Origin of the sequence: Embleya sp. NPDC059237 (assembly GCF_042754105.1) — a bacterium.
Taxonomy (GTDB): domain Bacteria; phylum Actinomycetota; class Actinomycetes; order Streptomycetales; family Streptomycetaceae; genus Embleya.
Map to the genome: position 1 here is coordinate 867717 of NZ_JBHZAE010000001.1, position 57064 is coordinate 924780.

Genomic DNA, 57064 nt, shown 5'->3' on the forward strand with positions numbered 1-57064 from the left:
GGCAAGGTCTACGGCGTCACCCGCGAGCGCATCCGGCAGATCGAGTCGAAGACGATGTCCAAGCTGCGCCACCCGTCCCGCTCCCAGGTACTGCGCGACTACCTCGACTGACGCGTCCGACACGATCGACCGTCCGCACGGCCCCGGATACACCATCCGGGGCCTTCGTGTGTGCGGATGCGGGTCAATCACCCGTTCGCAGGGGCGAAGGATTCCGGATCGTCACGCCTGGGCACCGGACACTACCTGACGGTAGCCGGCGAGAGGTTCCCCATGATGGTGCGAGCGCCCGAGCGGAACGAACGCAGCAGTTTCCGGCGGTACACACGAGGATCGACGGCCGCATTGGCCGCGATCGTGGTCGCGGCGGTCCTGACGGGGGCCGCGCCCTCCGCGCCCGCCGGGCCCCCGCGCGGTGTGGTCGGCGGGTCGCCCGCCGACACCGCGACCTATCCGTGGGCGGTGGCCCTCTCCAGTCGTGCCGAGTACGGCTCCGCGCGATCGGGGCAGTTCTGCGGTGGCACGCTGATCGCACCCACGAAGGTGCTGACCGCCGCGCACTGCATGTTCGACCAGAACGGAAAACGTGACGATCGCCCGGATCTCAAGGTGATCCAGGGCCGAACGGATCTGCGCACCACCGCGGGCCGCGAGGTCGCGGTCGGCTCGGTGTACGTGAACCCGGATTTCGACGCCGCCTGGATCTCGGGCGACTGGGCGGTGCTGACTCTGGAGGAGCCGCTGAGCACGGGCAGTGCGTCGCTGGTCGGTGCGGACGAGGACGTGTACGCCGTCGACACCCCGTCGACGGTGGTCGGCTGGGGTGACACCACGGGACGGGGCGACTACTCCCCGACGCTGCGGCAGGTCACCGTACCGCTGGTGTCCGATACCACGTGCAGTACCGCGTATCCGGGTGGGCGCTACGGCACCTACGACGCCGCGTCGATGGTGTGCGCGGGGGAGAAGCGGGGCGGCAAGGACGCGTGCAGCGCGGACAGCGGCGGACCGCTGCTGATCGGCGGCCGGGTCGCCGGGATCGTGTCCTGGGGCGATGGATGTGCACTGGCGGGCAAGCCGGGCGTGTATACCCGGGTCGCCGCGTTCGTCCGGGACATCCGGGATGCCGCCGGATTGTGAGGGATATCACGCACGTTTCGGACCCCGACCACCTGCCCTGAAGCGGGCGGGCGCGCGGGACAGACGCCGATGGCGGCCACCTCGGTGGCCGCCATCGGCGCGATGTCTGCTCGTCGGGATCTCAGAGGGTCGGCTGTTTGGTCAGTTGTCGTCGTCCGGTGCGGTAACGGGGACCGCCGTGAGGCGGTCGGTCTCGTCCTGTATCTCCACGGCCACCTTCCGAAGTTCCGGCTCGAACTTGCGGGCGTGGTGCGCACAGAACAGCAGTTCGCCGCCGCTGGAAAGGACAACCCGAAGGTATGCCTGGGCGCCGCACCGATCACAACGGTCGGCGGCCGTCAACGGACTGGCGGGTGTCAGAACCGAATTCACGTCGCCTCTTCTCTACTCGACGAAGCCTTCATCGATGTCCAACATCAAATCAGCCTCGAACGTTCCCGGGGTGATCGTGTCATGTTCAACAGCTTCTCGGCACACCCCTTTTGCAACTCGTTCCTTGTGCATAGGACGTGCCCTGTGCGCGTACGGTTCATGCCGGCCACCCGATCGGGTGGTCGAAGATGTGTTCGGATGCCGGCTAGTATGCGGCGGCGAGCCGTCGCCGGGGTGTCTTCCGGCCCCGGTAGCCTTGCTCTCCGGCGCGACGAGGGTGATCACCGGGCCCACTTTTGTGGGTTCGACACACCGCGAACGCGCCGTACGGATCGACGCGTACGCGGCGATCCGACTACTCGACTACATGCGAGGAGTTGCACCGCGTGACCGCCCAGACGACCGCGCAGTCCACCGCGCTCCTGGCGGGCGAGCCCGACCACTCGAACTACACCGCACGGCACCTCCTCGTCCTCGAGGGTCTGGACGCGGTCCGCAAGCGCCCCGGCATGTACATCGGCTCCACCGACAGTCGGGGCCTGATGCACTGTCTGTGGGAGATCATCGACAACTCGGTCGACGAGGCCCTCGGGGGCTTCGGCGACCGAATCGAGGTGCTCCTGCACGCGGACGGCTCGGTGGAGGTTCGGGACAACGGTCGCGGTATTCCCGTCGACGTGGAGCCCAAGACCGGCCTGTCCGGTGTCGAGGTCGTCATGACCAAGCTGCACGCCGGCGGCAAGTTCGGCGGCGGTTCCTACGCCGCGTCCGGCGGCCTGCACGGCGTCGGCGCATCGGTGGTCAACGCCCTGTCCGCCCGACTCGACATCGAGGTGGACCGCGGCGGGCACACCCACGCCATCTCGTTCCGCCGCGGCGTGCCCGGCGAGTTCGCCGACCTCGGTGCCGACGCTCCGTTCAGCAGTGGTAACGGACTGCGCCGGATCAAGAAGATCGCCAAGAGCAAGAGTGGGACCCGGACCCGCTACTGGGCGGACCGGCAGATCTTCCTCAAGGACGCCGCCCTCGATCTCGAACTGCTCCACGCGCGGGCCCGCCAGACCGCGTTCCTGGTGCCCGGACTGACCCTCGTTGTTCGCGACGAGCGTAATGGGGCGAATCAGGGCGAAGTAGACGAACAGGTCTTTCACTACTCCGGCGGGATCAGCGAGTTCTGCGAATACCTCGCTCCCGACCGCGCGCTTTGCGACGTGTTGCGCTTCACCGGCTCCGGCACGTTCAAGGAAACCGTGCCCGTGCTCGACGAGCAGGGACACATGGTGCCCACCGAGGTCCAGCGCGAGCTGGGCGTCGACGTGGCGCTGCGCTGGGGCACCGGCTACGACTCGACCCTGCGCTCGTTCGTGAACATCATCGCCACCCCCAAGGGCGGCACCCACGTCGCCGGGTTCGACCAGGCGCTGCGGCGCACGGTCAACGACGCGCTGCGTTCGGCCAAGCTGCTGCGCGTGGCCGAGGACGACATCACCAAGGACGACGCCACCGAGGGGCTGACCGCCGTGGTCACCGTCCGGTTGGCCGAGCCGCAGTTCGAGGGGCAGACCAAGGAGGTGCTGGGCACCTCGGCCGCCGCGCGGATCGTGCAGAACGTGGTGTCCAAGGAACTCAAGGCGTTTCTGACCTCCACCGCGCGCGACCACAAGGCGCAGGCGCGCGCCGTCCTGGAGAAGGTCGTCTCGGCGGCCCGCACCCGGATCGCCGCGCGCCAGCACAAGGAGGCCCAGCGTCGCAAAACGGCGCTGGAGACCTCGGCGCTGCCCGCCAAGCTGGCCGACTGCCGCAGCGACGACGTCGACCGCAGCGAGTTGTTCATCGTCGAGGGCGACTCCGCCCTCGGCACCGCCAAGCTCGCCCGCAACTCGGAGTTCCAGGCCCTCCTGCCGATTCGGGGCAAGATCCTGAACGTGCAGAAGGCGTCCGTCTCGGACATGCTCAAGAACGCCGAGTGCGCCGCGATCATCCAGGTGATAGGGGCCGGCTCGGGGCGCACCTTCGACATCGACCAGGCCCGCTACGGCAAGATCATCTTCATGGCCGACGCCGACGTCGACGGCTCGCACATCCGCTGTCTGCTGTTGACCCTCTTCCAGCGCTACATGCGCCCGATGGTCGAGGCCGGCCGGGTGTTCGCCGCGGTCCCGCCGCTGCACCGGATCGAGTTGTCCCGGCCGAAGAAGGGTCAGGACAAGTACGTCTACACCTACTCCGACGGTGAACTGCGGCGCACGCTGCTCGAGTTCGAGCGCAAGGGCGTGGCCTGGAAGGATCCGGTCCAGCGCTACAAGGGCCTGGGCGAGATGGACGCCGATCAGCTCGCGGAGACCACGGTCGACCCCCGACACCGCACCCTGCGCCGGATCAACCTCGGCGATCTGGAGGCGGCGGAGCGGGTGTTCGACCTGCTGATGGGCAACGAGGTCGCGCCGCGCAAGGAGTTCATCACCAACTCCGCGTCGCTGCTCGACCGGTCACGCATCGACGCCTGATCGAGGGCCCTCGGACCGGGGATCCCGGTGCGAGGACTCCCGACGCACACACGCCGGGCCCGGTGGGATTCGTCCCATCGGGCCCGGCTTTTTCATGATCGGGACATCCGGGCCAAACGGCCCGTATATCTGCGATAGAAGGACGAATGTCACTCATTGGCGTGTGACCGACCGCTCTCCCGTATCGGCGGAGCTCGACCCCTCGTTGGCCAGACGATTCCACGACGCATGGCGGCGCCAGGAGTGCGGCCGTGCCGGTGGTTCATCCGTACAGGTGAATCGCGCAGAACCTGGCCGTGCAGCCCGCGCCCGCTGCCCATGCTGAACACCAGTCCCATCGAACGCCTGTGTCGGCGCTCGGGCCGGGAGGCATCGCGCGGTTCGGCGATCGACGAGGAGAGCTACGGTGACGACCAGTTCGTACCGACCCACGCCCACCCTGGGTGTGCCGTTCGGCGACCCGGAGCCGGATCCGGGGGCGGAGATCTACCTGCGCGTGCAGGCGAGCCCCGAGTTCCAGGAGATTCGGCGCCGCTACCGCGACTTCGTCTTCCCGATGTCGCTGGCCTTCCTCGCGTGGTACCTGCTCTACGTGTTCGCGTCCACGTTCGCGCGGCACTTCATGGCGCACCGCCTCCTGGGCACGTTCAACGTCGCGCTGGCGTTCGGGCTGCTCCAGTTCGCGAGCACCTTCCTGATCACGTGGGCGTACGCGCGCAACGCCCGGACCAAGCGCGACCGCGCGGCGCTGAACCTGCGCTGGGAGACCCAGGAGATGTTCCGATGACCGGCCCGCACCTGGCCGCCGCCGCCGGCCATCGCGGCCTGACCGGCCTGCTGTTCGTGGTCTTCGTGCTGATCACCCTCGGCATCACCGTGTGGGCCAGCCGCAACAACCGCACGGCGAACGACTTCTACGCCGGCGGGCGGGAGTTCTCCGCCGCGCAGAACGGGCTCGCGATCGCGGGCGACTACATGTCGGCGGCGTCCTTCCTGGGCATCGCCGGGTTGATCGCGCTGTTCGGCTACGACGGCTTTCTGTACTCGATCGGCTTCCTGGTCGCGTGGCTGGTCGTGCTCATGCTCGTGGCCGAACTCGTGCGCAACTGCGGCCGGTTCACCATGGCCGACGTGGTGGCGTTCCGGATGAGCCGCAAACCGGTGCGCACCGCCGCCGGCGCCGCGACGATCGTGGTCTCGATCTTCTACCTGATCGCCCAGATGGTCGGCGCGGGCACGCTGGTGGCGCTGCTGCTCGGCGACAGCGGCGGCTCGGCGCAGACCTGGACGATCGTCGGGGTCGGCGCGCTGATGGTGGTCTACGTGACCTTCGGCGGGATGAAGGGCACCACCTGGATCCAGATCGTCAAGGCGGTGTTGCTGCTCGGCGGCGCGATCTTGATGACCCTGCTGGTCCTGTGGCGTTTCCACTTCGATCTCGACGCGTTGCTGCACACCGCCGCGCACACCAGCGGCCACGGGCAGCAGTTCCTCGAGCCGGGCCTGAAGTACGGGAAGAACCTGACCAGCCGGCTGGACTTCATCAGCCTGGCCATCGCCCTCGTGCTCGGCACGGCGGGGCTGCCGCACATCCTGGTGCGGTTCTACACCGTGCCCACCGCGCGGGCCGCGCGGCACTCGGTGATGTGGGCGATCGGGTTGATCGGCACGTTCTACCTGCTCACCATCGTGCTCGGGTTCGGCGCGGCGGCGGTGCTCGGGTCGGACCGGATCCGCAAGTCGAACGCGGCGGGCAACACCGCGCTGCCGCTGCTCGCGGAGGAACTGGGCGGCGGGCCGGACACGTTCGGCGGTGTGGTGCTGCTCGCGGTGATCGCGGCGGTGGCGTTCGCGACCATCCTGGCGGTGGTGGCCGGGCTGACCCTGGCCTCCTCGGCGTCGTTCGCGCACGACCTGTACACGAACGTGATCCGCAAGGAGGCGACCGACGAGAAGAGCGAACTGCGGGCGGCGCGGTTGTCCGCGATCGTGATCGGCGGGATCGCGATCGGGCTGAGCCTGTCCGCGCAGAAACTCAACGTCGCCTTCCTGGTCGCGCTCGCTTTTGCGGTGGCCGCCTCGGCGAATCTGCCCACGTTGCTCTACACGCTGTTCTGGCGGCGGTTCAACACCAACGGCACGGTATGGGCGATCTACGGCGGGCTCGGCTCGGCGCTGGTGCTCGTGCTGTTCTCGCCGGTGGTCTCCGGGGGCAAGACGCCGCTGGTGACCGGCGTCGACTTCCACTGGTTCCCGCTGGAGAACCCGGGGATCGTGTCCATCCCGATCGGCTTCCTGTGCGGCTGGATCGGCACGTTGCGCTCGGACGAGGAGGCGGACGCGGCGAAGTACGCCGAGATGGAGGTGCGTTCGCTGACCGGGGCGGGCGCCTACTGAGACCGGGCCGGGCGCCTACCGACGCGCGGTCGCCGCCACCCTGGCCCGCATGCTGGTCGGGAGGCCGCCGCCCTTGCCGCAGCTCTCCGGCCGGGCCGGGGTCTCCTCGCGCGGGTTCACCACGACGGTCCAGCGGCGCCCGTCGACGTGGTGGACGAGCACGGTCCAACCGCCGTCGTCCTCGGCCCGCTCGTCGTGCACCGACAGCGTGTCGGCCCGGCGCTCGCCGCATTCCTCCCGGACCGCGAGTTCGGCGGCCTGGCCGGCGCGGGACCAGGTGGCCCGGCCCCGGCAGTGCTCCGGCGCGATCTCGCCGCGGCGTGCGGCGGTGAGCACGGCGCCGGCCGCGACGGGGTCCAGGCGGCCGTACAGGTAGCCCTGGGGCAGCACCACGGCGGTCGGGGCGAATCGGTGCCCGCCCAGGTGGGTGGCCTCCCACGTGGCCTCCGGGAAGCTCGTGGCGAGGGCGGCGGCCAGCGGGCGGCCCTCGACCGCGCAGCAGCGGTCGCGCTTGCCGTTCGTACACACCAGCATCAGCGGCTCGGCGACCGGTTCGCCCACCGAGGGCTCGACCGGTCCGGCGAGCGCGGCGAGGTCGTGGGCGAGCAACTCGGTGACGTTGCTCACGCGCAGTCGGCGCAGCCAGGTCGCGCCCGGTTCGGTCCAGGCCAGGAAGACGGTGCGCGGTGCGTCGGGCTCGGCCGGCTCCGCTTCGGCCCGCGCGCCCGTCTCGTCGGGCCTGCGGATCAGCGTCGCGCGAAAGCCCGCCCGTGCCGCGCGCGCCTCCAGTTCGCGACCCACGCCGTCGGCCAGGCCCCGGCTGTCCACCAGCGCCTTCGCCGCCCACGGCCCGGGATGCTCGATCAGCAACCATCCGCGCGTGGTGGGAGCGGTGCCGGCCATCGGCTCGGCCAGTTCGTGCGAGAGAAAGACGCAGGTTTCCACGACCGTGCACGGTACAACCGCGACGGGGGCGGCCGGCGGATCGGCCCCGCCCCGGGCGCCACGATCGGGTGATCCCGGTACGGTTGTTGCACACGGTAACGATGGGAGGCGGCCATGCCCCAGGGACGGACCGACGGGAGCCCGGCGATAGCCGGCTTCACGTTGGACGACGCGGTGGCGCTCGCCAGGGCCGCGCACGACGGTCAGTTGGACAAGGGTGGTCACCCGTACATCACGCACCCGCTGCGGGTGATGCAGCACGTCGAGGGGACCTACACGCGGATGGCGGCAGTCCTGCACGATGTGATCGAGGACACGCCGGTGGGTGCGGACGACCTGCGCGCCGCCGGTGTGCCGGAGCAGGTCGTGGTCGCGGTGATCGCGCTGTCCAAGCTGCCCGGCGAGCCGCTGGAGCGCAGCATGGCCCGCGCGGCGGCGGACCCGATCGCGTTGGTGGTCAAGCGGGCGGACATCGCGGACAACCGGTCCGAGGCCCGCCTGGGTCAGCTCGATCCGGCGACGCAGGTGAGACTGCGCAAGAAGTACACGCGCTCGATCGAACTTCTGGAGAAGTTCGCGGCGCGCTGAGCGGGCGTCCCGGCCGTGGTCGGGACGCCCCGGGACGGGAGAGGCCCCCGCGGCGAGGGACGCCGCGGGGGCCCGTTTCGTGGGAGCCGGCCCGTGGGGCGGGCTCCTCGGTCAGACCGCGCCGGGCGGGCCGCCGACCACTTCGACGTGCTTGGCCAGCGGGGTGCCCGAGCCGTCCCGACGCGGGTCCGGGGTGGGCAGCTCGACCGGCTGTCCCTTGGCGTCGGAGCCGCGCGCCGGCGCCGGGCCCGCCCAGGCCAGGCGCAGCGTGGTCTCGCCCTTGAGGAAGCGCTGACAGCGCACCCCGCCGGTGGCCCGGCCCTTGCGCGGATACTCGGCGAACGGGGTGACCTTGCAGGTGCCGTGTTCCGCGCCGAACAGTGCGTCGCCGCTGTACGCGGCCACGGTGACCACCACCGCGTCGGCGCCCGGGTCGACCGCGGTGAACGAGAGCACGGACTGCCGGTCGCCGAGCTTGATGCCGGCCATGCCGCCGGCCGGGCGGCCCTGGGGCCGGACCATGGACGCCTGGAAGCGCAGCAGCTGCGCGTCGTCGGTGATGAAGACCAGGTCCTCCTCGCCGGTGCGCAACTCGACCGCGCCGATGATCGAGTCGCCTTCGCGCAGCGCGATCACCTCCAGGTCGTCCTTGTTGGCCGGATAGTCCGGCACGACCCGCTTGACCACCCCCTGCGCGGTGCCGAGCGCGAGCCCGGGGGAGTCGGCGGAGAGCGTGGTCAGGCACACCACACGCTCTTCGGACTCCAGGGAGACGAACTCGGACAGCGGGGCACCGCCGGCCAGGTTCGGCGCTGTCGCGGTCTCCGGGAGTGCGGGCAGGTCGACCACGTTGATCCGCAGCAGCCGGCCGGTACTGGTGACCGCGCCGACCTCGCCGCGCACCGTCGCGGCGACCGAGGAGACCACCAGGTCGTGTTTGGCCCGGCCCCCCTCGGGCGGCAGCGGGCCGCCGGTGGAGGTGCGGGCCAGCAGGCCGGTCGAGGACAGCAGGACCGTGCACGGCGCGTCGGTGACCTGCAGCGGGACCGCCGCGGCGGGGACGTCGGCCGATTCGAGCAGGACCGTGCGGCGCGGCGTGCCGTACTTCTTGGACACCGCGGCCAACTCGTCGGAGACGACCTTTCGCAACAGCTTGTCGTCGTCCAGGATCTTGGTCAGCTCGGCGATCTCGGCGCGCAGCCGCTCCTGCTCGGCCTCCAGTTCGATCCGGTCGAACCGGGTGAGCCGGCGCAGCGGGGTGTCCAGGATGTAGGACGCCTGGATGTCGGACAGCGAGAAGGTCTCCATCAGGCGTTCCTTCGCCTGGGCGGAGTTGTCGCTGGAGCGGATCAGCTCGATCACGCGGTCGATGTCGATCAGCGCGACCAGCAGGCCGTCGACCAGGTGCAGACGCTCCTGGCGCTTGCGGCGGCGGAACTCGCTGCGCCGGCGGACCACCTCGAAGCGGTGGTCCACGTAGACCTGGAGCAGTTCCTTCAGACCCAGGGTGAGCGGCTGACCGTCGACCAGGGCGACGTTGTTGATGCCGAACGTCTCCTCCATCGGCGTCAGCTTGTAGAGCTGCTGGAGGATCGCCTCGGGGTTGAAGCCGTTCTTGATCTCGATGACCAGGCGCAAGCCGTGCGAGCGGTCGGTGAGGTCCTTCAGGTCGGCGATGCCCTGGACCTTCTTGGACTGCACCAGCTCCTTGATCTTGGCGATCACCCGCTCCGGGCCGACGTTGTACGGCAGTTCGGTGACCACGATGCCCTTGCGGCGCGCGGTGACCGACTCGACCGTGGCGGTCGCCCGGATCTTGAAGGTGCCGCGGCCCTTCTCGTAGGCGTCGCGGACACCGCCGAGGCCGACGATCCGACCGCCGGTGGGCAGGTCGGGGCCGGGCACGTGGCGCATCAGGTCGTCGAGGTCGGCGGTGGGGTGGCGGATCAGGTGCCGGGCGGCGGCGACCACCTCGACCAGGTTGTGCGGCGGCATGTTGGTCGCCATGCCGACCGCGATCCCGGACGCGCCGTTGACGAGCAGGTTCGGGAACGCGGCGGGCAGCACGCCCGGTTCCTGCTCCTGGCCGTCGTAGTTGGGGCCGAAGTCGACGACGTCCTCGTCGATCGAGTCGACCATCAACATCGCGGCCGTGGACAGCCGGGACTCGGTGTAGCGCATCGCGGCGGGCGGGTCGTCGCCGCCGAGGGAGCCGAAGTTCCCGTGGCCGTCGATCAGCGGCAGGCGCATCGAGAACGGCTGCGCCATGCGCACCAGGGTGTCGTAGATGGGGCCGTCACCGTGCGGGTGCAGCTTGCCCATCACCTCGCCCACGACGCGGGCGCACTTGACGTAGCCCTTGTCGGGGCGAAGGCCCATCTCGGCGGCCTGGTACAGGATGCGGCGATGTACGGGCTTGAGCCCGTCGCGGGCGTCCGGCAGTGCCCGCGAGTAGATCACCGAGTAGGCGTACTCCAGGAAGGAGCCCTGCATCTCGTCGACGACGTCGATGTCGAGGATGCGTTCCTCGAAGTCGTCGGGTGGCTGCGGACCGGAGGTTTTCGTACTACGGCGGGCCATGCGCGGCGTTGCTCCTTTGCTTCTTCGGGCCGGCGCCGGGCCGTGTCTCCCGTGTCCGCCCGAGGGCGGCGCGGCCGGGGACGGCCCGCACGGCGTGCCCATTGTGGCGCGCCGGTGCGACAAGTGAGTGCATCGACCCGGGTGACAGCGTGCTTGGGGGCCGTGCGAGGGGGGAAGGACAGCCCTTTGGCCCACGGTTGTGCCGCAGTTCCCGGCCGCCGTTCGAGCAGGAGGAAGAAAGGTTCCGCGCGATGGACGACAAGCAGATCCGCGACCGCATCACCGACATGGTCGAGCAGGAGCGTGCCTTGCGCGACCGACTTGCGCAAGGCGCGCTCACCACCGACGAGGAACACGGGCGGCTCGCCGAGGTGGAGGCCGAACTGGACCGGTGCTGGGATCTGCTGAGGCAACGTCAGGCGCTGCGCGACGCCGGCGCGGATCCGGAGACGGCCGCGGCGCGTCCCGCGCGCCAGGTCGAGGGCTACCAGCAGTAGCTCCGCGCGGCCCCGCTTCGCCCGTCGCGAACAGCCCCGTGCGCGGGAGTCGAACCGGTCCCGCGCGTCGTTAGGGTGAGGGTGGCCGCCGTCGCGGCGGTCACCCTCCAGGAGAGGACGGATGGGCTTATGGCAGGACCGGCGACTGCATCGTTGGGGTTCACCGCGACCACGCACACCCTCGGCAACGGGCTCCGCGTGGTGCTCTCGGAGGACCACGTCGACCCCGTGGCCGCCGTCTGCCTCTGGTACGACGTGGGTTCACGGCACGAAAGGCCCGGGCGGACCGGGCTCGCGCACCTCTTCGAGCACCTGATGTTCCAGGGTTCGGCCAACGTGCACGGCAACGAGCACTTCGAGTTCGTGCAGTCCGCGGGTGGTTCGCTCAACGGCACCACCAGCTTCGAGCGCACGAACTACTTCGAGACGATGCCCGCGCACCAGGTGGAACTCGCGCTGTGGCTGGAGGCGGACCGCATGGGCGGGCTGCTGCAGGCGCTCACCGAGGAGAGCCTGGACAACCAGCGCGACGTGGTCAAGAACGAGCGCCGGCAGCGCTACGACAACGTGCCCTACGGCACCGCGTGGGAGCGGCTCGTGGCCATGGCCTTCCCCGAGGGCCACCCGTACCACCACATGCCGATCGGCTCGATGGCCGACCTGGACGCCACCTCCCTGGAGGACTGCCGGGCCTTCTTCCGGACCTACTACGCGCCGAACAACGCGGTCCTGGCGATCGTCGGAGACGTGGACCCGGAGCAGACGCTGGCCTGGGTGGAGAAGTATTTCGGCACGATCCCCGCGCACGACGGCAAGCCGGTGCCGGCCGACGGCGCGCTGGCGCCGGTGATCGGCGCGGAAGTGCGCGAGACGGTGCACGAGGAGGTCCCCTCGCCCGCCCTGATGGCCGCCTACCGGATGCCGGCCGACGGCACCCGGGGCGCCGACGCGGCCGACATCGCGCTGACCGTGCTGGGGGAGGGGGAGAGTTCGCGGCTGAACACCCGCCTGGTGCGGCACGACGAACTCGCGGTGTACGCCGGGGTCGGTCTGATGCGGCTGTCCGGGACCGCTTCGGTGGCCATGCTCGATGTCAAGGCGTCCGGTTCGGGTGCGGTGGCGGCGATCGACGCGGCGCTGGCCGAGGAGTTCACCCGGTTCGCCGAGGAGGGCCCCACCCCGGCCGAACTCGAGCGCGCGCAGGCCCAGTTGGAGCGTGCCTACCTGGACACGATGGCAACCGTCGGCGGTCGGGCCGACGAACTGTGCCGCTACGCGACGCTGTTCGGCGACGCGAACCTGGCGTTCACCGCGTTGGATCGGCTGTTGGACATCACGGCCGAGGAGGTGCGGGCGGTGGCCGCCGAGCGCCTGGTGCCGGACAACCGTGCGGTGCTCGTGTACGAACCGACCGACGACGCGGACGAGAACGAGGAGCAGGTCGCGTGACCCAGACCGGCGAGATGGTGTTCCACCCGCGCCCCGGCGCGGGAGCGGCCCGCGAGTGGACCTTCCCCGCGCCCGAGCGCTCGGTGCTCGGCAACGGCCTCGCGGTGTTGCGGGTGGACCGGCCCGGACAGAAGGTGGTGGCGGTCGAGCTGGTGCTCGACTCGCCGCTGGCCGCCGAGCCGACCGAGTGCGAGGGCGTCGCCACGATCATGGCGCGCGCGTTCACCGAGGGCACGGATCGGATGGGCGCGGAGGAGTTCGCCGCCGAACTGGAGAGCTGCGGCGCGACGATCGACACCGACGCCGACCACCCGGGCGTGCGGGTCGCGCTCGACGTGCCGGCCTCGCGCCTGGAGCGGGCCCTGGGGCTGCTCGCGGACGCGGTCCGGGCGCCGGCCTTCCCGGCGGCCGAGGTGGACCGTCTGGTGCGCCAGCGGCTGGACGAGATCGTGCACGAGATGGCCAGCCCGCCCCGGCGCGCGGCGTTCGCGCTGAACGCGACGCTGTTCGACGACGCGGTGCGGCTGTCCCGGCCGCGCGCGGGCACCGCGGAGAGCGTCGCGCGGGTGGACCGGGCGGCGGTGTGGGACTTCTTCACCGCACACGTGCGCCCGCAGACCGCCACCCTCGTGGTGGTCGGCGACTTCGCCGGCGTGGATGTCACCGGCGTGCTGGAGCGCACCATCGGCACGTGGAGCGCGTCGCCCGCCGAGCCCTCGCGGCCGGGTCCGGTGGTGGCCGACGACCACGCGCGCGTGGTGATCGTGCACCGCGCCGGCAGCGTGCAGACGCAACTGCTGGTCGGCCGGATCGGCCCGGGCCGCGAGGACGCCTCGTGGCCGGCGCTGACCATCGGCACCTACTGCCTCGGCGGCACCCTCACCTCGCGCCTGGACCGGGTGCTGCGCGAGGAGAAGGGCTACACCTACGGCGTGCGGGCGGCGAACCAGTCGCTGCCGAACGGCTCGCTGCTCGCCATCCACGGCTCGGTGGAGACCGACGTCACCGGACCGGCCGTCGCGGACCTGGTCACCGTGCTGCGCACACTCGCCGCCGAGGGCCTGACCGACGGCGAGCGGGACGCGGCCGTGCAGAGCATCGTGGGGGTCGCGCCGCTGAAGTACGTGACGCCGCGCGCGGTGTGCGACTCGCTCGCCGACATGGCCGCCGAGCGGCTGCCCGACGGCTATCTGCCCGAGCTCTACCTGAAGCTGGCCGACGTGGCCACCAAGGACGCCGCCGAGGCGGCCACGCGCGGCTTCGATCCCGCGCGCCTGGTGGCGGTGCTCGTCGGTGACGCGGACAAGATCCGCGAGCCCCTGGAAGCCCTCGATCTGGGACCGGTCACGGTCGTCGAATAGGGCGCCGCGGCGGTGGGCGGATCACAACGGTCGGCCCACCGCCAACCGGGATCACCCCGGGCACTTACGGTAGACCCATGACTCAGCCGTTGCCGGGCGCCGGGCCCGGAGAGACGACAGCCATCCCGCCGGTCGACAGACCCGACGGGAAAGAAAGCGAACCGAACGTGCGCCTCGGTGTCGGACTGACCACCGCGGACGTCGCGGAACGGGTCGCGCGAGGCGACGTCAACGACGTCCCCGTGCGGTCGAGCCGATCCACCACCGAGATCGTCAAGGCGAACGTCTTCACCCGGTTCAACGCCGTCATCGGCGTGCTCTGGCTGATCATCCTGTCCGTCGGGTCGGTCAAGGACGGTCTGTTCGGCTTCGTGATCATCGCCAACACCGGGATCGGCATCATCCAGGAGATGCGCGCCAAGCGCACCCTGGACCGCCTCGCGGTGATCGGCGAGTCGAAGCCGGTGGTGCGCCGTGACGGACGGGCCATTGCACTGTCCCCGTCCGAACTGGTGCTCGACGACGTGATCGAGCTGGGTGCGGGCGACAAGGCCGCCGTGGACGGTGTCGTGGTCGAGGCCGACAACCTCGAGATCGACGAGTCGCTGCTCACGGGCGAGGCCGACCCGGTGATCAAGCGCCCGGGCGACCCGGTGATGTCCGGCAGCTTCGTGGTGGCCGGCAACGGCGCGTTCACCGCGACCCGGGTGGGTCGCGAGGCGTACGCCGCGCAGCTGATGGAGGAGGCCAGCAAGTTCACGCTGGTGGCGTCCGAGCTGCGCAACGGGATCAGCACGATCCTCAAGTACGTCACCTGGATCCTCTTCCCGGCCTCGATCGCGCTGATCATCAGCCAGTACCGGCTGGAGGACACCACCTGGCGCGAGGCGGTGACCCGGATGATCGCGGGCATCGTGCCGATGGTGCCCGAGGGCCTGGTGCTGCTCACCTCGCTGGCCTTCGCGGTCGGCGTGGTGCGCCTGGGTCGCAAGCAGTGCCTGGTCCAGGAGTTGCCCGCGATCGAGGGCCTGGCCCGGGTCGACGTGGTGTGCCTGGACAAGACCGGCACGCTGACCGAGGGCGGGATGAACGTCGCCGAGGTCCGCGAGCTGGCCGAGGGCCTGCCGGTGCGCTCCGCGCTCGGCGCGCTCGGCACCACCGAGCCCCGGCCGAACGCGAGCCTGGCCGCGATCATCGACGAATGCCCGGCCGAGCAGGGCTGGACCTCGGTGGAGAGCGTGCCGTTCTCCTCGGCGCGCAAGTACAGCGGGGCGACCCTCGAGGTGGCCGGCGCCCGTGCCACGTGGCTGATCGGCGCCCCCGAGGTGCTGGTGACCACGCAGGCGCACGGCGACCTGCTGGGCGAGGCCGAGCGGCTCGGCGCGCAGGGCCTGCGGGTGCTGCTGCTCGTGCGTACCGACGCCTCCCTCGCGGACACGGTCGACGCGCTGGTCGGCGGCCCCGACGGGGCCGATGTCGTGCCCGCGGCGCTGGTCGTGCTGGAGCAGCGGTTGCGGCACGACGCGGGCGCGACGCTGGACTACTTCGCCGACCAGGGGGTGGCCGCCAAGGTCATCTCCGGGGACAATGCGATCTCGGTCGGCGCGGTGGCCGCCAAGCTCGGCATCAAGGGCGCCGACCACCCGGTGGACGCCCGGACGTTGCCCACCGACCAGAACGAACTGGCCGACGTGCTGGAGGCCAACACGGTCTTCGGCCGGGTCACCCCGCAGCAGAAGCGGGACATGGTCGCCGCCCTCCAGTCGCGCGGCCACAACGTGGCGATGACCGGCGACGGCGTCAACGACGTGCTCGCGCTCAAGGACGCCGACATCGGCGTGTCGATGGGCTCGGGCAGCGAGGCCACCAAGGGCGTCGCGCAGATCGTGCTCCTCGACAACAGCTTCGCCACGCTGCCGTCGGTGGTCGGCGAGGGCCGGCGGGTGATCGGGAACATCGAGCGGGTCTCGAACCTGTTCCTGACCAAGACCGCCTACTCGGTGCTGCTGGCCATCCTGGTGGTCATCGCCAACGTGCCGTATCCGTTCCTGCCGCGGCACCTGACGCTGCTCGCCTGGTTCACCATCGGCACGCCGGCGTTCTTCCTGGCGCTGGCGCCGAACAAGGAGCGGGCCCGGGCGGGCTTCGTCAAGCGGGTGTTGCGCTACTCCGGACCGTCCGGCGTGATCGCGGGTACCGCGACGTTCACCGCGTATCTGCTGGCGCGTTCGCACTACGGGGCGACGGATGCCACGCGTACGGCGGAGACCTCGATTGCGACGCTGACGCTGTTCCTGGTCGGCCTGTGGGTGTTGGCGATCATCGCGCGGCCGTACACGTGGTGGCGGATAGCGCTGGTTCTGGTGATGGGCGCGGGATTCGCCTTGGTGCTGACGGTGCCGTGGTTGCAGCGGTTCTTCGAACTCAAGCTGGTCGGTACGCAGATGCCGTGGACGGCGGTCGGGTTGGCGGTCGTCGCGGGGCTGCTGCTCGAGGTGGTCGCGTTCTGGAACAAGCGGCGATTGGCGCTGGAGGTCGCGGCGGCGGGGGCGCCGTCGGCGTCGGCGTGATGGGGTGACGGGCGTGAGCGGCGCCTCGGTTGCTTGGTGATTTGGGGCGGCGCTGTTCGGTGGGGGCTTTGCGGCGGCTTGTGAGGGGGTGGGGCGGCAGGCGGGTGGGCGGAGTCGTGGGTGAGTGAAGCGCGGGGCGGGGTCGTGTCGGCGGCGTTGCTTCTTGTTGGGCGCTTCGCGCCGGCTCGCGAGGCACCACTTTTCTGCTCCCCCGCTTCGCTCCTCCGTAGAAAAAGCGGCCCCTCGCTCGGGGCTGCGCGCCCCTCCGCTTCGCTCCGGGTCACCCAGCCCGAGTTCTGCGGCTCCGCCGCTCTCCGCGCTTCGCGCGTCGATCACGCGGGCGGCCCGGGTCGGGGGGCGCTGACGCGCCTTGGGGGCGCTTTGCGCGGAGTGGGGGAGGGCTGGGTAGTGGTGGGGCGGTTTGGGGGGCTGCTTCAGGGGGCGTGGCGTTCCGTCAGGGCCAGGGTTGTGCCGAGCAGGGCCGAGCCGGTGGCCAGGGTTGCGATGAGGGCGCGGTGGCCTTTGGGGAGGGTCTTGGCGTGTCCTGCGGTGATCAGGACGTCGCCCAGGTCGGCTGCGGCGGCCATCAGGGCCCATAGGCGGATCGGTTCGCCGCGTGCTGCCGTGACCATGGTTCCGAGGCCGAGGGCCAGGTCGCGGCCGCCCAGGGCGCGGGCGAATACCAGCGCTCCGACGCGGTCCGCGTCGTCGCCGATCCAGGGGCGGGCCACCCGGGGCGGGTCGAGCAGCGCGACCACCCCCAGTGCCGTACGGGCGCCACCCCAAGCCAGCGCCGCCGCGCGCCCGAACCGGTCGAAGTCACCTGCGGTAATCGTCACATCCGGCACGGTATCGCTCCCACGGCACTTCAGCGGCGGGCCATTTCCTGCATTAGCCTCACCCTGCCGAACACACGCACCGGCAACATCGAGCGAGCGGCGCCGGCGTGACGTCCCGTCACGCGTCCACGGGGGTGGAAGACGGCGCCGGGTCGCCACACGGGGATGGAGAACCAGTTGTACCTGCGTAAGCCTGCCCTCTCGGGACTGCTCGTCGCCGCGTCCGTCATCGCTCTGTCGAGCGGCTGCGGTCTGGCCGACAAGGTCAAGGGTGACGACGACAAGAAGAAGGATCCGGCCACGGCCGCGCCCCAAGCGGGCGGCAGCACGGGGAACACGACCGGAGGCGCGACCGGCGCCCCCGCCACGGCACCCGGCGGGGGCAAGGGCACCGCGCCGGCGACGGCGCCCGGCACCACCAAGCCCGGCGGGACCGGCAACCTCGACCCCAAGGCGTTCTGCGAACTGCTCACGCCCGCCGAGCTCAAGGGCGTGCTGAACACCGAGGTCACCCGCACCAAGAACGACGACACGCTGCGCACCTGCCGCTACTACGGGCCCGGCGACTCCGGCCTGGTGACCCTGCAGTACTTCCTGCGCAGCAGCAAGGGCGCCGACACGCCGGAGAGCGTGGTGGCCAAGAACGAGGTGTCGAAGTACGGCAAGCCGATCACCGACCTCGGCGCGTTCCCCACGCTGTACGTGCCGGGCACCGGCAGCTACCCGGCGCCCAGTGTCCCCGAGGTCTACTTCGCCAAGACGCACGGCGACGTGATCGTCGACATGCACGTCAGTCTGTCACCCGCCGCGAAGGATCTGCCGCGCGCGCAGCACATCGCGATCGCGAAGATCATCGCCGACAAGATCTGAGCCGCCGCGCGGGGGCCGGGCTCGGCTCGGCCCCCGCGCGATCCCGGTCGTTCGTACCCCCGGGTCAGCTGCCCTTGAGCTCGGGGAAGTCCTCCTCGAACCATTCCAGGGTGCCGCGCGAGGCCAGATCCTCGTCGTGCAACTCGCGCTCGCGACCCCGTAGTTCGACCCGGCGGATTTTGCCGGAGATGGTCTTGGGCAACTCCGCGAACTCGATCCGGCGCACCCGCTTGTACGGCGAGAGCGCCGCGCGCGCGTGCCGCAGGATCGACAGCGCCGTCTCCCGGGTGGGCTCGTGCCCCGGGGCGAGCACCACGTACGCCTTGGGTACCGCGAGCCGGACCGGATCGGGCGAGGGCACCACGGCGGCCTCGGCCACCGCGTCGTGCTCGATCAGTACGCTCTCCAACTCGAACGGCGAGATCCGGTAGTCGGACGCCTTGAACACGTCGTCGGAGCGGCCGACATAGGTGATGTAGCCGTCCGCGTCCCGGGTGCCGACGTCGCCCGTGTGGTAGAAACCGTCGCGCATCGACTCGGCGGTGCGCTCCGGGTCGTCGAGGTAGCCCGTCATCAGACCCAGCGGGCGCGCCGCCAGTTCGAGGCAGATCTCGCCCTCGGCGCCGGTTTCGGTGACCACTTCGCCGGAGATCGGGTCGACCAGCGCCACCGTGTATCCGGGCAGCGGGCGGCCCATCGACCCCGGACGGACCTCCTGCCCGGGCGCGTTGCCGATCTGCGCGGTGGTCTCGGTCTGCCCGAAGCCGTCGCGGATGGTCAACCCCCAGGCGGCCCGCACCTGTTCGATCACCTCGGGGTTCAGCGGCTCGCCCGCGCCGATCACCTCGCGCAGTGAGGTGCGCCACGCGCCCAGGTCCTCCTGGACCAGCATCCGCCACACGGTCGGCGGCGCACAGAACGAGGTCGCCCCGCAGCGCACCATGGTGTCCAGCAACGGGCGGGCGGCGAACCGCTCCTGACGCACGACCAGGATCGTGGCGCCGGCGTTCCAGGGGGCGAAGAAGTTGCTCCACGCATGCTTGGCCCAGCCGGGCGAGGAGATGTTCAGGTGCACGTCGCCGGGCCGCAGGCCGATCCAGTACATGGTGGACAGGTGCCCGATCGGATAGCTCGCCTGGGTGTGCCCGACCAGCTTGGGCTGCGCGGTGGTGCCGGAGGTGAAGTAGAGCAGCAGCGGATCGCTCGCGGCGGTCGGCCCGTCGGGTGCGAACGGGGCGTCGGACTCCCGCGCGTCGTCGAACGACAGCCAGCCCTCGGTCGGCTCGCCCACCACGATCCGGGTCCACTCGCCCGGCACCTCGGCGAAGCCCGCTGTCACCGCCGACTCGGCGATCACGTGCGCGACGCCGCCCCGGGTGACCCGGTCGGTCAGGTCGGCCGGCGCCAGCATCGTGGTGGCCGGGATGATCACCGCGCCGAGCTTCATCGCGGCCAACATCGCCTCCCACAACTCGACCCGGTTGCCCAGCACGAGCAGGATCCGGTCGCCGCGCCGCACCCCGCGCGCCCGCAACCACCCGGCGACCCGGTCGGAACGCCGGGACAACTCGGCGAAGGAGACCTTGGTGTCGGTGCCGTCCTCGGCCACGATCCACAGCGCGGTGGTGTCGTTGTCGCGCGCGATCGCGTCGAACCAGTCGAGCGCCCAGTTGAATTCGGTGGGGTCGGGGCGCGGGAAGTCCCGGCACGCGGTGGGCTGATCCTCGCGGTGTTCGAGCAGGAAGTCGCGCGCAGCGCGAAACGCCTCGGTCGCACCCGTCGTCATCGCCGAATTCCTCCGTCTGTCGTGTGGTCTCGCTGTACCGCAACACGGCGTCGCCCGTGCAGAAACGCACCCTCGCATCACCCGTTCGAGCGGTCAACGACCGAGACCGGGCCATACGCGTTGACCGTCCGGCGCGGGGCGGCCAGACTCCCCGGGGACACGGAACGAAGCGCACAAAGATGATCTTGATCTGACATTCGGGACCGTAATTGACAGAGAGTACGGCGCGATCCGGCCCACGCGTGCTCGTCCTGGCCGACGACCTCACCGGCGCCAACGCCACCGCGGTGCGCTTCGCCCGGCGCGGGATGCGCACGCTCGTCACCGGCGGGCCGCCGCGCACGTGTGTCAGCGCCCCCGACGTGCTCGTGCTCGACCTGGCCACCCGGCACCTGCCCGGTGTCCAGGCCGCGCGCCGGGTCGTCGCGGGCGCCTCGGTGTTCCCGGACACCCCGCTGGTGGCCAAGCGGGTGGACAGCACGCTGCGCGGCAACCCGGGCGCGGAGACCGCCGCTTTGCTGCACGTGCTGGACGCCCGCCCGGGGCCGCCGGTGCGGGCGCTGGTGGTGCCGGCCCATCCCGAGGCCGGTCGGACCACCGAGGGCGGCGTGCACCGCGTACACGGCGTGCCGATCGCGGACAGCGAGGCGGCCCGCGACCCGTTCCACCCGGTCAGGTCCTCCTGCGTGCTCGGTACGTTCGCCACGAGCGGGCACACCGTCGCGCACATCCCGCTCGACGTGGTGCGCGGCGATCGGCCGGCGCTGGCCCGTGCCCTGGGCGATCCGGGCGCGCGGATGCTGGTCTGCGACGCGATCACCGACGCCGACGTGGAGACCCTCGCGCTGGCCGCCGCGGCCCTCGCGCTGGAGGGGGATCTGCGCTGGTTGCCGGTCGACCCCGGACCGTTCGGCGCGGCCCTGGCCGGCGCGCTGGGCACGGTGCCCACCGGCCGCCCGGTGCTCGGCGTGGCCGGCAGCCTGAGCCGGCTCAGCCGGGAGCAGATCGCGCAGACCCAGCGCTGCCTGGACGCGCGCTGGCTGGACGTGGGCGACGCGCCGGACCCGATCCGGCTCGCCGCCGACCTGGTCGCGCTGGCCCGCACCGGCGCCGCGCTGGCCGGGATCCGCACCCGCATACCCGATCGGGTCGACCCGGTGATCGCCGCCCGCCTGCCGGTGCTGCTCGGCGAGGCGGTCAAACGCGCGCTGGCCACCGCGCCGTTCGCGGGCGTGTACGCCACCGGCGGGGACATCGCGGGGGCGGTGTGCACGGCGCTCGGCGCCGACGGGCTGGCGGTGGAGACCGAGGTCCAGCCCCTGGTGGTGGCCGGCCGCCTGGTCGGCGGAGCGCACGACGGGTTGCCGTTCGCGGCCAAGGGCGGTCTGGTCGGCGACGCGGACGCGGCGGTGGCGTGCGCGCTGCACCTTCGGATGAGTTCCACCGTCACGGCGACGACCTCGCCGATGCCGATCACGACCGGGGAGAGAGACGATGGATCACGCCGGTAACCCGATGGACCACGCCGGCGACCCGCCGCCCGTGGTGGCGCTCACCCTCGGCGATCCGGCCGGGATCGGCCCGGAGATCGTCGCCCGCACCCTGGCCGACTCGGGGCTGCCGCGCATCGCCCGGTGTGTCGCGGTCGGCGACGCGGCGGCGCTGCGGCGCGGTGCCCGGGCCTGCGGCCTGGAGATGAAGGTGCGCTCGATCGACACGGCCGGGATCGGGACGCGGCCGGAGTCCGGGGTGGTCGACATCCTGGACACCGCCACCGTGACCGACGCGGAGATCGCCGACACGATGCCGTGGGGCCGGGTCGGCGCACCCGCCGGCGCCGCCGCGCTCGCCGCGATCCGGCTCGCGGTCCGGGCCGCCGAGACCGGCGCGGTCGACGCGATCGCGACCGCCCCGATCAACAAGGAGTCGATCTGGGCGGCGGGCGCCGGGCAGTTGGGCCACACCGAACTGCTCGGCGAACTCACCGGCGCCGCCCACTCCGACACGATGTTCGTGGTCGGCGGCCTGAAGATCTTCTTCACCACCCGGCACGCCTCGCTGCGCACCGCACTCGACCTGCTCACCCCCGAGCGGGTGGACGCGGCGATCACGGCCGCGCACCAGGCACTGCGGGTGTTCGGCGACGAGCCGGACCCCGTGCTCGCGGTGGCGGCGGTCAATCCGCACGGCGGCGAGGGCGGCGCGTTCGGCGACGAGGAGATCGAGGTACTGGCGCCCGCCGTGGCCCGGGCCCGGGACCGCGGCCTGGCCGTGGTCGGCCCCATCCCCGCCGACTCGGTCTTCCACCAGGGGCTGCGCGGGCGCTGGGCGGGGGTGTTGTCGCACTTCCACGACCAGGGCCACATCGCGGCCAAGACCTTCGACTTCGACGGCACCGTCTCGGTCACCGTCGGGCTGCCGATCCTGCGCACCTCGGTGGACCACGGCACCGCGTTCGACATCGCGGGCACCGGCGTCGCCGAATACGCGTCGATGCGCGAGGCGGTGCGCACGGCCGCGCGGTTCGCGCCCGCGGTGCCGCGCCTGCGGGCGACCTGGCCCCGGGTGGTCGACCCGGCCGGGTGACGAACGTACCCGGCACGCCGTCCGGTGACGATCGACCCCGGGCGCGGTCAGGTGATGGTCAACGCCCTCGCGATCCGCGCGGCCAGGTCGGCGTTGCCCAGGATCAGCGCGATGTTCGCGGCCAGGCTCGCCCCGCGGGTCTCCCGATGGAAGAACTCCAGCAGGAACGGGGTGACCGCCTTGCCGCGCACCCCGCTGTCCGCCAGCGCGGCCAGCGCCCGCTCCAGCACCCGATCGTGCAGGTCCGGATCCATCTGATCGCCCCGGGGCACCGGATTGGCCACCACCACGGCGGTACGACCCAACCCCAGCGCCTCGTGCGCGCGCACCACGTCCGCCACCTCGTCGGCGGTGTCCACCCGCCACTCCAGGCGATGGCCGGAGTCGGCCAGATAGAACCCGGGGAAGGCGTGCGTACCGAAGCCGAGGACCGTGACGTTGAGCGATTCCAACCGCTCCAGCGTCGCGCCCACGTCCAGGATCGACTTGACCCCCGAACACACCACGGTCAGCCCGCACCCGGTCAGCGCGATCAGGTCGGCCGACTCGTCCCAACTGTCCCGGGCCTGGCGATGCACCCCGCCCAGGCCGCCGGTGGCGAAGACCCGGATCCCGGCCTGATGCGCCAGATGCGCGGTCGCCCCCACGGTGGTCGCGGCGTGCCCGCCCCGCGCGGTGACCGGCGCCAGGTCCCGGATCCCGGCCTTGAGCACCTCCCGGGAGCCGGCCACGAATTCGAGCGTCTCGGCGTCCAGGCCGATCGACGGGCGCCCGTGCACGATCGCGATCGTCGCCGGCACCGCGCCCGCGGCCCGGACCCGCCCCTCGATCTCCCGCGCGATCCGCAGATTCTCCGGCCGCGGCAGCCCGTGCGCGATGATCGTGCTCTCCAGCGCGACCACCGGCCGGCCCGCGGCCAGCGCGTCGGCGACCTCCGGCAGAATCCGCAAGCCGTTCACCGGAAGGACGCTACCGGGCGCGAGCGGCAGCGGGGTGGCATACGCGCCGGGACGTGCCGGTTCGGCCTCGCCCCGACGCTCCGATACTCCGATGATCATGGCAATTCACCGTTCCACCCCGACGCGGGGTCAGCGCCGGGGCTGGTACAGCACGGCCGCCCAGCCATCCGGGCCGCTCACCCGGACCCGCACCTCGTGCGGCCCCTCGACCGGCTCGCCCACCGTGAACCCGCCCTCGCGCAGCGGCGCGAGCGCCGCCTCCAGGTCGGCGACCTTGACCATCACCGAGGCCGCGTCGCCCTCGCGGTCGGTACCCGCCAGCGCCAGCCGGCCGCCGGCCACGTCGAACTGCGCCCAGCGCTCCCCGTCGACGAAGGTCGGTTCGGCCCCGAGCACGGCGGTCATGAACCGCACCGCTGCGGCCATGTCGGCGACGGGGAAAGCGGCGGACAGGCCCTTGGCGGACATGGGTTGCCTCCTGGAGTGAGACCGGGAACGGTATCTGATGGTCTATCAGGCGTGCCGGACACCAACCGAGTCGGGGCGCCTCGAATCCGCCGGTGGCACGACACAGGGGTTAGCCTCGCAAACGTGGAGCCCACCGACACCGCAGGTCCGCCGCCGAAGCCCCCCGAGCACTGGGAGGCCGACGTCGTGCTGCGCGACGGCGCGACCGCCCACGTGCGCCCCGTCGGCCCGGACGACGCCGGTCGCCTCGTCGACTTCTACGCGCGCGTGTCCGCCGAGTCGAAATACCTGCGCTTCTTCACCCCCTACCCCCGCCTGTCCGACCGCGACGTGCGGCGCTTCACCACGCACGACTGGGTCGACCGGGTGGGCCTGGGGTTGTTCGTCGACGACGAGATGGTGGCGATCGTGCGCTACGACCGGATCGGCCCCGACGGCCGCTCGGTGCGCACCGGTCCGCAGGGCCGCTCGTCCACCGCCGAGGTCGCCTTCCTGGTCCAGGACGACCAGCAGGGCCGCGGCGTCGGATCGGTCCTGCTCGAACACATCGCCGCGGTCGCCCGCGAACGCGGCATCCGACGCTTCGTGGCCGACGTACTGCCCTCGAACCGGCGCATGGTCACCGTGTTCACCGAAGCCGGCTACACCCAGCAGTCCGCGTTCGAGGACGGCGTGGTTCGACTCAACCTCGAACTCGCCCCCACCGAGACCTCGCTCGGCGTGATGCTCGGGCGCGAACACCGGGCCGAGGCACGCTCGATCGCCCGCCTGCTGACCCCCCGATCGGTCGCCGTGATCGGCGCCGGCCGGCGCGAGGGCACGGTCGGCCACACGCTGTTGACCAACCTGCGCGCGGGCGAGTTCACCGGCGAGATCTACGCGGTCAACCCGAAGGCGGGCGGCGAGCCGATCGACGGCGTGCCGACCTACGCGTCGGTGTCCGACATCCCCGGCGACGTGGACCTCGCGCTGGTCGCCGTCCCGGCCGACGCGGTACGCCGGGTGGTCGACGAATGCGGCCGCAAGGGCGTGCACGGCCTGGTCGTGGTGTCCTCCGGCTTCGCCGAGACCGGACCCGAGGGACGCGAGCGCCAGCGCCGCCTGGTCCGCGCCGCCCGCCGGCGCGGCATGCGGGTGATCGGCCCCAACTGCCTCGGGGTGCTGAACACCGACCCCGATCTGCGGGTCAACGCGAGCCTGTCGCCGCGGATGCCGCGCCGCGGCCGGGTGGGCATGTTCGCCCAGTCCGGCGCACTCGGGATCGCGATCCTCGAATCCACCGTCGGTCGCGGGATCGGCCTTTCCACCTTCGTGTCCGCCGGCAACCGCGCCGACGTCTCCGGCAACGACCTGCTCCAGTACTGGGAGGACGACCCGGCCACCGACGTGGTGCTGCTGCACCTCGAATCGATCGGCAACCCGCGCAAGTTCACCCGCCTCGCCCGCCGGATCTCGCGCACCAAACCCGTGGTCGCGGTCAAGTCCGGACGGCACAGCCAGGGCATCCCGCTCGGCCACGTCACCCGCGCGCTGACCCTGCCCGACGCGGCCGTCGACGCGCTCTTTCGCCAGGCCGGCGTGATCCGCGTGCCCACCGTCGCCGAACTGTTCGACGTCGGCCAACTGCTCGCCTACCAACCCCTGCCCGCCGGCGACCGGATCGCGATCATCGGCAACTCCGACTCGCTCGGCCTGCTCACCCAGGACGCCTGCGCGAGCGCGGGCCTGCGCCCGCTGCGCCCGGTCGACCTGACCACCGGCGCCACCGCCGACGACTTCCGCGCGGCGCTCGCCGACGCGCTGGCCGACGCCGAGACCGACGCGGTGATCACCGTGTTCATCCCGCCGCTGACCACCTCCGGCGACGAGGTCGCGAGCGCCATCGCGGAGATGGCCGGGCAGGCGGCGGAGATCGGCAAACCGCTGCTGACCACCTACCTCGCACACGAGGGGCTGCCCACACAGCTGCGCCGGCTGGACGCCGACGGCGTGCCCGCGTTCGGCTCGGTGCCCTCCTACCCGGCCCCGGAGAACGCGGTGCGCGCGCTGGCCGAGGTGGTGCGCTACGCCGCGTGGCGCCGGCGGCCCACGGGCCGGGTGCCCGAACACGCCGAGGTACGCACCGACCAGGCCCGCGCGCTGGTCCGGGCCCGGCTCGGCGGCGCGGACGCGGTCGGCCTGTCGCCGGCCGACGCCGCCGAACTCCTGGACTGCTACGGCATTCGGCTGCGCCCGGCGGTGCGGGTGGACAGCGAGGACGCGGCGGTGCGCGCGGCGGCCGAACTGGGCTATCCGGTCGCGCTCAAGACCATCGCCGAACACCTGCGCCACCGGGTCGACGTGGACGGCGTGCGCCTGGACATCGGCGCCGAGGCCGGACTGCGTCGGGTGTTCCGCGAGTTGACCACCCGCCTCGGCGGCCCGGACCAGGCCCGGCTCGTGGTGCAGTCGATGGCGCCGCACGGGATCGCGACGGTGCTCGGGCTCACCTACGACGAGTCGTTCGGCGCGGTGTTGTCCTTCGGCCTGGCCGGACCGGCGAGCGAGCTTTTGGGCGACGTGGCCCACCGCCTGGTGCCGGCCACCGACCAGGACGTGGCGGATCTGGTCCGCGAGGTACGGGCGGCGCCGATGTTGTTCGGGTATCGCGGCGCCCGACCGGTGGACGTACCCGCGCTGGAGGACGTGCTCCTGCGCCTGTCCCGGCTCGCCGACGACCTGCCGCAGGTGACGTCCGTCGAGCTGAACCCGGTGGTGGTGGCGCCCGAGGGCGCACACGTGCTGGGTGCGCGAATCCGGCTGTCCCGCCCACCGGCGCGCACCGACCTGGGCCCGAGGGCATTGTCGCGGCCGTAGCGCCCGAGGTCGCCCGGACGTCCCGTGGTTGCCCGGAAATGTGGAACCGCCGCCGTACTCACATGCCACCCCGAGCTGTGGCACCTACGTACGGCGGCGGCTCCGGGCCGGATCCGCTCCGCGGCATGCCCCTCCGCGCCTACCCTCCACATGGCTGCGCATTTCATGCCGTTCACGCTGTCCGGACCGAGCCGCCCCGCGCCGGTCGTTTCCCCGAGTGTCCCCGGCGATGAGGCGGTGTCACTCGTCCCCCCGCCCGGGGGCACGAGTGTCGCGAGAGATCCGCCGGTGCCACCGTCTGCACGGCGCGTCCCTGTTGCCCCGGCCGGGTCTCTCGAGAGATCAGTCAACCCCGCCGAACCGTCGAACGGGAGGGCGCACGAAAGGCGCACGGTGGCGATCCGTAGAGGGCGCCCCAACGGTGCGCATCCACCTCACCCGTTCGGTCCTGTCATTACGTCGACAAACCGTCACCATTCGGCAACGGCCGGTATCCGACCCGATCTTCGGACGAGGTGGATGGCGCACGGGTGCCCTCGGAGGTGCCAGGATGGGGGGTATGGCTAAGACCACCACCTCGACCCAGGGGCTGCGCACGGCCATCGAGCGCAGCGGTTACTACCCGAGCCTCGTTGCCGACGCGGTCGAGTCCACGATCGGCACCGAGCCGGTCGACGCTTTCCTGGTGCACCAGGAGACCACGTTCGATTCCAATGAGGTCCGCCGCCACATCACCGTTCTGGTGCTCACGCCAGGCCGATTCCTGGTCAGCCACACCGACGAACACGCACCCGACGACACGTCGCCCACGCCCTACGCGACCACCTCCACCGAGACCGTGCGGATCGACCGACTCGAGTCGGTCGTGGTCAGTCGGGTCGTGGGCAACCCCGCCGAATATGTTCCGGGGGCCCCGCCGCGCGAAGCCGTGCTCACCATCGGCTGGGGCGCGGTCGGCCGCATCGACCTCGAACCGGCCGGGTGCGCCGACCCGAACTGTGAGGTCGACCACGGCTACACCGGCTCGTTGACCGCCGACGACCTGTCGCTGCGGGTGAGCGAGGCCGCCGACGGCCCCGAGGCGGTGGAGCGTACGCTCACCTTCGCCCGCGCGCTGTCCGAGGCCGTGGCCGGCATCAACCAGTGAGCACCTCCGTCTGGCTCGACGAGCAACCCCCGGTCCCGCTGCCCCGCTACGGGGCCGGGGCGCTGTGCGACCTGCTGCCCTCCATAGCCGCCTCCCTCGGCATGCCGGGGGAGCGGAACATCCTCGGCCTCGCGCCCGCGCGCGCCGCGTGCGTGTTCCTGATCGACGGCCTGGGGTGGGAGTTGTTGCGGGCGCATCCCGTCGAGGCGCCGTATCTGCACTCGCTCCTGGCCGGCTCGTTCGCCGGCAGCGGCACACCGCTCACTGCGGGCTTCCCGGCGACCACCGCGACCAGCCTCGCGTCGTTCGGCACCGGGCTCACCCCCGGTGTGCACGGCCTGGTCGGCTACGCGGTGGCGGTGCCCGGGGAGAACCGGCTGATGAACCAGCTGCGCTGGGTCGGCGACATCGAACCCCGGGCGTGGCAGCCGTATCCGAGCGTCCTCGAACGCGCCGCGGCGGCCGGGATCACCGTCGCGCAGGTCAACGACACCATGTTCGAGCACACGCCGCTGACCAGGGCGGCGCTCGCCGGCGGGCGCTACTTCGGCGCCGAGTTCGGTGCCCCCAGGATCGAGGCGGTACACCGGCAGTTGGCGCAGCCGGGCCCGGTCCTGATCTACACGTACGCGAGTGAGCTGGACCGCGTCGGGCACGGCATGGGCGTCGACTCGCCCGAGTGGCGCGCGGAGTTGCGCCGGATCGACGGGGTGGTGCGGGCGATGGCCGAGGGGATGCCCGCCGACTCGGTGTTGTACGTCACGGCCGACCACGGCATGGTCGACGTCGCCGCCGAGCAGCGGGTCGACGTGGACGCCGACCCCGGCCTGTCCGCCGGAGTGGCCCTGCTCGGCGGCGAGGCGCGCGCCCGGCACGTCTACACCCGACCCGGCGCGACCCGGGACGTGTACGCGATCTGGGACGACATGCTGGGCGACCGGATGTGGGTGGTCACCCGCGACGAGGCGATCGAGTCGGGCTGGTTCGGGCCCAAGGTCGAGGACCGGGTCCGCGAGCGCATCGGCGACATCGTCGCGGCGGCCTTCGGCGACGTCGCGGTGGTCGCCTCCCGGCGCGAGCCCGGCGAGTCCCGACTCACCGGCGTGCACGGCTCGATGACCGCGGCCGAACAACTGATCCCGCTGCTCGAAGTACGGAGTTAACGCCCGCGCGCCGGATTCGGCGGGCGCGGCTCGTCGGCGAGCGCGGCTTTTCCATAGGCAAAAGGGGCGGCCCCCGGTGGGGGTCGCCCCTTTGTGCCGAATCGCCGTCGGTTCAGGCCTGGTTGCGCTTCTTCTGCACAACGAGCGCGACACCCGCGGCGGCGGCGAGCAGCAGGACGATCTTGAACAGCTTGCCCATGGAAATGGACCCCCTCGATGGTCGAAACGATGGTGCGTCTCCCGGTCGGGGAAGGTCGCGGGCGACGCGGCCCGTGTGTACGTAGGCGCACGGGTCCCGCCGATCCCGGACCCCGCTCCGGTCGGAAGCCCGTCAAGCTCGACTCTACGTCACCCGTTTGGTTCAAGGGGGGAGCGGTTTCCGGTCGGAGTGGCGGCCCGGTTCGGCCCGACCGGGCGGCGGATCGGGAGCAGTCGACTATTCCGGACCATTCGGATTCGAGGCTACCGCGATCACGTTGAACAGCGCGCCCTGCGGATCCCGTATGGCGGCCACCCGGCCGTACGGGGACTCCTCCGGCCCGCGCAGCACGGTGCCGCCCAGGTCGTCGACCCGTGCGACGCTCTCGTCCGCGTCGCGCACCGCGAAGTAGACGGCCCAGTGCGGCGGCGGCCCGTTGCGCACCCCCGCGAGCCCGCCGCGCGGCACACCGTCGACGTGGAAGGTGGCGTAGTCGAAGTCGGCGTCGGACATGTCCTGGAAGGTGACGCCGAACACGTCCGCGTAGAACCGCTTCGCCCGGTCGCTGTCCGGTGTGTACAACTCGTTCCACACCACCGCGCCGGGCTCGTCCACCACCCCCGCGCCGATGTGTTCGCGCGCCTGCCAGACGGCGAACACCCCGCCCGTCGGGTCGGCGGCCACCGCCGTGCGGCCGAGCGTGCGCACGTCCGTCGGCGGCACCGTCACCTCGCCGCCGGCGGCGAGGATCGCGCGGGCCACCGCGTCGATGTCGTCCGCCGCGAGGTGGGTGGTCCAGGCGATCGGCCCCGGCTGCCCGGGCGGTCGGTCGAGCAGGCCGGCGACGGGCCGCCCGCCGAGGGTGCAGGTCGTGTAACTGCCCGGCGGGGCCGGCTCGATCTCGTCGTCCCAGCCGAACAGTCCGCGATAGAACGCCAGTCCGGCCGCGACATCGGGCACGGCCAGGTCCACCCAACACGGCACGCCGGTGGGATATCGCGAGGTCCACACACTCATCGCTGCCTCCTCGGCAGAAGGTGACAATCGGGGACGATACGACATCGATGCTGCCGGCCGCGTGCCGCAAGTGCTCGTCGCCGAGCCGTCACACGAGGCAGGATGCCGTCATGAGTTCCCTGATCAGCGCGGCCGACCTGGCCGCCGCCCTGGACGGTTCGTCGCCCCCGATCGTGCTCGACGTCTCCTGGCAACTGGGTGGCCCGCCCGGCATCGACGCCTATCGGGTCGCACACGTGCCCGGCGCGCACTTCGTCGACCTCGCGAAGGAGTTGTCGGGACCGCACACCCCGACCGGCGCCGGCGGCCGGCATCCGGTGCCCGAACCGGCCGCGTTCGGCGCGGCCATGCGGCGGTACGGGATCGGCCCGGAGACCGACGTGGTCGTCTACGACGCGGGGCAGAGCGTCGCCGCGGCACGCGCGTGGTGGTTGTTGCGCCACTTCGGTCACGACCGGGTGCGCGTGCTCGACGGCGGCCTCGGCGCCTGGACGGCGGCGAACCTGCCGGTCACCGACGTGGTGCCGGCACCCGCCGAGCCGGGCACCTTCGTACCGCGCCCCGGCGGTACGACCCGGCTCGACGCGGACCAGACCGCGGCGTTCGTGGCGGGTGGCGGCGTGCTGCTCGACGCGCGCGCCGGGGAACGTTTCCGCGGCGAGACCGAGCCGATCGACGCCAAGGCCGGCCACATCCCCGGCGCGGTCAGCGCGCCCGCGACCGACTACACCCACGCCGACGGCCGGTTCCGCGAACCCGCCGAGCTGGCGGAATACTTCGCGAGCAAGGGCGTGGTTCCCGGCGCGCGGGTGGCCGCCTACTGCGGCTCCGGCGCGACCGCCGCGCACGAGGTGCTGGCGCTGCACCTGATCGGCGTACCCGCCGCGCTGTACGCCGGTTCGTGGAGCGACTGGATCTCCGACCCGGAACGCCCGGTGGCCACGGGCGAGTAGCCGCGAGCGGTCGGCGCCGCCGGGGTCGGGACACGGTAAAGGAGCCGAGGAAGACCTCGGCTCCTTTACCGTCGTCTTTTCCCGTCGTTCGTGGTTATTCGCGCCGTTTGCGCCTGCTGCCGAAGACGATCTCGTCCCAACTGGGCACGGTCGCCCGGCGGCCGGGGCGCACCCCGTCGGCCTCGGCCTGCCGGTCGGTGCTGCCGACCAGCCGCTCGCGGTGCGGGCCGACCACACCGCGCGGCACCAGCACGTTCTCGTAGGCGCTGCCCGCGCCCGCTGCCGCGGCGGGGGCCTGGGTCTCCTCTTCCTCGATCGGCTCGGCGCGCTCGGGGCGTTCCGCCCGCTCCGCGCGTTCGATCCGCTCGGGCCGCTCGACACGTTCGATCCGCTCCGGGCGCTCGGGCCGCTCCGTACGCTCGATGCTGCCCACGCGCGGGCGCTCGGCCAGCGCGGTGACGTCGATCCGCATCGGTCCGGGGGAGGCCTGCCGCTCCTGTGCGGCCGGCTCGCCGCGCAGTCCGGGTACGGCGTCGAGCAGGCTGGTGATCGCGTCGTCGTCGCTCTCGCGCGGGATGGTGGCCAGGCGCGGGCGAAACGGGAACGGGGTCTCGGACGCCGCCGGGTGCTCGCCGATCAGCGAACGCGCCTCGTCGTCGTTGGTGGTGACCAGGCGGCGGGGCGGGTCGAAGCTCCAACTCGCCGAGCGCATCTCGCCGTCGGCGCGGTACAGCAGCAGGATCTCCCAGCTGCCGTCGTCGCGGCGCCACGAATCCCACTGCACCGACTCGGAGTCGGCGCCGCGCAGGTGCAGTCGCTCGGTGACGATCTCGCCGAGCAGCGGACCAGTGGTCTCGCCCTGCCGGCGGATCGGGGTCTTGCGGGCACGCTCGGCCATGAAGGCACGCTCGGCGAGCACCGGACCCTCGAACCGCCGTACGCGGTCCACGGGGATGCCGGCGAGCTGTGCGACCTCCTCCGCGGTGGCGCCGGCCCTTATCCGGGCCTGGATGTCACGCGGACGCAGCTGGCTCTCGACCTCGATCTCGATCTGACCGAGTCTGGCGCGGTCGCCCCGGACGGCGGCGCGGAGCCGCTCGTCGATGGGCAACATGTACTCAGTGCCGTCGGCAGCCTTCAGCACCAACCGTGTGCCGTCGTTGCTGACGGCCACGACACGCAGTTCGGGCATGGGGACCTCCCGGGTGGTGCCTGCCGACGTCACCTGCGTCGTTGCTCCCGCTACGAGTGTGACCTGCCCAGCCTCGGCATGACCACAACCTGACCGAGTTGTCCGGCGTGTCGGATTTATTACCTGACTGGCCGAATTGCCTTGGTTACACCATTTCGGGTAGATACCGGGGCGGTGCCCCACCCTGACCCCTGCGGTCGGTCGCCTCCCCCTTCGCGCACAGGCCTTTCCGGAACCTGGCGTGAACAGTACTCCATTCGGGGGCTCTACCGGGACACACCGCGCCGCATCGGCGCGTCCCGTTCGGACGAGTCGTTTTCGGCCGTCCGGGGTGATGTCGATCACAAGATTGGGCCGATTGGAACGATGTCGCTGGGCCGTTCAGTCGTAACCAGGGTGAAGTCGTGTTTTTCATGATTAGCCGCCGGTTGTGAACGAACGTGCAAGGAAAGTGATGCCGGAAAGGACCGAGCGTGAACGTCGCCGGATCGATGTCAATGGGGTACAGGTCGTGGGCAGTGCCCTGGCGGCCATCTCCTCGGCGTTCCTGCTCTCCACCCTCGGCGTCGCCGGGACGGTGATCGGCGCGGCGCTCGCGAGCGTGGTCGCCACCGTCGGAAGCGCGGTCTACGTCCACCTGTTCCGGCGCACCGGCGAACAACTGCGCGACGTGCGCGCGACGCTGACCCCGCCGCCCGAGAGCGGGCCGGCCACCGAGCCGACCGCGATCCCCGACCGGCCGACGGGCGTGGCCGATCCGGGGCGGGCGACCGACGAGACGATGGTGCTGCCGGTCGGCGAGTACACCCGGACCCCGGGCGAGGCCGGGACCGCCCCCGGGGCGGAGCCCGCCCCGACCGGCGAGCGGCGGGTCTGGCTGGCGCGTTCGCTGGTCGGCGCGGTGGTGGTGTTCGTGGTGGCGATGGGCGTGGTTACCCTCGCCGAGACCGCGATCGGTCGTTCCTTCGCGAGCCTGTTCGGGCACGGCGACGACGGCTCGACCATCTCGCGCATCGTCGACGACAAGCGCACCCGAAACGAGACCCCGAAGTCGCCCGGCGGGGCCACCCCCGGCCCGACCGGATCGACCGGATCGACGTCGAGCCACGCCCCGGACACCGGCGACAAGGCCACGTCGACCCCGAACGGCGGCGGGGGCGCGACCTCGGTCCCCTCGACCACCCCGACCACCCGACCCAGCGGCAGCGCCTCGTCGAACCCGACCGGCTCCACGCCGCCGACCACGCCCGCGTCCCCGACCACACCCCCGGCGGGCGGCTCGGCCGGCGGCGACACGGACGCCGGCGGCGGCGCGGCGGCCGGGAACGAGGCGGGTGGCCGGGGCGGCACGAACGCGAACGCGGGGTCGGGCGCGGGCACCCGCTGACCGACCGGCGCCCCGGTGTCTCAGTCGCCCAGCACCCGACGCAGATAGTCGTTGCCGAAGCGGCGCTCCGGGTCCACCCGGTTCCGCAGCGCCGTGAAGTCGGCGAACCTCGGATAGAGGTCGGCCAGGTAATCCGCGTCGCGGGTGTGCATCTTGCCCCAGTGCGGGCGCCCGCCGTGGGCCACCATGATCTTCTCCACCTCGGTGAAGTACCGCTCGTGCGGCGTCCCCTTGTACAGGTGCACCGCGATGTAGGCGGTCTCGCGCCCGTACGCGGTGGACATCCACAGATCGTCCGCCGGGGCCACGCGCACCTCGACCGGGAAGCCGATCGGCAGACCGGCGGCGTCCACGAACGCGCGCACTTCGGTCAGCGCCTCGGTCGCCGCCGCGCGCGGCAGCGCGTACTCCATCTCGATGAAGCGCACCCGGCGCGGACTGGTGAACACCTTGTGCGAGGTGTCCGAGTAGGTGCGCGCCGACAACGCGCGGCTGGAGAGCCGGGCGATGGTGGGCACCGTGCGCGGCGCGGCGCGGCCGACCCGACACGCGAGCGAGAACACCCCGTTGGACAACAACTCGTCGTCGAGCAGGAAACGCGCCTTCGACAGCGGCTTCGCCGGCCCCTCGATCCGGTTGTTGCGCTTCACGTTGCAGTTGTCGGTGTGCGGGAACCAATAGAACTCGAAGTGCTCGTTGTCCGCGCACAGCTCGTCGAAGTCGGCGAGCACCGCGTCGAACCGCATCGGCTCCTCGCGCGCCTCCAACAGGAAGCTCGGCTCGACGTCGAAGGTCAGCGCGGTCACGATGCCCAGCGCACCCAGACCGACCCGCGCACCCGCGAACAACTCGGCGTTCTCGGTCGGCGAGCACGTGGTGATCTCGCCGTCGGCCAGCACGATCTCCATGCCGCGGATCTGCGCCGCCAGCGAGCCGGACGCCCGACCCGTGCCGTGGGTGCCGGTGGAGGTGGCGCCGGCCAGGCTCTGCACCGCGATGTCGCCCATGTTGGTCAGTGCGAGGCCGTACCCGGTGAGCAGCGTGTTGAAGTCGCTCAGCCGCATCCCGGAGCCGACCGTGATGGTGCCGGCCGCGCGGTCGAGCGCGTGCACCTCGGTCAGCCCTTCCGGGCGGATCTGCACGCCGTCGGTCACCGCGATCGAGGTGAACGAGTGACCGGCGCCGACGGCCTTGACCGAGAGCCCCTGCGCGGCGGCGCGGCGGACCGCGGCCGAGATCTCCTCCGCCGATCCCGGGGTGAGCACCGAGTGCGGTCGCGCGGACTGGTTCCCGGTCCAGTTCCGCCAGGCGGGGGGCGTCTTGGAGACGGCGGGGCCGGCGCTGCTCAACGGGATTCCTCCTGGGGTCGGACGCGGGATCTGCCGGACATTACCCGCCGGTCAACGGACCGGGAAGGGGTCGCCGGAGGATGGGCGGCAACTCACCCGCGCCACACCCCCGCAGCCCGGGGTGTGATGTGGGCGGGGGCGGCGCACGATGCGAGGATCACAGGCATGTACGCGACACAGGCCCCCGACCCCGAGCCGTTCGACGCGCTCCTGGTGCTCTCCTTCGGCGGCCCGGACGCCCCCGACGAGGTACTGCCGTTCCTGGAGAACGTGACCGCGGGACGCGGAGTCCCCCGCGAACGCCTCGAGGAGGCGGCCGGCCACTACGCGCACTTCGGCGGCGCCAGTCCGATCAACGCGCAGAACCGGGCGCTGATCGCGGCGGTGGAGGCCGACCTCGCCGCCCACGGGGTGCGGCTGCCCGTCTACTGGGGCAACCGCAACTGGCGCCCCTACCTGGCGGACACCGTGCGCCGGATGGCCGACGACGGGATCGAACGCGCCGCGGTCCTGGTGACCAGCGCCTACGGCTCCTACTCGGGCTGCGCGCAGTACCACGAGAACCTGCTCGCGGCCCGCGCCGAAGTCGGCGAGCGGGCCCCGGTGTTCGACAAGCTGCGGCACTTCTTCAACCACCCGGGCTTCGTCGAGCCGCTGGTGGACCACACGGCGGAGGCGTTGGCGCGGCTGCCCGAGCAGGTCCGGGCCGGCGCCCGTCTGGTCATGGTCACCCACTCGATCCCCACGGCCACCGCACGCACCGCGGGCCCGGCCGGCAACGCCTACGTCACCCAGCACCGGGAGACCGCGCGCCTGGTCGCCGACGGCGTCGCGCGCGCGGTCGGCCGCGAACACGACTGGGACCTGGTGTACTCCAGCCGCAGCGGCCCCCCGCAGGTCCCTTGGCTGGAGCCGGATGTCAACGACCATCTCGTCGAACTGGGCGCGGCCGGGGTGCCCGCCGTCGTGCTGGTGCCGATCGGATTCCTGTCCGACCACATGGAGGTGGTCTACGACCTCGACGTCGAGGCCGCCGCCACGGCCGCCCGGATCGGCCTGCCGCTGGCCCGGGCCGCGACCACCGGCGCCGACCCCAGGTTCGCCGCCGCGGTGCGCGAACTTGTGCTCGAGCGGGCCGCGACGGTGCGCGGCGAGGCGCCCGCGCGGTGCGCGCTGGGCGTGCTGGGCGCCGCGCACGACGTGTGCCCCGTCGGCTGCTGTCCCGACCCCCGGACCCTGCGTCCGCGCCCCGCGGCGTCGGCCGCCGACCCGCAGGCGCCCGGGCGGGCGCCGCGCGGGGCGGCGCTCCTGGGCGAGCGCTCCGGCAGGATGGACCCATGACGATCGACACCGCGGAACTCCTGGCCATCGCCCGCGACGCGGCGCGCCACACCGGAGGCTTCCTGCTGCACGAGCGCCCCGCCGACCTCGGCGTCGCGGCGACCAAGAGCAGCCCCACCGACGTGGTCACCGAGATGGACACGGCCGCGGAGAAGCTGATCATCGAACGCATCCGGGCGCATCGACCGCACGACGGCTTCCTCGGCGAGGAGGGCGACGCGAGCGAGGGCAGCAGCGGGGTGCGGTGGGTGATCGACCCGATCGACGGCACCGTCAACTACCTGTACGACCTGCCCGGCTGGTGCGTGTCGATCGCCGCCGAGACCGCCGAGGGCACGCTCCTGGGCGTGGTCGAGGTCCCGGTGGTCGGCGAGACCTTCCACGCCGTGCGCGACGGCGGCGCCTTCCGCAACGGCAAGCCGATCCACTGCCGGCCCGCGGTCCCGGCGGCCCGGGCGCTGGTGGCGACCGGATTCGGCTACACCGTCGAGCGGCGCACCCGACAGGCCGCGGCGATCGCCGCGCTGCTCCCGCGGGTGCGCGACCTGCGCCGGGCGGGCTCGGCCGCGATCGACCTGTGCTCGGTGGCGGCGGGCCGGGTCGACGCCTACTACGAACGCGGCCTGAACCCGTGGGACGTCGCGGCCGGCGCGCTGATCGCCCGCGAGGCCGGCGCCGAGGTGTTTGTCGACCTGTGGCCCGAGGCGGACGGCTCGACGATGTGCCTGGCCGCCCCCGCCGGACTGCGCGCGGAGCTACAGGACGCCCTGGTTGCTCTGCACGCGTAGATCCGCTCATGCGTGAGGCCCGGATCGAGGTGATCCGGGCCTCACGGGTCTCGGCCGGACAGCCGAACCCCCGGCGTCCGCTGGGGACCTCGCCGGGGGAAACAAGAACGGGTGTGTCTGCTGCTGTACCGCGGTGATGTGTGGCCGGTGTGGCTCAGGCGCTCTCGGGCAGCACCCGCACGCCGTGCTCCGACGCCATCCGCAGAAGATCGTCCAACTCGGACTGCTCGACCTCGACGAGGAAATCGTCACCGGTGTCGCATGCCTGCTTCAACGCCTGTTCGGTCTCACGTATGCGCCGCAGTACGCCGGCCGTGAATTCGTCCATAAGGCCGCCCCAATGTCACTCGTCGTCGCCGGTTTCGGTTGTCCTACCCCCCGTGCAACGCCGGGGAAACCACCGAAGCGGGGCCTTTGCGGCCCCTCGATCCAGGGGTCTGACCAGGGGACTTGTGCGAGCCAACGATCCGGTGTCGGACTTTCCGGGGCGTACCGGAATCCTTCCCTCCTTCGGGGGGTCCCGTAACGTCGGCAACCGGACATGTACGCCGGGGCCGGCCGCGCCCGCCCCGGGCCGGATCGGGTCCGGCGCCGGCTTACCGGGGCTTTACCGGGCCGCGAGGGAAGATGGACAACGGATCCACCTCATCTCCATCCCCGTCTTCATCCTCGATTCCTTCGCGTCCCGTGAAGCTTTCGAGTCTTTCGAGCAGGAGGCACAGCCGGTGCGGGTTCTCGTAGTCGAGGACGAGCAGCTTCTGGCGGACGCGGTCGCTACCGGGTTGCGCCGAGAGGCCATGGCCGTCGATGTCGTATACGACGGGGAGGCTGCCCTGGAGCGGATCGCCGTCAACGACTACGACGTGGTGGTGCTCGACCGGGACCTGCCGATCGTGCACGGCGACGACGTGTGCCGGGCGGTCGTGGACACCGGCATCCCGATGCGGGTGCTGATGCTGACCGCCGCCGGCGACGTCAGCGACCGGGTCGAGGGTCTGGAGTTGGGCGCCGACGACTACCTGCCCAAGCCGTTCGCGTTCAGCGAGCTGATCGCCCGGGTGCGCGCGCTCGGCCGGCGGGCCGTCTCCCCGCTGCCGCCGGTCCTGGAGCGGGCCGGCATCCGGCTCGACCCGAACCGGCGCGAGGTGTTGCGCGAGGGGGTGCCGGTGCACCTGTCGCCCAAGGAGTTCGCCGTCCTCGACGTGCTGATGCGCGCCGACGGCGCGGTGGTCTCGGCCGAGCAACTGCTCGAGAAGGCCTGGGACGAGAACACCGACCCCTTCACCAACGTCGTCCGCGTCACGGTGATGACACTGCGCCGCAAGCTCGGCGAGCCGCCCGTCATCCTGACGGTGCCCGGCGCCGGATACCGCATTTGAGGACCGCCATGAACGACAGCTCTCGGGCCGTCCCGGCGGAAGCCGGCCCCGCCGCGACCCCGGCCGCGGCGACACCCCCCGCCCCGACGTCGGGGTCGACCGCGGCACCGGCCCCGGGCGCCTCGACCGCGCCCGCGCCCGCCTCGGCGGGGTCCGCCGCCTCGCCGCGCTCCGGACCGCCGCCGCGCCCGGGCCGGCCGCCCCAGCCGCCGCGCCCCAGCGCGCCGCCGAGCGCGCCACCCACCAAACCGAACCGGGAGCCCGCGCGCGAGGCGGGCCGCGACCCGCAGCGCCCGACCGCCGGCGGTCGGCGGCTGATCCTGGGCCGCGACGCCGACGACGCGGCGGAGATGTCGCGGCTGTCGCGGATGGCCCCCTCACAGCTTCCGGACCTGCTGCGGTCCACCATCAAGATGCGCCTGACCGCGCTCTACGGCGGCATGTTCGTGATCGCCGGGGTGCTCCTGCTCGCCACCGTCTACCTGCTGGTGCGGCAGAGCCTGAACGAGGGCCGGCTGAATCTGACCCTGGCCCCGAACACCTTGATGACCATCAACGGTGTGCCGATGACGCCCGACCAGTTCGACCAGTGGCAGAGCCTCCAGCAGATCCACCAGCGCGACGCGGCGCTGAACTCGCTCCTGCAGCAGTCGCTGCTCGCGCTGCTGCTGCTCTCGGTGATCGCCTTCGGCTTCGGCTACGTGATGGCGGGTCGGGTGTTGCGCCCGCTGGGGCGGATCACCTCCATCGCCCGCGAGGTGGCCGGATCCAACCTGCACCGGCGCATCGACCTGGAGGGGCCCGACGACGAGTTCAAGGAGCTGGCCGACACCTTCGACGACATGCTCGACCGGCTGGACCGCTCGCTGGAGTCGCAGCGCAAGTTCGTCGCCAACGCCTCGCACGAGTTGCGCACGCCGCTGGCGATCAACCGCACCCTCCTGGAGGTCGCGCTCGGCGACCCGGAGGCGTCGGTCGAGCTCAAACAGCTCGGCAAGACCCTGCTGGCCACCAACGAGCGCAGCGAGGGACTGATCGAGGGCCTGCTGCTGCTGGCCCGCAGCGACAACGAGCTGACCGAGCGCAAGCCGGTGGACCTGGCCGAGGTGGCCCGCCGCGCGGTGGACCAGACCGGCGCCGAGGCGGCCGAGCGCGAGGTGACCCTGCACGACGAGCTGGGTCCGGCCGTGCTCCAGGGCAACGGGGTGTTGTTGGAGCGGGTCGCGATGAACCTGATCCAAAACGCGGTGCGCTACAACCGGGCCGGCGGCACCGTCGACATCTCCACCGAGTCGGGCGCGGGTGTCGCGGTGCTGACCGTGACCAACACCGGGCCGGTGGTGCCTGCCTACGAGGTGGACAACATGTTCGAGCCGTTCCGGCGGCTGCGGACCGAACGGATCGCCAGCGACAAGGGCGTGGGCCTGGGGTTGTCCATCGTGCGTTCGATCGTGCGCGCGCACGGCGGCTGGATCGAGGTCGAGCCCCGGGAAGAGGGCGGCCTGATGATGCGGATCGGTTTCCCGATCGGCTGATCGCCCTCTGGTCACCGACTGTTTCCGGCCGGCGGCGGCCCGCTGTCGAGGGCCGCCGCGAGCGCCCGTATTCGTACGCATGTACGAGAGTCGGGGATCACATTTCCGTCTGAGGGTGGAACCAACCTACGCTGTCGTAAGTTACGGGAACGTAGGGACGCGTCGTGCGGGCGATGCACAGCGTCGTCCTCCCTGTCTGCCGCTGTACGACGCCGTCTGCCTATGCACTGGAGTGCCGATGAATCTTCTCGCCGCCGCACCGACCGGCCCGCACCTGCTTCGTGAGTTGGAGCAGGTCGTCGCCGTCGAGCTCGACCGCCATCTCGCCGCGGCCAAGGAGTGGTTCCCGCACGAGTACGTGCCGTGGAGCGCGGGTCGCGACTTCGACGGCGTACTCGGCGGCGAGGCGTGGACCCCGGAGGAGTCGGGGCTCACCGACGTCGGCCGGATAGCGCTGACGCTGAACCTGCTGACCGAGGACAACCTGCCCAGCTACCACTACGAGATCGCGGCGATGTTCGGCCGCGACGGCGCGTGGGGCACGTGGGTGCACCGGTGGACGGCCGAGGAGGGCCGGCACGGCATCGCGATCCGCGACTACCTGATGGCCGCCCGGGCGGTGGACCCGGTCGCGCTGGAGCGTTCGCGGATGGAACACATGGAGGCCGGCTACCAGGGCGACCACATGGACAATCCGCTGCACGTGATCGCCTACGTGACCTTCCAGGAGCTGGCCACCCGGGTCTCGCACCGCAACTCGGGCCGCACCTGCGGCGACCCGATCGCCGAGCAGCTGCTCGCGAAGGTGGCGACCGACGAGAACCTGCACATGGTCTTCTACCGGAACCTGCTCAGGGCCGCCTTCGAGATCGCGCCGGACCAGGCGATGCGCGCGGTGACCGACATGGTCACCGACTTCCGGATGCCCGGACACGGCATCGGCGGCTTCGAGCGCGCGGCGGTCAAGCTCGCCGTGGGTGGCGTGTACAACCTGCCGATCCACCAGAACGACGTGCTCCTGCCGGTGCTGCGCAACCTCAAGGTGATGGAGCGCACCGACCTGGGCCCCGAGGGCGAGAAGTCCCGCGAGGAGCTCGCGGTGTTCCTGGACGGCCTGAACACCCAGGCGACCCGCTTCGAGGAGCGCCGACTGGCCCTGGAGGCCCGCAAGGCAGCCAACCGCGCCTGACCGGCACCACGACGCGCGACGGGCCCGCCGCCTCCCGGTCGGAGGCGGCGGGCCCGTCGTACGCGGTGCCCGGGTCGACCCCTGCCCGCCGTCGCGCGCGGTGCCCGGGTCAGCCCTTGCGGGCCGCGCCGAGGGACTCCCTGAAGCCGACCTTGCCGCCCATCCGCAACACCGCGCCCTCGTACATCCGGGCCGCGAGCCGCACCAGCGCCACCAGTGCCACCAGCGCGATCGCGAAGGCGACCAGGTTCTCCACCACCGACACCCCGTCGGCGGCGGTCAGCACCGGCTGGAGCATCGCCGAGAACGGCGGGACGTAGGCGAGCACGTGGGCGATCGTGCCGCCCTTTTGCCCGAGGAAGACGGCGGCCAGGAACGAGCCGATCAGCAGCGAGGTCATCGGCGTGATCACGTTCTGCAGATCCTCCTGGCGGGACACCCGTGCCGCCGCCGCGGCGAACATGCACGCGTAGAGCGCGTAGCCCACCACGAACCACAGCAGCACCAGCGCCACCGGATAGATCATCGCCGCGGTCAACTCGACGGTGCCGAGCGCGGTCGCCGCGGCCAGCCCGACCACCGCGGTCACCAGCATCTGCAGCAGCCCGAGCAGGCCGATCCCGAGGACCTTGCCGGTCAGCAGCGCCCGAGCGGGCACGGTGGCCAGCAGGATCTCCACGATCCGGCTCGACTTCTCCTCCACCACGCCGGTGGCCACCCACATGCAGAAGAGCATCAACATGCCGTAGAGCACCAGGGTGCCGACGAAGGCGATGCCCTTGCGCGCGTCGCGCTGGTCGGCGTCGGGATCCAGCGTGGTCTTGGGCATCGGCTGGATCGCCGACGCCTGGTTCACCGCGCCGGGGTCGATGCCGCGCGCGCTCAGCCGCAGATCGCGCTCCACAGTGGCCCAGGCGCTCTGCAGCACGGCCGCCAGCGGGTCGGACAGCTTGGAGTCCACCAGGATCCGGCCGTCGTCCACGACCGCGTCCAGCTTGCCGTCGGCCAGCGCCTTCTCCGCCGCCGCGCGGTCGGCCACCGTACCCACGCGCACGTCCACGTCGAGCAGCGCCGCCTGGCGCTCGGCGGTCTGCGCCAGCTGCGTGCTCTGCGGACCGAGGAAGGCCACGTCGTACTTGTCCGAGCCGCCGCCGAGCATGGCCGGGACGGTCACCGAGGCGAGCAGGATCACCAGCATGACGCCCACCGAGATCTGGAAACCCCGGTCCCGGATGCGCTCGGTGAACTCGCGGCGCGCGACCAGACGCACGGCGGACCAAAACGTGCTGCCACCGGTGCTCACGCGCCGACCTCCGATTCCTCGCCGACCGCCGGGTTCGAGCCCGCGGTGCCGCCTGTCTCCTCCGGGTTCGAGACCGGCGGGTCGCCTGCTTCCGGGGCGCCTGCCCCCGGGTCGGCGCCCTCGCCGTTGACCACCTCGCGGAAGAGTTCCGCAAGGGAAGGGGCGGCGGGCGCGAAGGCGAGCACCCGGCCCGCCGCCCGGGCCGCGTTCAGCAGCGTCTGCTCGCTCGTCCCCGGGAGCAGTTCGACCAACACCGCGTCCTCAGCGGCCGGGCCGAGCACCCGCACGCCGGGCAGCGCCTCCGCCCAGCCCGCGGGCGCCCCCACCACGCGCACCCGATAGCGCACCGCGCGATCGTCGCCGCGCAATTCGGCCACCGTGCCCGAGGCGTGCATGCGCCCGCCGTTGATGATCCCGACCGCGTCGCAGAGCGACTCGACGAGTTCGAGCTGATGGCTGGAGAAGACCACCGAGGCCCCCGCCGCGGTGCGCTCGCGCAACACACCTGCCATCACGTCCACACCGACCGGGTCCAGGCCGGAGAACGGCTCGTCCAGGACCAGCAGCTCCGGCTCGTGCACCAGCGCGGCGGCCAGCTGCACACGCTGCTGATTGCCCAGCGACAGGGTCTCCAGGCGGTCCCCGGGAGCGCCGGTCACCCGCAGCCGGGTCAACCAGTGCGCGGCCGACGTCTGCGCCTCGGTCCGCGACATCCCGTGCAGCTCGGCCAAGTAGACCAGCTGGTCCCGGATGCGCATCTTCGGATACAGGCCGCGTTCCTCCGGCATGTATCCCCAGCGTCGTCGCACCTTCCGGTCCACCGGGGCACCCCGCCAGCGGATCTCGCCCCGATCGGCCGCCAACACGCCCAGCGCGATGCGCATGGTCGTGGTCTTGCCCGCCCCGTTGGTGCCGACGAATCCGAACATCTGGCCTGGCTGTACGGTCAACGAGAGGTCGTCGAGGACGACCTTCGCGCCGAACCGTTTGTCCAGGCCGGCCAACTCGAGCACGTATCTCCCCGTATGGTTCCAACCCCCCGTGTCGCACTTATATACGGGTCGATCCGGGCATTCAAACCCGCGCCCGCGTGTGCGATCGGACACATCCGGTCAGCGTGGCCGGCGGCCGCGGATCAGTCCAGGCGGCGCAGGTCGCGGCGGAAACGGCGGCCGTTCTCGACGTAGCTGCGCACCGCCTCGGCGAACGCGCCGGGCTTGACGGCGTTCTCCCGAATCTTCGCCGGCACCCCGAGCGCCATCGCGTAGGACGGCACCTCGATCCGATTTCCGACCACCGCACCCGCTCCCACCAGGGCACCCGTGCGCACCACGGCCTGATGCATGACCACCGCGCCGTTGCCGACCAGGCAGCGATCCTCGATCACGCAGCCCTCCAAATGCACAATGTGACCGATCACGCACTCGTCGCCCACTACCGTCGGCCACGGCGCCGTGGTGTGCAGGACGCACCCGTCCTGCACCGACGTGCGCTCGCCGATCACGATGCGGCCGTGGTCCGCGCGCAATACGGCGCCCGGCCACACCGTAGAATCCGCGCCGATCTCCACGCTGCCGATCACGACCGCGTCCGGGTGCACATACGCATCGGGGTGCACCTTGGGTACTTGATCACCCAGCGCGTAGACCGTCACGATTCCTCCTGGTTGTGCAGGGCGGTACGGGGTTACAGTGGCCCCCCATCCAACCAAGTCACCTCTTTGGGGGTTCGGTTGGGTGTCGATTGCGTAACGAGCCTTGATGTAAGGCAAAATCTGCGCTTCGGGTCGGGCACAACTCCGGCCCCTCGCGCGTTACGTGCGCTGAAGGCATCGTCCAATGAAGGTTCAGGGGCGGTGCCTGCACGACTGAGCACCGCAGATCCACCCGGAGGGGGAGAGGTACATGGCAACCGACTACGACACCCCGCGTAAGACCGACGACGACATCAACGAAGACAGCATCGAGGAGCTGAAGGCTCGGCGCGTGGACAAGTCGGCCGGTTCGGTCGACGTCGACGAGTTCGAGCAGGCCGAGTCTCTCGAGCTTCCCGGCGCGGACCTCTCCAATGAGGAGCTGTCCGTCCGGGTCGTCCCGAAGCAGGCCGACGAGTTCACCTGCTCCAGCTGCTTCCTGGTGCACCACCGCAGCCAGCTGGCCAAGGAAAAGGACGGCCAGCCGATCTGCAGCGACTGCGCCTGACCGTGTTCGGTCGAGGACGACCGGCGATGAACGGCAACCCTGCACACGCCACACGGGTACCGGCAGGAGTTGGACCGTCGACGTTCGCCGAGCGTCCTTGAACACAAGGACACGACATGGGGTACAGGAGATACCGAAGACGCACGCATGACGTACGAAGTCGAACGTCCGCCGGCACAGGGCGGGCGTTCTTGACTGTCGGCGCCGGTCCGGATCGAGCCCTTTCGGCTCGATCGAGTCGGACCGGGCCCGCCCGCGACCGGGTCAGGCGCGGGCGCGCAGCGCGGCCACCACGTCGACCAGACGCTGGGGGTTGCGCGAGGACAGGTAGAGGTAGGGCGTCGGATCGGCCGGGTCGACGACCTCGATCCGCGCCGCCCCGGGGATGTAGGCGCGCAGCAGCATGAACGCGCGCGGGTCGGCGTTTTCCATCCGCAACGAGCGCGCCTGCTCGGGGTCGAGCGCGACGCCCGCGCCCAGCGCGCTCAGCGGCACCCGCGCGCGCCCCGCGCACACCTCGGTCTCGGTCACGGTGATCCGCGCCGAGCCGTAGGCGCTCGTGGCCCAGGCGGTCAGTGCGCCCAGAACCAGGGTGAGCACGATGGTCGGCACGATCCCGAAGGCCAGGCCCACCAGCCCGCCCGAGACGGCCATGAGCACGGTCAGGGCCCACCACGAGGCCGGCACGCCGAGTCGTTCGCTGTACGCCTGCATGGCCCCAAGCCTGTCATGGGCGGCCCGCGGGTTTCAGCGGGGGCCGTGCCGCCGGGTCAACCGGGCGAGGGCGCGGGTGACCCGCTCCGGGGGCGTACGCAGGCCCGTCGCCACTCCTTTGGCGTAATCCGAAAGCACGGTCGGGGCCAGCAGGTCCAGCGCCGCCCCGGCCCGGGCGTCGTTGCCCACCAGATAGCGCGGACGCGGGCGGGGCACGCTCAGCGCGGTGCGCACCGCGTGCGCCACCGGAGCCGGATCGGGCAGCGTCTTGGCCCGCCGCAACACCTCGTCGGCGACCTCGTAGGAGTCGTGGTACGCCGACGTCTTGCGCGGCGGCATCCGGGCCATGCTCCGCTCCCAGATGTCGGTGCCGAAGCTGCCCGGTTCGATCAGCACCACCTTGACGCCGAAACCGGCGGTCTCGATCCGCAGCGCGTTCGAGATCGCCGCCAGGCCCTGCTTGCTCGCGCAGTACCAGCCCACGAAGGGCGAGGAGACCCGGCCGGAGATCGAGGAGATGTTGACGATCCGCCCGTCGCGGCGGCGGCGCATCTGCGGCAGGACCAGGCGCGCGATCCGCGCGGGCGCGACCAGGTTGGTCTCCAGCTGCGCGCGGACCCCCTCGTCGTCCACGTCCTCGATCGCGCCGGGCTGGGCGATGCCGGCGTTGTTGACCACCGCCCACGGGCCGCCGTCGGTCATCTGGGCGATCTCGGTGAAGGCCCGCACCGTCGAGGTGGCGTCGGCGACGTCGAGCAGGACCGTGCGCACGCCCACCTCGGCCCGCTCGGCGCTCTCGCGCAGCCGCTCGGCCTTCTCCTCGGTCCGGGCGGTGCCGATCACGTCGAACCCGGATCCGGCCAGTTCCAGGGCGACGGCCAGGCCGATCCCACCGGTCGCCCCGGTGACGACCACACTCTTGGTCATGCGCTTCCTTCCGTCCCGCGACCCTCTCGGGCCGCGGCGCTCGAGGCCCCCGAGCCTCTGCGCAGGTGTCGGTCGGAACGACGGTAGTGTCCTTCGGCGTGAGTCGACCAACATCCCTGACCCCGCCTCCGGAAGCGGTGGTGCCCCAGCCCCACCCGGACGCCCCGTCACCCGGCACCGAGCTGGGCGAGCACTACAGCGACTGCTTCGGCTGCGGCGAGGCCGCCCCGGGCGGGCTGCGCCTTCGTACGCGCGCCGGCGAGGGCGTATCCGTGGACGCCGAGTTCACCGTCACCACCCAGCACCAGGGCGCCCCGGGCCTGGCCCACGGCGGGCTGCTGACCTGCGCGTTCGACGAGGCGCTCGGGGCGATCGGATACATGCTGCACACCACGGCGGTGACCGGGCACCTGGAGACGGACTTCCGCCGCCCGGTGCCGGTGGGCAGCACCCTGTACATCCACGCCTGGTGCGAGGCGGTGGCCGGCCGCAAGATCTACTCGCGTGCGGTGGGCCGGCTCGACGCCGCGGACGGGCCGATCGCGGTCGAGGCGGCCGCGTTGTTCGTCAGCGTCGGACTCGAGCACTTCGTCGACAATGGACGTGCGGAGGAAGTTCGGCGCGTGCTGGACAACCCCGATTTGATCAAGGCAGGCCGAGCGTTCGAGGTGAACCCGTGAGCACGAGTGTGGACGTCCTGGTGCGTCGGCTCGACCCCGAATTGCCGCTGCCCGCGTACGAGCACCCCGGCGACGCCGGCGCCGACCTGGTGACCGCGCAGGACGCGGAGATCGCCCCCGGCGAGCGTGTGGTGCTGCCCACGGGCATCGCGATCGCGCTGCCCGACGGCTACGCCGCGTTCGTGCATCCGCGCTCGGGACTCGCCGCGCGGTGCGGAGTATCCCTGGTGAACGCCCCGGGCACAGTCGATGCGGGATACCGTGGCGAAATCAAGGTTGTCGTGGTCAATCACGACCTGCGTACGCCGGTCGTCTTCCGACGCGGCGACCGCATCGCCCAACTCGTGATCCAACGGGTCGAGCGAGCGGGGTTCCACGAGGTCGCCGAACTGCCCGGGTCCGGGCGGGGCGAAGGCGGCTTCGGTTCCACCGGCGGGCACGCGGCGGTCGGCGTTTCGAGCGTCGGCGCGGCGGGCAGCGCGGGCATCGTGCAACACTCGGCTTCCGACAGGGAAGGACTGTGACGTGTTCGGTCGTCGCCGACGCAGCGAAAAGGATGATCTGCCCGTCGAGGAGCGCGAAGACCTCGACGAGATCATCGAGGACGAGGACGATGCCGACGAGGCGCCCGACGCCGGAGCCGCATCGGACTCCGACGACGCGGACCTCGACGAGCTGAGTCGACCGGTCCCGCCCGCGCCCCGGCCGGACGGACCGTGGGACTTCGACGAGCTCGAGGATCCGCACGAGGATCGCATCGACCTCGGCGGGATGCTCATCCCGGCCGATCCGCGGATGGAATTGCGGGTCGAGGTCTCCAACGACATGATCATCGCGGCCACCGTGGTGCTGGAGGACAGCGGCCTGCAGCTGCAGGCGTTCGCCGCCCCGCGCAACGAGAGCATCTGGCACGAGGTGCGCGCCGAGATCGCCTCCGGCATCACCCAGCAGGGTGGTGTCGTGGACGAGCAGGACGCGGGCCTGGGCTGGGAGCTGCGGGCCCAGGTGCCGGTCCAGCTCCCCGACGGCACGCAGGGCCACCAGCTGGTCCGGTTCGTCGGCTGCGACGGCCCGCGCTGGTTCCTGCGCGGGGTGATCTCCGGCCGGGCCGCGGTGGATCCCGCCGTGGGCGCCGACCTGGAGGCCATGTTCCGCGACACCGTCGTGGTCCGCGGCAACGACCCGATGGCGCCGCGCGACCCGATCCTGCTGCGCCTGCCGGAAAACGCCCAGGTGGACCCGAACAGCGGGCTTGCGGTGCCGCAGCAGGGCGCCGAGGACAACCGCTTCGCGGGCGACTTGGACCCCTTCCAGCGCGGCCCGGAGATCACCGAGGTGCGCTAGCTACACCGCTCCACCGCTGTACCCCGAGGACACCGAAGCCCGGTTCCGCCGAAAGGCGGAACCGGGCTTCGTGCGTTGCGGTTCCGGGCACTCGCGAATCTTGATGTCAAGGGCGCGTCAAGAAGGCATATAAGCACGTTAGGGCGCCGCCAACGCTTTCGGTTTTGCCCCTTTTATGGTGACTTTTGACGGCTTGGAACTGCTATCAATGAGCTCGCCACGGGCGATCAAGCGCCCGTCCGTTCCAAGGAGTACCCGCGATGGCTGATCTGGCCTTCGTATGCCTGACGATCGCGTTCTTCGCGCTGGTCGTCGTGATCGCCAAGGGGGTGGCGAAGCTGTGAACGCGGACAGCATCGTCGGCCTGAGCGTCGCCATCGCCCTGCTCGGCTACCTGGTCCTGGCCCTGATCTTCCCCGAGAGGTTCTAGGTGAGCGTCACGCTCGCGGGGATACTCCAACTGTCCCTGCTGATAGCCGTCCTGGCCGCGGTACATCGCCCCTTCGGCGACTACATGGCCCGCGTGTACTCCAGTGACAAACACCTGCGCGGCGAGCGCGTCCTGTACAAGCTGATCGGCGCCGATCCGAACGCCGAACAGCGCTGGACCGTCTACCTGCGCAGCGTGCTCGGGTTCTCCATGTTCTCGCTGCTCGGGCTCTACGCCCTGCAGCGGTTCCAGGACCACCTGCCGTTCGACCTCGGGATGAAGCCGATCACGCCGGACCAGGCGTTCAACACTGCGGCGTCGTTCACGGCGAACACGAACTGGCAGTCGTACTCCGGTGAGACCGCCATGGGCCACACGGTCCAGATGGTCGGCCTGACCGTGCAGAACTTCGTGTCGGCCGCCGTCGGCATGGCCGTGGCGATCGCGCTGGTGCGCGGGTTCGTGCGGGTCCGCTCGGGTGAGATCGGCAACTTCTGGGTCGACCTGATCCGCGGTTCGATCCGGATCCTGCTGCCCATCGCGATCATCGGCACGATCGTGCTCGTCGCGTCCGGCACGATCCAAAACCTCTCCGACCCGCACACCGTGCAGACGTTGTCGGGCGGGACGCAGACCATCCCCGGCGGTCCGGTGGCCTCGCAGGAGGTGATCAAGGAGCTGGGCACCAACGGTGGCGGCTTCTTCAACGCCAACTCGGCGCACCCGTTCGAGAACCCGAACGCCTTCACCAACCTGTTCGAGATCTTCCTGATCCTGGTCATCCCCTTCTCCATGCCGCGCACCTTCGGCCGGCTCGTGGGCAACCTCAAGCAGGGCTACGCGATCCTCGCCGCGATGTTCGTGATCTGGTTCGTCGCGGTCTGCCTGATGTGGTGGACCGAGGCGCACGGCAACGGCGCCGGGCCGGAACTGGCCGGCGGCGCGATGGAGGGCAAGGAACAGCGGTTCGGCATCCCCGGCTCGTCGGTCTTCGCGGTCTCCACCACGATGACCTCCACCGGCGCGGTCAACTCGTTCCACTCCTCGTTCACCGGCCTCGGCGGCGGCATCACCATGCTGGGCATGATGCTCGGCGAGATCACGCCGGGCGGCGTCGGCTCGGGCCTGTACGGGATCCTGATCATGGCGATCCTGGCGGTCTTCGTGGCCGGTCTGATGGTCGGCCGCACGCCCGAATACCTGGGCAAGAAGATCGGCGCCGGCGAGATGAAGCTGGTCGCGATGTACATCCTCGTGGTGCCGGCGACCATCCTGACCTTCACCGGCATCGCCATCGCGCTGCCCGGTGAACAGGCGGCGATCCTCAACTCCGATTCGCCACACGGCATCTCGGAGGTGCTGTACGCGTTCACCTCGGGGGCGAACAACAACGGCAGCGCGTTCGCCGGGCTCGGCGCGAACACCGAGTTCTACAACACGACGATCGGGTTGGCCATGCTGATCGGCCGGTTCGTGCCGATCGCACTGGTGCTGGCCCTGGCCGGTCGACTCGCCGAACAAAAGAGCGTCCCCGACACCGCGGGCACCCTGCAGACGCACAAGCCCCTGTTCGTGGGCCAACTCGTCGGCGTGATCCTGATCATCACCGGCCTCACCTTCTTCCCCGCCCTGGCTCTCGGGCCGCTTGCCGAGGGATTGGCATGACAGACACCGCAATACGCCCCACCGAAGAACACGTCGATGCCCCCGCCGGCCCCGGCCGGGTCTCGGCCGGCCTGTTCGAACCCCGTCAACTGCTGAAGTCGCTGCCCGGCGCGCTGCGCAAGCTCGACCCCCGGATCATGGTCCGCACCCCGGTCATGTTCGTGGTCGAGATCGGCTCGGTGATCACCACCGTCATGGCGATCAAGGACCCGAGCACCTTCGCCTGGCTGGTCGCCGTCTGGCTGTGGCTGACCGTGGTGTTCGCCAACCTGGCCGAGGCGGTCGCCGAAGGGCGCGGCAAGGCGCAGGCGGACACGCTGCGCAAGGCCAAGACCGACACGGTCGCCCGCCGCCTGGTCGACGGCCGCGAGGAGAAGGTCGCGGCCACCGCGTTGGCCATCGGCGACCTGGTGGTCTGCGAGGCCGGCGACATCATCCCCGGTGACGGCGACGTCGTCGACGGGGTCGCGAGTGTGGACGAGTCGGCGATCACCGGCGAGTCCGCGCCGGTGATCCGCGAGTCGGGCGGGGACCGCTCGGCGGTCACCGGCGGCACGAAGGTGCTGTCGGACCGGATCGTCGTCAAGATCACCACCGAGCCCGGCAAGACCTTCATCGACCGGATGATTGCCCTCGTCGAGGGCGCCGCCCGGCAGAAGACGCCGAACGAGATCGCGCTCAACATCCTGCTCGCGTCGCTGACGATCATCTTCCTGTTCGCGGTCGTCACGCTGCAGCCGATGGCGATGTACGCGCACGCCGAGCAGTCGATGATCATCCTCGTCGCGCTGCTGATCTGCCTGATCCCGACCACCATCGGGGCGCTGCTGTCGGCGATCGGCATCGCCGGCATGGACCGACTGGTGCAGCGCAACGTGCTGGCCATGTCGGGGCGCGCCGTGGAGGCGGCGGGCGACGTGTCGACGCTGCTGCTCGACAAGACCGGCACGATCACGCTGGGCAACCGGCAGGCGTCGGAGTTCGTCCCCGTGGACGGGGTAGAGGAGGCGGAACTGGCCGACGCGGCACAACTGTCCTCGCTCGCCGACGAGACGCCCGAGGGCCGCTCGATCGTGGTGCTGGCCAAGGAGCGGTACGGGCTGCGCGAGCGGCACCAGGGCGAACTCGCCCACGCCGAGTGGATCGCCTTCACCGCACAGACCCGGATGTCGGGTGTGGACCTGAGCGACGAGCGCGGCGTGCGCATGGTCCGCAAGGGCGCCGCCTCCGCGATCAACGCCTGGGTGTCCGAACGCGGCGGCAACGTTCCCGCCCGGTCCGGCGAACTGGTCGACGCCATCTCCGCCGCCGGCGGCACGCCGCTCCTGGTCGCGGTCGAGGACACCGAGGGCGCCCGGATCCTGGGCGTCATCCACCTCAAGGACGTGGTCAAGGAGGGCATGCGGGAGCGCTTCGACGAGCTGCGCCGCATGGGCATCCGCACGGTGATGATCACCGGCGACAACCCGCTGACCGCCAAGGCGATCGCGGACGAGGCGGGCGTGGACGACTTCCTCGCCGAGGCCACCCCCGAGGACAAGCTCGCGCTGATCAAGCGCGAGCAGGCGGGCGGCAAGCTGGTCGCGATGACCGGCGACGGCACCAACGACGCGCCGGCGCTGGCCCAGGCCGACGTCGGCGTGGCGATGAACACCGGCACCTCGGCGGCCAAAGAGGCCGGGAACATGGTCGACCTCGACTCGAACCCGACCAAGCTGATCGAGATCGTGGAGATCGGCAAGCAGTTGCTGATCACGCGCGGCGCGCTGACCACGTTCTCCATCGCCAACGACGTCGCGAAGTACTTCGCGATCATCCCGGCCATGTTCGCGAGCATCAAGGGCGCCGAGGCCCTGGGCCCGCTGGACAAGCTCAACATCATGCAGCTCGCCACCCCCGAGTCGGCGATCATCTCGGCGGTGATCTTCAACGCCCTGATCATCGTCGCCCTGATCCCGCTGGCCCTGCGCGGTGTGCGCTATCGGCCGATGTCGGCCGACAAGCTGCTCGCCCGCAACCTGCGGATCTACGGACTCGGCGGCCTGATCGCCCCGTTCGTCGGGATCAAGATCATCGACCTGCTCGTCTCGCTCATCCCCGGAATCGGTTGATTCAGATGGCCACCAACTTCAGTACCCGCATCCGCGTCCTGGGCGCGGCCCTGCGCGCCTTCCTCGTCCTCACCGTGCTCCTGGGCATCCTGTATCCGCTGTCGATGACCGGGATCGCCCAGGCGCTGTTCAAGGACAACGCCGACGGCTCGATGGTCAGTGTGAACGGCAAGGACGTCGGCTCCAGCCTGATCGGCCAGTCCTTCGACCTCGTCGACGCCCAGGGCAACCCGCGCAAGTTCGACGCGGACGGCCGCGAGGTGCTGGCGACGGCGGACGGCGCCGGATACACCTACCTCCAGGGCGGCGGCGCGCTGACCGCCGAGCAGGCGGCGGGCGTCGGTACGCTGCCCGACCCGAAGTGGTTCCAGCCGCGTCCATCGGCCGCGAACTACGACGGCCTCGGTTCGGGCGCGTCCAACTACGGCCCCGAGAACCCGACCTTCGTCAAGCTCGTCGCCGACCGCAAGGCACAGGTGGCCAAGTTCAACGGCGTCGGAGAGGACCGGGTCCCCGTGGACGCGGTCACCGCGAGCGGATCCGGCCTGGACCCGCACATCTCCAGGGCGTACGCGCTGATCCAGGTCGAGCGGGTGGCCAAGGAGCGCGGCAACCTGGACGTTGCCAAGGTGCGCGCGCTGGTCGACAAGCACGAGGACGGACGTAACATCGGCTTCCTCGGCCAGGAGCGGGTGAACGTGCTGGAGCTCAACATCGCCCTCGCCAAGCTCGCCCGCTGACGGGGCGGTCACGATGTTCGCGGGTCGGAGCGTGCCGGTGCCGGCACCCTCCGACCCGAGACAGAGAATGGATGTCATGGCACGCGGCAAGCTCCGGATCTATCTCGGTGCGGCGCCCGGCGTCGGCAAGACCTACGCGATGTTGGGCGAGGGGCAGCGTCGGCGCAGGCGCGGCAGCGACGTCGTGGTCGGTTTCGTGGAATGCCACGGCCGACCCAGCACCGAGGAGGCACTTCAGGGTCTGGAGGTGGTCCCCCGGCGGGACATGGTCCACCGAGGCGGCTCGTTCACCGAGATGGACGTGGACGCGGTGATCACCCGGCGGCCGAAAATCGCCCTCGTCGACGAACTCGCGCACACCAATGTGCCCGGCTCGCGCAACGAGAAGCGCTGGCAGGACATCGAGGAAATCCTCGACGCGGGGATCGACGTGATCTCCACGGTCAACGTGCAGCACCTCGAATCGCTCAACGACGTGGTCGAGTCGATCACAGGCGTGCCCCAGCGCGAGACCGTGCCCGACGAGGTGGTCCGCCGGGCCGACCAGATCGAACTGGTCGACATGGCGCCGGAGGCACTGCGCCGGCGAATGGCACACGGCAACGTGTACGCGCCGGAGAAGGTCGACGCGGCGCTGTCCAACTACTTCCGGGTCGGCAACCTGACCGCGCTGCGCGAGTTGGCGCTGCTGTGGACCGCGGACCGGGTGGACGAATACCTCCAGCAGTACCGCAGCGAACACCAGATCGACGCGACCTGGCCGGCGCGCGAGCGCATCGTCGTCGGCCTGACCGGCGGCCCCGAGGGCGAGACGCTGCTGCGCCGCGCCGCGCGGATCGCCACCCGCGGCTCCGGCGGCGAACTGCTCGCGGTCTACGTCTCGCGCAGCGACGGCCTCACCGGCGCCTCCCCGGAGGCGCTGGCCCGCCAGCGCGCGCTGGTCGAGTCGCTCGGCGGCACCTTCCACTCGGTGGTCGGCGAGAACGTGCCCACCGCGCTGCTGTCCTTCGCGCGCGGCGTCAACGCGACGCAGATCGTGCTCGGCAGCAGCCGGCGCAAGCCCTGGCAGTACCTGTTCGGCCCCGGCGTGGGCGCCACCGTCGCCGCGCAGTCCGGCGACATCGACACGCACATCGTCACCCACGAACACGCGGGCGTGGGGCGGGTGCTGCGCCCACTGCGCTCACCCCTGGGGCGCGGCAGGCGGCTCGCGTCGTGGGCGGTGACGGTGATCGGGCCGGTCGCGCTCACCTTCATCCTGGACGCGACGCGCGGCAGCCACGGGTTGTCCACCGAGATGTTGCTGTTCCTGACGGTCACCGTCGCGGTCGCCCTCATCGGCGGCCTGTGGGCCTCGATCCTGACCGCCGTGGTGTCCTCGGTCCTGCTCAACTACTACTTCACGCCGCCGCTGCACAACCTGACCATCGCCGACCCGGAGAACATGCTCGCGCTCGGCATCTTCGTGCTGGTCGCGCTGTCGGTGGCCTCGGTGGTGGACCTGGCGGCCAGGCGCACCCACCAGGCCGCGCGCAGCCAGGCCGAGGCGCAGACCCTGAGCTTTTTGGCGGGCAGCGTGCTGCGCGGCGAGCAGGCGCTGCCGGCGCTGCTCGACCGCGTGCGCGAGACGTTCGGGATGGAGTCGGTCGCGCTGCTCCAGCGCGAGGAACACCACAGCCCGTGGTCGTGCGTCGGCAGCGTGGGACCGCATCCCGCGATCAGGCCCGACGACGCCGACGTGGACGTGCCGGTGTCCGACTCGCTCGCGCTCACCCTGTCCGGGCGGGTGTTGCCGGCCGAGGACCGGCGGGTGCTCGGGGCGTTCGCGGCGCAGGCCGCGGTGGTCCTGGAGCGCCGGCAACTGGTCGCGGAGGCCGCGCAGGCGCGGCAGCTCAAGGAGGGCAACCGGATCCGCACCGCGCTGCTCGCCGCCGTCTCGCACGACCTGCGCACCCCGCTGGCCACGATCAAGGCGAGCGTGTCCAGCCTGCGGGCCGAGGACGTGAGCTGGTCGGAGGAGGACGAGGCGGAACTGCTCGCGGCGATCGAGTTCGGCGCCGATCGGCTGGACACGCTGATCGGCAATCTGCTCGACATGAGCCGGTTGCAGACGGGTACGGTCACCCCGCTGATGGGCGACATCGGTCTGGACGAGGTGGTGCCGGGCGCGCTGGCCGGGGTGGCCGAGGAGCGGGTGGCGCTGGACATCCCCGAGACGCTGCCGGCGGTGTGCGCGGACGCGGGGCTGTTGGAGCGGGTACTGGCCAACGTGATCGAGAACGCGGTCAAGCACAACCCGCCGGGCCGCCGGGTACACGTGTCGGCCGGCGCGCTCAGGGACCGGGTCGAACTGCGGGTGGCCGACCGCGGTCCCGGGGTGCCGGACGAGTCGAAGGGGCGGATCTTCGAACCGTTCCAACGCCTGGGCGACGCGCCGAAGGGCAACGGGGTGGGACTCGGGCTCGCGGTCGCCCGCGGCTTCGCGGAGGCCATGGACGGCACACTGACCGCGGAGGACACCCCCGGTGGCGGATTGACGATGGTGCTGGCGCTGCGCACGGCCGGATCGCCGGCCGGCGGCGCGGTCGCGGGATCCACCCCCGCGGCCGAGGAACGAACCACTTGGGAGGAACAACGATGACACGGGTCCTGGTCGTCGACGACGAGCCACAGATCGTGCGGGCCCTGGCCATCAACCTCAAGGCCCGCGGCTACGACGTGGACACCGCGGGCGACGGTACGGCGGCGCTGACCGCCGCCGCGGACCGGCATCCGGACGTGGTGCTGCTGGACTTGGGGCTGCCGGACATCGACGGGGTCGAGGTGATCAAAGGTCTGCGCGGGTGGACCAGGATCCCGATCATCGTGCTGTCCGCGCGGCACGCCTCGGCCGAGAAGGTCGCGGCCCTGGACGCGGGCGCGGACGACTATGTGACGAAGCCGTTCGGGATGGACGAGCTGCTGGCCCGACTGCGGGCGGCGGTGCGGCGCGCGGTGCCGGAGGAGGAGGCGCCGGTCGTGGTCACCGACTCGTTCACGGTGGACCTCGCGGCCAAGCGGGTCTCGCGCGACGGCGCGGACGTGCGACTGACGCCGACCGAGTGGCATCTGCTGGAGGTGCTGGTCCGGCACGCGGGCCGGCTGGTCAGCCAGCGGGCGCTGTTGCAGGAGGTGTGGGGGCCGCAGTACGGGACGGAGACGAACTATCTGCGGGTCTACATGGCGCAACTGCGGCGCAAGCTGGAGCACGACCCGTCGCACCCCAGGCATCTGCTGACCGAGCCCGGGATGGGGTATCGGTTCGAGGGTTAGCGCCGCGCCTTGCCGGCGCGGTGCGGTTCGTGGACCGCGGGCGTGGCGCGACGCGGCGGCGGGGTCCGGGGCCGGTGGTGTCGGTCGGGCCGTGGGGGCCGACGGTGGGTGGGAGGTTTCGGACCTCGGAGGGCCGTGGGATAGGCGGTACCCTTGCCGGCATGAGTGGTAGCGCAGCCGGCGTGGAGCGTAGATCCGGGCGATTGCGGCGGATGTTGGATCGATGGA

General features: G+C 71.4%; 50 protein-coding genes (2 of these 50 only partly in view). 34 read left to right on the forward strand and 16 right to left on the reverse strand.

Annotated features, from left to right (window positions below; translation table 11 throughout):
- A protein-coding gene (locus tag ACFXKZ_RS03810; protein WP_379996027.1) for an RNA polymerase sigma factor crosses the window boundary here: on the forward strand, nt 1-111 show its 3' end. Its footprint begins 1485 nt before the window's first position; 111 of the gene's 1596 nt are visible here — the last part of the coding sequence; its start codon lies beyond the left edge, outside the window; it ends in the stop codon at nt 109-111.
- A gap of 234 nt (nt 112-345) precedes the next feature.
- Nucleotides 346-1140: a S1 family peptidase gene (locus tag ACFXKZ_RS03815; RefSeq protein WP_379996029.1), complete on the forward strand. Its 795-nt coding sequence runs from the start codon at nt 346-348 to the stop codon at nt 1138-1140.
- A 141-nt stretch (nt 1141-1281) separates the two neighbouring features.
- Here ACFXKZ_RS03815 and ACFXKZ_RS03820 read toward each other — a convergent pair whose 3' ends face one another.
- On the reverse strand, nt 1282-1512 hold the full coding sequence (locus tag ACFXKZ_RS03820; protein ID WP_020555816.1) for a hypothetical protein: 231 nt from the start codon (nt 1510-1512) through the stop codon (nt 1282-1284).
- A gap of 386 nt (nt 1513-1898) precedes the next feature.
- Between ACFXKZ_RS03820 and ACFXKZ_RS03825 the strand changes: the two genes are divergently transcribed.
- The 3 genes from ACFXKZ_RS03825 (at nt 1899) to ACFXKZ_RS03835 (ending at nt 6416) form a co-directional block, all read left to right on the forward strand.
- A complete protein-coding gene (locus ACFXKZ_RS03825) occupies nt 1899-4019 on the forward strand; it encodes a type IIA DNA topoisomerase subunit B (protein ID WP_379996031.1) in 2121 nt (706 codons plus the stop codon).
- Nucleotides 4020-4425: 406 nt separating this feature from the next.
- Entirely contained in the window at nt 4426-4806 is a 381-nt protein-coding gene (locus ACFXKZ_RS03830; protein ID WP_379996033.1) for a DUF485 domain-containing protein, read from the forward strand.
- The gene (locus ACFXKZ_RS03835; RefSeq protein WP_379996035.1) at nt 4803-6416 is read left to right on the forward strand and encodes a cation acetate symporter; all 1614 of its coding nucleotides are present in this window, start codon (nt 4803-4805) and stop codon (nt 6414-6416) included. The genes ACFXKZ_RS03830 and ACFXKZ_RS03835 overlap by 4 nt, the downstream gene beginning before the upstream one ends.
- Nucleotides 6417-6431: 15 nt before the next feature.
- On the opposite strand, the gene ACFXKZ_RS03840 is transcribed toward ACFXKZ_RS03835, so the two are convergent.
- Nucleotides 6432-7361, reverse strand: coding sequence for a sucrase ferredoxin (locus ACFXKZ_RS03840; protein WP_379996037.1), 930 nt, complete (start codon nt 7359-7361; stop codon nt 6432-6434).
- A 114-nt stretch (nt 7362-7475) separates the two neighbouring features.
- Here ACFXKZ_RS03840 and ACFXKZ_RS03845 point away from each other — a divergent pair, with 114 nt between their 5' ends.
- A complete protein-coding gene (locus ACFXKZ_RS03845; protein ID WP_379996039.1) occupies nt 7476-7949 on the forward strand; it encodes an HD domain-containing protein in 474 nt (157 codons plus the stop codon).
- A 111-nt stretch (nt 7950-8060) separates the two neighbouring features.
- Here ACFXKZ_RS03845 and ACFXKZ_RS03850 read toward each other — a convergent pair whose 3' ends face one another.
- Complete coding sequence (locus tag ACFXKZ_RS03850) at nt 8061-10529, reverse strand: DNA topoisomerase (ATP-hydrolyzing) subunit A (protein WP_379996041.1); 2469 nt, start codon at nt 10527-10529, stop codon at nt 8061-8063.
- A gap of 251 nt (nt 10530-10780) precedes the next feature.
- Between ACFXKZ_RS03850 and ACFXKZ_RS03855 the strand changes: the two genes are divergently transcribed.
- From ACFXKZ_RS03855 to ACFXKZ_RS03870, 4 genes are all read left to right on the forward strand, one after another.
- Entirely contained in the window at nt 10781-11026 is a 246-nt protein-coding gene (locus tag ACFXKZ_RS03855; RefSeq protein WP_379996044.1) for a DUF2630 family protein, read from the forward strand.
- A gap of 129 nt (nt 11027-11155) precedes the next feature.
- The gene (locus ACFXKZ_RS03860) at nt 11156-12475 is read left to right on the forward strand and encodes a M16 family metallopeptidase (RefSeq protein ID WP_379996046.1); all 1320 of its coding nucleotides are present in this window, start codon (nt 11156-11158) and stop codon (nt 12473-12475) included.
- Nucleotides 12472-13836 (forward strand): M16 family metallopeptidase, encoded by a 1365-nt coding sequence (locus tag ACFXKZ_RS03865; RefSeq protein WP_379996048.1) that lies wholly within the window; start codon nt 12472-12474, stop codon nt 13834-13836. The genes ACFXKZ_RS03860 and ACFXKZ_RS03865 overlap by 4 nt, the downstream gene beginning before the upstream one ends.
- 77 nt (nt 13837-13913) lie before the next feature.
- Complete coding sequence (locus ACFXKZ_RS03870) at nt 13914-16406, forward strand: HAD-IC family P-type ATPase (protein WP_379996050.1); 2493 nt, start codon at nt 13914-13916, stop codon at nt 16404-16406.
- Between the two features lie 434 nt (nt 16407-16840).
- On the opposite strand, the gene ACFXKZ_RS03875 is transcribed toward ACFXKZ_RS03870, so the two are convergent.
- Entirely contained in the window at nt 16841-17245 is a 405-nt protein-coding gene (locus tag ACFXKZ_RS03875; RefSeq protein ID WP_379996052.1) for a hypothetical protein, read from the reverse strand.
- Nucleotides 17246-17410: 165 nt separating this feature from the next.
- Between ACFXKZ_RS03875 and ACFXKZ_RS03880 the strand changes: the two genes are divergently transcribed.
- Nucleotides 17411-18115, forward strand: a complete 705-nt coding sequence (locus tag ACFXKZ_RS03880; RefSeq protein WP_379996055.1) for a hypothetical protein — start codon at nt 17411-17413, stop codon at nt 18113-18115.
- A gap of 64 nt (nt 18116-18179) precedes the next feature.
- Here the strand turns inward: ACFXKZ_RS03880 and ACFXKZ_RS03885 are convergent, their stop codons facing one another.
- Nucleotides 18180-19901 carry an AMP-binding protein gene (locus ACFXKZ_RS03885; RefSeq protein WP_379996057.1) on the reverse strand — a complete coding sequence of 574 codons (1722 nt, stop codon included), beginning with the start codon at nt 19899-19901 and terminating at the stop codon, nt 18180-18182.
- A gap of 209 nt (nt 19902-20110) precedes the next feature.
- On the opposite strand from ACFXKZ_RS03885, the gene ACFXKZ_RS03890 reads away from it, so the two are divergent.
- Both ACFXKZ_RS03890 and pdxA read left to right on the forward strand, forming a co-directional pair.
- Nucleotides 20111-21412 carry a four-carbon acid sugar kinase family protein gene (locus ACFXKZ_RS03890; protein ID WP_379996059.1) on the forward strand — a complete coding sequence of 434 codons (1302 nt, stop codon included), beginning with the start codon at nt 20111-20113 and terminating at the stop codon, nt 21410-21412.
- Nucleotides 21396-22487 (forward strand): 4-hydroxythreonine-4-phosphate dehydrogenase PdxA, encoded by a 1092-nt coding sequence (gene pdxA, locus ACFXKZ_RS03895; protein ID WP_379996062.1) that lies wholly within the window; start codon nt 21396-21398, stop codon nt 22485-22487. The genes ACFXKZ_RS03890 and pdxA overlap by 17 nt, the downstream gene beginning before the upstream one ends.
- Before the next feature lie 47 nt (nt 22488-22534).
- On the opposite strand, the gene ACFXKZ_RS03900 is transcribed toward pdxA, so the two are convergent.
- Nucleotides 22535-23545: a pseudouridine-5'-phosphate glycosidase gene (locus ACFXKZ_RS03900; RefSeq protein WP_379996064.1), complete on the reverse strand. Its 1011-nt coding sequence runs from the start codon at nt 23543-23545 to the stop codon at nt 22535-22537.
- A gap of 30 nt (nt 23546-23575) precedes the next feature.
- Nucleotides 23576-23914: a VOC family protein gene (locus tag ACFXKZ_RS03905; protein ID WP_379996066.1), complete on the reverse strand. Its 339-nt coding sequence runs from the start codon at nt 23912-23914 to the stop codon at nt 23576-23578.
- A gap of 123 nt (nt 23915-24037) precedes the next feature.
- Here ACFXKZ_RS03905 and ACFXKZ_RS03910 point away from each other — a divergent pair, with 123 nt between their 5' ends.
- The 3 genes from ACFXKZ_RS03910 to ACFXKZ_RS03920 all read left to right on the forward strand — a co-directional run bounded on the left by ACFXKZ_RS03910 (nt 24038) and on the right by ACFXKZ_RS03920 (nt 29080).
- Nucleotides 24038-26770, forward strand: coding sequence for a GNAT family N-acetyltransferase (locus ACFXKZ_RS03910; RefSeq protein WP_379996068.1), 2733 nt, complete (start codon nt 24038-24040; stop codon nt 26768-26770).
- Nucleotides 26771-27329: 559 nt separating this feature from the next.
- Nucleotides 27330-27917 carry a DUF5998 family protein gene (locus ACFXKZ_RS03915; RefSeq protein ID WP_161365428.1) on the forward strand — a complete coding sequence of 196 codons (588 nt, stop codon included), beginning with the start codon at nt 27330-27332 and terminating at the stop codon, nt 27915-27917.
- Nucleotides 27914-29080: an alkaline phosphatase family protein gene (locus tag ACFXKZ_RS03920; RefSeq protein WP_379996070.1), complete on the forward strand. Its 1167-nt coding sequence runs from the start codon at nt 27914-27916 to the stop codon at nt 29078-29080. The genes ACFXKZ_RS03915 and ACFXKZ_RS03920 overlap by 4 nt, the downstream gene beginning before the upstream one ends.
- A gap of 436 nt (nt 29081-29516) precedes the next feature.
- Here the strand turns inward: ACFXKZ_RS03920 and ACFXKZ_RS03925 are convergent, their stop codons facing one another.
- Nucleotides 29517-30296 carry a VOC family protein gene (locus tag ACFXKZ_RS03925; RefSeq protein ID WP_379996072.1) on the reverse strand — a complete coding sequence of 260 codons (780 nt, stop codon included), beginning with the start codon at nt 30294-30296 and terminating at the stop codon, nt 29517-29519.
- A gap of 110 nt (nt 30297-30406) precedes the next feature.
- On the opposite strand from ACFXKZ_RS03925, the gene ACFXKZ_RS03930 reads away from it, so the two are divergent.
- Nucleotides 30407-31249, forward strand: a complete 843-nt coding sequence (locus ACFXKZ_RS03930; RefSeq protein WP_379996074.1) for a sulfurtransferase — start codon at nt 30407-30409, stop codon at nt 31247-31249.
- 94 nt (nt 31250-31343) lie between these two features.
- Here the strand turns inward: ACFXKZ_RS03930 and sepH are convergent, their stop codons facing one another.
- Complete coding sequence (gene sepH, locus ACFXKZ_RS03935; RefSeq protein WP_379996076.1) at nt 31344-32474, reverse strand: septation protein SepH; 1131 nt, start codon at nt 32472-32474, stop codon at nt 31344-31346.
- 421 nt (nt 32475-32895) lie between these two features.
- Here sepH and ACFXKZ_RS03940 point away from each other — a divergent pair, with 421 nt between their 5' ends.
- Nucleotides 32896-33828: a hypothetical protein gene (locus ACFXKZ_RS03940; protein WP_379996078.1), complete on the forward strand. Its 933-nt coding sequence runs from the start codon at nt 32896-32898 to the stop codon at nt 33826-33828.
- 20 nt (nt 33829-33848) lie between these two features.
- On the opposite strand, the gene ACFXKZ_RS03945 is transcribed toward ACFXKZ_RS03940, so the two are convergent.
- The gene (locus tag ACFXKZ_RS03945) at nt 33849-35183 is read right to left on the reverse strand and encodes a D-arabinono-1,4-lactone oxidase (RefSeq protein ID WP_379997290.1); all 1335 of its coding nucleotides are present in this window, start codon (nt 35181-35183) and stop codon (nt 33849-33851) included.
- Nucleotides 35184-35342: 159 nt separating this feature from the next.
- On the opposite strand from ACFXKZ_RS03945, the gene ACFXKZ_RS03950 reads away from it, so the two are divergent.
- Together ACFXKZ_RS03950 and ACFXKZ_RS03955 are read left to right on the forward strand one after the other, a co-directional pair.
- Nucleotides 35343-36518 (forward strand): ferrochelatase, encoded by a 1176-nt coding sequence (locus tag ACFXKZ_RS03950; RefSeq protein WP_379996080.1) that lies wholly within the window; start codon nt 35343-35345, stop codon nt 36516-36518.
- The gene (locus ACFXKZ_RS03955; protein WP_379996082.1) at nt 36515-37306 is read left to right on the forward strand and encodes an inositol monophosphatase family protein; all 792 of its coding nucleotides are present in this window, start codon (nt 36515-36517) and stop codon (nt 37304-37306) included. Before ACFXKZ_RS03950 ends, ACFXKZ_RS03955 begins: the two co-directional genes overlap by 4 nt.
- A gap of 154 nt (nt 37307-37460) precedes the next feature.
- Here the strand turns inward: ACFXKZ_RS03955 and ACFXKZ_RS03960 are convergent, their stop codons facing one another.
- Nucleotides 37461-37634, reverse strand: a complete 174-nt coding sequence (locus tag ACFXKZ_RS03960) for a hypothetical protein (RefSeq protein ID WP_020555845.1) — start codon at nt 37632-37634, stop codon at nt 37461-37463.
- Nucleotides 37635-38031: 397 nt separating this feature from the next.
- On the opposite strand from ACFXKZ_RS03960, the gene ACFXKZ_RS03965 reads away from it, so the two are divergent.
- The 3 genes from ACFXKZ_RS03965 to ACFXKZ_RS03975 all read left to right on the forward strand — a co-directional run bounded on the left by ACFXKZ_RS03965 (nt 38032) and on the right by ACFXKZ_RS03975 (nt 41409).
- Nucleotides 38032-38685, forward strand: a complete 654-nt coding sequence (locus ACFXKZ_RS03965) for a response regulator transcription factor (protein WP_078974953.1) — start codon at nt 38032-38034, stop codon at nt 38683-38685.
- Nucleotides 38686-38693: 8 nt separating this feature from the next.
- Nucleotides 38694-40220 carry a sensor histidine kinase gene (locus ACFXKZ_RS03970; RefSeq protein ID WP_379996084.1) on the forward strand — a complete coding sequence of 509 codons (1527 nt, stop codon included), beginning with the start codon at nt 38694-38696 and terminating at the stop codon, nt 40218-40220.
- Nucleotides 40221-40458: 238 nt separating this feature from the next.
- The gene (locus ACFXKZ_RS03975; RefSeq protein WP_379996086.1) at nt 40459-41409 is read left to right on the forward strand and encodes an acyl-ACP desaturase; all 951 of its coding nucleotides are present in this window, start codon (nt 40459-40461) and stop codon (nt 41407-41409) included.
- A 109-nt stretch (nt 41410-41518) separates the two neighbouring features.
- Here the strand turns inward: ACFXKZ_RS03975 and ACFXKZ_RS03980 are convergent, their stop codons facing one another.
- From ACFXKZ_RS03980 to ACFXKZ_RS03990, 3 genes are all read right to left on the reverse strand, one after another.
- Nucleotides 41519-42712, reverse strand: a complete 1194-nt coding sequence (locus ACFXKZ_RS03980) for an ABC transporter permease (protein ID WP_379996088.1) — start codon at nt 42710-42712, stop codon at nt 41519-41521.
- Nucleotides 42709-43725: an ABC transporter ATP-binding protein gene (locus ACFXKZ_RS03985; RefSeq protein ID WP_379996090.1), complete on the reverse strand. Its 1017-nt coding sequence runs from the start codon at nt 43723-43725 to the stop codon at nt 42709-42711. The genes ACFXKZ_RS03980 and ACFXKZ_RS03985 overlap by 4 nt, the downstream gene beginning before the upstream one ends.
- Nucleotides 43726-43847: 122 nt before the next feature.
- Nucleotides 43848-44366: a gamma carbonic anhydrase family protein gene (locus ACFXKZ_RS03990; protein ID WP_379996092.1), complete on the reverse strand. Its 519-nt coding sequence runs from the start codon at nt 44364-44366 to the stop codon at nt 43848-43850.
- A 250-nt stretch (nt 44367-44616) separates the two neighbouring features.
- On the opposite strand from ACFXKZ_RS03990, the gene ACFXKZ_RS03995 reads away from it, so the two are divergent.
- The gene (locus ACFXKZ_RS03995; protein ID WP_078974949.1) at nt 44617-44913 is read left to right on the forward strand and encodes a DUF4193 domain-containing protein; all 297 of its coding nucleotides are present in this window, start codon (nt 44617-44619) and stop codon (nt 44911-44913) included.
- A gap of 264 nt (nt 44914-45177) precedes the next feature.
- Here the strand turns inward: ACFXKZ_RS03995 and ACFXKZ_RS04000 are convergent, their stop codons facing one another.
- Together ACFXKZ_RS04000 and ACFXKZ_RS04005 are read right to left on the reverse strand one after the other, a co-directional pair.
- The gene (locus tag ACFXKZ_RS04000; protein ID WP_379996094.1) at nt 45178-45627 is read right to left on the reverse strand and encodes a DUF3093 domain-containing protein; all 450 of its coding nucleotides are present in this window, start codon (nt 45625-45627) and stop codon (nt 45178-45180) included.
- Nucleotides 45628-45660: 33 nt separating this feature from the next.
- The gene (locus ACFXKZ_RS04005; RefSeq protein ID WP_379996096.1) at nt 45661-46554 is read right to left on the reverse strand and encodes an SDR family oxidoreductase; all 894 of its coding nucleotides are present in this window, start codon (nt 46552-46554) and stop codon (nt 45661-45663) included.
- Nucleotides 46555-46652: 98 nt separating this feature from the next.
- Between ACFXKZ_RS04005 and ACFXKZ_RS04010 the strand changes: the two genes are divergently transcribed.
- The 10 genes from ACFXKZ_RS04010 to ACFXKZ_RS04055 all read left to right on the forward strand — a co-directional run.
- A complete protein-coding gene (locus tag ACFXKZ_RS04010; protein ID WP_379996098.1) occupies nt 46653-47234 on the forward strand; it encodes a PaaI family thioesterase in 582 nt (193 codons plus the stop codon).
- On the forward strand, nt 47231-47758 hold the full coding sequence (dut, locus tag ACFXKZ_RS04015) for a dUTP diphosphatase (protein WP_078974946.1): 528 nt from the start codon (nt 47231-47233) through the stop codon (nt 47756-47758). Before ACFXKZ_RS04010 ends, dut begins: the two co-directional genes overlap by 4 nt.
- A gap of 1 nt (nt 47759) precedes the next feature.
- Complete coding sequence (locus ACFXKZ_RS04020; protein ID WP_379996100.1) at nt 47760-48578, forward strand: DUF3710 domain-containing protein; 819 nt, start codon at nt 47760-47762, stop codon at nt 48576-48578.
- 340 nt (nt 48579-48918) lie between these two features.
- Nucleotides 48919-49008, forward strand: a complete 90-nt coding sequence (kdpF, locus tag ACFXKZ_RS04025) for a K(+)-transporting ATPase subunit F (protein WP_020555859.1) — start codon at nt 48919-48921, stop codon at nt 49006-49008.
- Nucleotides 49009-50673, forward strand: a complete 1665-nt coding sequence (gene kdpA / locus ACFXKZ_RS04030; RefSeq protein WP_379996103.1) for a potassium-transporting ATPase subunit KdpA — start codon at nt 49009-49011, stop codon at nt 50671-50673.
- Nucleotides 50670-52784 (forward strand): potassium-transporting ATPase subunit KdpB, encoded by a 2115-nt coding sequence (kdpB, locus tag ACFXKZ_RS04035; protein WP_379996106.1) that lies wholly within the window; start codon nt 50670-50672, stop codon nt 52782-52784. The genes kdpA and kdpB overlap by 4 nt, the downstream gene beginning before the upstream one ends.
- A gap of 5 nt (nt 52785-52789) precedes the next feature.
- A complete protein-coding gene (locus tag ACFXKZ_RS04040) occupies nt 52790-53524 on the forward strand; it encodes a potassium-transporting ATPase subunit C (RefSeq protein WP_379996108.1) in 735 nt (244 codons plus the stop codon).
- Nucleotides 53525-53600: 76 nt separating this feature from the next.
- Nucleotides 53601-56165, forward strand: coding sequence for a DUF4118 domain-containing protein (locus tag ACFXKZ_RS04045; protein WP_379996110.1), 2565 nt, complete (start codon nt 53601-53603; stop codon nt 56163-56165).
- Entirely contained in the window at nt 56162-56836 is a 675-nt protein-coding gene (locus ACFXKZ_RS04050; protein ID WP_078974940.1) for a response regulator, read from the forward strand. The genes ACFXKZ_RS04045 and ACFXKZ_RS04050 overlap by 4 nt, the downstream gene beginning before the upstream one ends.
- 161 nt (nt 56837-56997) lie before the next feature.
- Nucleotides 56998-57064 carry the beginning of an OB-fold nucleic acid binding domain-containing protein gene (locus ACFXKZ_RS04055; protein ID WP_078974939.1) on the forward strand. It continues 335 nt past the right edge of the window, so the window shows 67 of its 402 coding nt (coding positions 1-67); it begins with the start codon at nt 56998-57000; its stop codon lies off the right edge, out of view.

Bases quoted from the DNA above. Each gene is read 5' to 3' on its own strand.
- ACFXKZ_RS03960 (WP_020555845.1), bottom strand. From the start codon at position 37,634: ATGGACGAATTCACGGCCGGCGTACTGCGGCGCATACGTGAGACCGAA.
- ACFXKZ_RS03930 (WP_379996074.1), top strand. From the start codon at position 30,407: ATGAGTTCCCTGATCAGCGCGGCCGACCTGGCCGCCGCCCTGGACGGT.
- ACFXKZ_RS04050 (WP_078974940.1), top strand. From the start codon at position 56,162: ATGACACGGGTCCTGGTCGTCGACGACGAGCCACAGATCGTGCGGGCC.
- ACFXKZ_RS04040 (WP_379996108.1), top strand. From the start codon at position 52,790: ATGGCCACCAACTTCAGTACCCGCATCCGCGTCCTGGGCGCGGCCCTG.
- ACFXKZ_RS03995 (WP_078974949.1), top strand. From the start codon at position 44,617: ATGGCAACCGACTACGACACCCCGCGTAAGACCGACGACGACATCAAC.
- pdxA (WP_379996062.1), top strand. From the start codon at position 21,396: ATGGATCACGCCGGTAACCCGATGGACCACGCCGGCGACCCGCCGCCC.
- ACFXKZ_RS03925 (WP_379996072.1), bottom strand. From the start codon at position 30,296: ATGAGTGTGTGGACCTCGCGATATCCCACCGGCGTGCCGTGTTGGGTG.
- ACFXKZ_RS03940 (WP_379996078.1), top strand. From the start codon at position 32,896: ATGCCGGAAAGGACCGAGCGTGAACGTCGCCGGATCGATGTCAATGGG.
- kdpB (WP_379996106.1), top strand. From the start codon at position 50,670: ATGACAGACACCGCAATACGCCCCACCGAAGAACACGTCGATGCCCCC.
- ACFXKZ_RS03845 (WP_379996039.1), top strand. From the start codon at position 7,476: ATGCCCCAGGGACGGACCGACGGGAGCCCGGCGATAGCCGGCTTCACG.
- ACFXKZ_RS03885 (WP_379996057.1), bottom strand. From the start codon at position 19,901: ATGACGACGGGTGCGACCGAGGCGTTTCGCGCTGCGCGCGACTTCCTG.
- ACFXKZ_RS03850 (WP_379996041.1), bottom strand. From the start codon at position 10,529: ATGGCCCGCCGTAGTACGAAAACCTCCGGTCCGCAGCCACCCGACGAC.
- ACFXKZ_RS03880 (WP_379996055.1), top strand. From the start codon at position 17,411: ATGGAGAACCAGTTGTACCTGCGTAAGCCTGCCCTCTCGGGACTGCTC.
- ACFXKZ_RS04045 (WP_379996110.1), top strand. From the start codon at position 53,601: ATGGCACGCGGCAAGCTCCGGATCTATCTCGGTGCGGCGCCCGGCGTC.
- ACFXKZ_RS03860 (WP_379996046.1), top strand. From the start codon at position 11,156: ATGGCAGGACCGGCGACTGCATCGTTGGGGTTCACCGCGACCACGCAC.
- ACFXKZ_RS03905 (WP_379996066.1), bottom strand. From the start codon at position 23,914: ATGTCCGCCAAGGGCCTGTCCGCCGCTTTCCCCGTCGCCGACATGGCC.
- ACFXKZ_RS04005 (WP_379996096.1), bottom strand. From the start codon at position 46,554: ATGACCAAGAGTGTGGTCGTCACCGGGGCGACCGGTGGGATCGGCCTG.
- ACFXKZ_RS04000 (WP_379996094.1), bottom strand. From the start codon at position 45,627: ATGCAGGCGTACAGCGAACGACTCGGCGTGCCGGCCTCGTGGTGGGCC.
- ACFXKZ_RS03835 (WP_379996035.1), top strand. From the start codon at position 4,803: ATGACCGGCCCGCACCTGGCCGCCGCCGCCGGCCATCGCGGCCTGACC.
- ACFXKZ_RS03900 (WP_379996064.1), bottom strand. From the start codon at position 23,545: ATGATCATCGGAGTATCGGAGCGTCGGGGCGAGGCCGAACCGGCACGT.
- ACFXKZ_RS03915 (WP_161365428.1), top strand. From the start codon at position 27,330: ATGGCTAAGACCACCACCTCGACCCAGGGGCTGCGCACGGCCATCGAG.
- ACFXKZ_RS03855 (WP_379996044.1), top strand. From the start codon at position 10,781: ATGGACGACAAGCAGATCCGCGACCGCATCACCGACATGGTCGAGCAG.
- ACFXKZ_RS03955 (WP_379996082.1), top strand. From the start codon at position 36,515: ATGACGATCGACACCGCGGAACTCCTGGCCATCGCCCGCGACGCGGCG.
- ACFXKZ_RS03970 (WP_379996084.1), top strand. From the start codon at position 38,694: ATGAACGACAGCTCTCGGGCCGTCCCGGCGGAAGCCGGCCCCGCCGCG.
- ACFXKZ_RS03950 (WP_379996080.1), top strand. From the start codon at position 35,343: ATGTACGCGACACAGGCCCCCGACCCCGAGCCGTTCGACGCGCTCCTG.
- ACFXKZ_RS03975 (WP_379996086.1), top strand. From the start codon at position 40,459: ATGAATCTTCTCGCCGCCGCACCGACCGGCCCGCACCTGCTTCGTGAG.
- ACFXKZ_RS03870 (WP_379996050.1), top strand. From the start codon at position 13,914: ATGACTCAGCCGTTGCCGGGCGCCGGGCCCGGAGAGACGACAGCCATC.